Annotated in this window: 56 protein-coding genes and 1 tRNA gene (2 of these 57 only partly in view); 34 read left to right on the top strand and 23 right to left on the bottom strand. The window is 62.7% G+C overall.

From position 1 onward, the window contains the following. The 3 genes from IVB05_RS29815 to IVB05_RS29805 form a co-directional block, all read left to right on the top strand. On the top strand, positions 1-807 hold the 3' portion of the coding sequence (locus IVB05_RS29815) for a sulfite oxidase (RefSeq protein WP_247779551.1). Its footprint begins 495 nt before the window's first position; the window shows 807 of its 1302 coding nt (coding positions 496-1302); its start codon lies beyond the left edge, outside the window; the stop codon is at positions 805-807. Continuing rightward, complete coding sequence (locus IVB05_RS29810) at positions 804-1154, top strand: hypothetical protein (RefSeq protein WP_247779549.1); 351 nt, start codon at positions 804-806, stop codon at positions 1152-1154. Before IVB05_RS29815 ends, IVB05_RS29810 begins: the two co-directional genes overlap by 4 nt. 81 nt (positions 1155-1235) lie before the next feature. Continuing rightward, positions 1236-1457 carry a hypothetical protein gene (locus IVB05_RS29805; protein WP_247779547.1) on the top strand — a complete coding sequence of 74 codons (222 nt, stop codon included), beginning with the start codon at positions 1236-1238 and terminating at the stop codon, positions 1455-1457. A 146-nt stretch (positions 1458-1603) separates the two neighbouring features. Here IVB05_RS29805 and IVB05_RS29800 read toward each other — a convergent pair whose 3' ends face one another. Then, positions 1604-1828 (bottom strand): dodecin, encoded by a 225-nt coding sequence (locus IVB05_RS29800; protein ID WP_247779545.1) that lies wholly within the window; start codon positions 1826-1828, stop codon positions 1604-1606. Positions 1829-2115: 287 nt separating this feature from the next. Beyond that, positions 2116-3069 carry a cyclase family protein gene (locus IVB05_RS29795; protein WP_247779544.1) on the bottom strand — a complete coding sequence of 318 codons (954 nt, stop codon included), beginning with the start codon at positions 3067-3069 and terminating at the stop codon, positions 2116-2118. A gap of 277 nt (positions 3070-3346) precedes the next feature. Between IVB05_RS29795 and IVB05_RS29790 the strand changes: the two genes are divergently transcribed. After that, positions 3347-4435: a substrate-binding domain-containing protein gene (locus IVB05_RS29790; protein ID WP_247779542.1), complete on the top strand. Its 1089-nt coding sequence runs from the start codon at positions 3347-3349 to the stop codon at positions 4433-4435. A 115-nt stretch (positions 4436-4550) separates the two neighbouring features. On the opposite strand, the gene IVB05_RS29785 is transcribed toward IVB05_RS29790, so the two are convergent. The 3 genes from IVB05_RS29785 to IVB05_RS29775 all read right to left on the bottom strand — a co-directional run bounded on the left by IVB05_RS29785 (position 4551) and on the right by IVB05_RS29775 (position 6558). Beyond that, positions 4551-4979, bottom strand: coding sequence for a hypothetical protein (locus IVB05_RS29785; protein WP_247779540.1), 429 nt, complete (start codon positions 4977-4979; stop codon positions 4551-4553). 188 nt (positions 4980-5167) lie between these two features. Next, positions 5168-5953 (bottom strand): hypothetical protein, encoded by a 786-nt coding sequence (locus IVB05_RS29780; RefSeq protein ID WP_247779538.1) that lies wholly within the window; start codon positions 5951-5953, stop codon positions 5168-5170. 233 nt (positions 5954-6186) lie between these two features. Then, entirely contained in the window at positions 6187-6558 is a 372-nt protein-coding gene (locus IVB05_RS29775; protein ID WP_247779536.1) for a nuclear transport factor 2 family protein, read from the bottom strand. A 1009-nt stretch (positions 6559-7567) separates the two neighbouring features. Between IVB05_RS29775 and IVB05_RS29770 the strand changes: the two genes are divergently transcribed. From IVB05_RS29770 to IVB05_RS29740, 7 genes are all read left to right on the top strand, one after another. Beyond that, positions 7568-8278, top strand: coding sequence for a TetR/AcrR family transcriptional regulator (locus IVB05_RS29770; protein WP_247779534.1), 711 nt, complete (start codon positions 7568-7570; stop codon positions 8276-8278). Positions 8279-8289: 11 nt separating this feature from the next. Next, entirely contained in the window at positions 8290-9060 is a 771-nt protein-coding gene (locus IVB05_RS29765; RefSeq protein ID WP_247787096.1) for an efflux RND transporter periplasmic adaptor subunit, read from the top strand. Beyond that, the gene (locus IVB05_RS29760; protein WP_247779532.1) at positions 9057-10001 is read left to right on the top strand and encodes an ABC transporter ATP-binding protein; all 945 of its coding nucleotides are present in this window, start codon (positions 9057-9059) and stop codon (positions 9999-10001) included. Before IVB05_RS29765 ends, IVB05_RS29760 begins: the two co-directional genes overlap by 4 nt. Further along, complete coding sequence (locus IVB05_RS29755; protein ID WP_247779530.1) at positions 9998-11164, top strand: ABC transporter permease; 1167 nt, start codon at positions 9998-10000, stop codon at positions 11162-11164. The genes IVB05_RS29760 and IVB05_RS29755 overlap by 4 nt, the downstream gene beginning before the upstream one ends. A gap of 208 nt (positions 11165-11372) precedes the next feature. Then, positions 11373-12683 carry an adenylate/guanylate cyclase domain-containing protein gene (locus tag IVB05_RS29750; RefSeq protein ID WP_247787093.1) on the top strand — a complete coding sequence of 437 codons (1311 nt, stop codon included), beginning with the start codon at positions 11373-11375 and terminating at the stop codon, positions 12681-12683. 29 nt (positions 12684-12712) lie between these two features. Further along, the gene (locus tag IVB05_RS29745) at positions 12713-13096 is read left to right on the top strand and encodes a hypothetical protein (RefSeq protein WP_247779528.1); all 384 of its coding nucleotides are present in this window, start codon (positions 12713-12715) and stop codon (positions 13094-13096) included. A 16-nt stretch (positions 13097-13112) separates the two neighbouring features. Further along, positions 13113-14027, top strand: a complete 915-nt coding sequence (locus IVB05_RS29740) for a PhzF family phenazine biosynthesis protein (protein ID WP_247779526.1) — start codon at positions 13113-13115, stop codon at positions 14025-14027. A gap of 106 nt (positions 14028-14133) precedes the next feature. Here IVB05_RS29740 and IVB05_RS29735 read toward each other — a convergent pair whose 3' ends face one another. Beyond that, a complete protein-coding gene (locus tag IVB05_RS29735) occupies positions 14134-14598 on the bottom strand; it encodes a DUF488 domain-containing protein (RefSeq protein ID WP_247779524.1) in 465 nt (154 codons plus the stop codon). 139 nt (positions 14599-14737) lie between these two features. On the opposite strand from IVB05_RS29735, the gene IVB05_RS29730 reads away from it, so the two are divergent. After that, positions 14738-15706: a tripartite tricarboxylate transporter substrate binding protein gene (locus IVB05_RS29730; protein ID WP_247779522.1), complete on the top strand. Its 969-nt coding sequence runs from the start codon at positions 14738-14740 to the stop codon at positions 15704-15706. A 4-nt stretch (positions 15707-15710) separates the two neighbouring features. Here the strand turns inward: IVB05_RS29730 and IVB05_RS29725 are convergent, their stop codons facing one another. Continuing rightward, entirely contained in the window at positions 15711-16535 is an 825-nt protein-coding gene (locus IVB05_RS29725; RefSeq protein ID WP_247779520.1) for a DUF72 domain-containing protein, read from the bottom strand. Between the two features lie 174 nt (positions 16536-16709). Continuing rightward, on the bottom strand, positions 16710-17150 hold the full coding sequence (locus IVB05_RS29720) for a phasin family protein (protein WP_247779518.1): 441 nt from the start codon (positions 17148-17150) through the stop codon (positions 16710-16712). A 398-nt stretch (positions 17151-17548) separates the two neighbouring features. On the opposite strand from IVB05_RS29720, the gene IVB05_RS29715 reads away from it, so the two are divergent. The 3 genes from IVB05_RS29715 (at position 17549) to IVB05_RS29705 (ending at position 20705) form a co-directional block, all read left to right on the top strand. After that, entirely contained in the window at positions 17549-17740 is a 192-nt protein-coding gene (locus IVB05_RS29715; RefSeq protein WP_247779516.1) for a hypothetical protein, read from the top strand. A gap of 324 nt (positions 17741-18064) precedes the next feature. Continuing rightward, entirely contained in the window at positions 18065-19195 is a 1131-nt protein-coding gene (locus tag IVB05_RS29710; protein ID WP_247787091.1) for a glycosyltransferase family 2 protein, read from the top strand. 7 nt (positions 19196-19202) lie between these two features. After that, the gene (locus IVB05_RS29705; RefSeq protein ID WP_247779514.1) at positions 19203-20705 is read left to right on the top strand and encodes a glycosyltransferase family 39 protein; all 1503 of its coding nucleotides are present in this window, start codon (positions 19203-19205) and stop codon (positions 20703-20705) included. A 13-nt stretch (positions 20706-20718) separates the two neighbouring features. Here the strand turns inward: IVB05_RS29705 and IVB05_RS29700 are convergent, their stop codons facing one another. Both IVB05_RS29700 and IVB05_RS29695 read right to left on the bottom strand, forming a co-directional pair. Next, the gene (locus IVB05_RS29700) at positions 20719-22614 is read right to left on the bottom strand and encodes an adenylate/guanylate cyclase domain-containing protein (protein WP_247779513.1); all 1896 of its coding nucleotides are present in this window, start codon (positions 22612-22614) and stop codon (positions 20719-20721) included. A gap of 11 nt (positions 22615-22625) precedes the next feature. Beyond that, complete coding sequence (locus IVB05_RS29695) at positions 22626-23147, bottom strand: FecR domain-containing protein (RefSeq protein ID WP_247779512.1); 522 nt, start codon at positions 23145-23147, stop codon at positions 22626-22628. A 273-nt stretch (positions 23148-23420) separates the two neighbouring features. On the opposite strand from IVB05_RS29695, the gene IVB05_RS29690 reads away from it, so the two are divergent. The 8 genes from IVB05_RS29690 (at position 23421) to IVB05_RS29655 (ending at position 33789) form a co-directional block, all read left to right on the top strand. Continuing rightward, positions 23421-24116 carry a DUF899 family protein gene (locus IVB05_RS29690; RefSeq protein WP_247779511.1) on the top strand — a complete coding sequence of 232 codons (696 nt, stop codon included), beginning with the start codon at positions 23421-23423 and terminating at the stop codon, positions 24114-24116. A 413-nt stretch (positions 24117-24529) separates the two neighbouring features. Further along, a complete protein-coding gene (locus IVB05_RS29685) occupies positions 24530-25870 on the top strand; it encodes an RtcB family protein (RefSeq protein WP_247779510.1) in 1341 nt (446 codons plus the stop codon). 263 nt (positions 25871-26133) lie between these two features. Continuing rightward, the gene (locus tag IVB05_RS29680) at positions 26134-27309 is read left to right on the top strand and encodes a tlde1 domain-containing protein (RefSeq protein WP_247779509.1); all 1176 of its coding nucleotides are present in this window, start codon (positions 26134-26136) and stop codon (positions 27307-27309) included. A 299-nt stretch (positions 27310-27608) separates the two neighbouring features. Further along, entirely contained in the window at positions 27609-29093 is a 1485-nt protein-coding gene (locus IVB05_RS29675; protein WP_247787088.1) for an AMP nucleosidase, read from the top strand. 283 nt (positions 29094-29376) lie between these two features. Next, positions 29377-29448 (top strand) — tRNA-OTHER (locus tag IVB05_RS29670). A gap of 407 nt (positions 29449-29855) precedes the next feature. Next, positions 29856-31007 carry a slipin family protein gene (locus tag IVB05_RS29665; RefSeq protein ID WP_247779508.1) on the top strand — a complete coding sequence of 384 codons (1152 nt, stop codon included), beginning with the start codon at positions 29856-29858 and terminating at the stop codon, positions 31005-31007. Between the two features lie 80 nt (positions 31008-31087). Next, on the top strand, positions 31088-32443 hold the full coding sequence (locus tag IVB05_RS29660) for an RtcB family protein (RefSeq protein ID WP_247779507.1): 1356 nt from the start codon (positions 31088-31090) through the stop codon (positions 32441-32443). Between the two features lie 584 nt (positions 32444-33027). Further along, on the top strand, positions 33028-33789 hold the full coding sequence (locus tag IVB05_RS29655) for a Crp/Fnr family transcriptional regulator (protein ID WP_247779506.1): 762 nt from the start codon (positions 33028-33030) through the stop codon (positions 33787-33789). Between the two features lie 92 nt (positions 33790-33881). Here IVB05_RS29655 and IVB05_RS29650 read toward each other — a convergent pair whose 3' ends face one another. The 4 genes from IVB05_RS29650 to IVB05_RS29635 all read right to left on the bottom strand — a co-directional run bounded on the left by IVB05_RS29650 (position 33882) and on the right by IVB05_RS29635 (position 36713). Then, the gene (locus tag IVB05_RS29650) at positions 33882-34079 is read right to left on the bottom strand and encodes a hypothetical protein (protein ID WP_247779504.1); all 198 of its coding nucleotides are present in this window, start codon (positions 34077-34079) and stop codon (positions 33882-33884) included. Between the two features lie 42 nt (positions 34080-34121). Then, entirely contained in the window at positions 34122-34334 is a 213-nt protein-coding gene (locus IVB05_RS29645) for a hypothetical protein (protein WP_247779502.1), read from the bottom strand. A gap of 211 nt (positions 34335-34545) precedes the next feature. Continuing rightward, a complete protein-coding gene (locus IVB05_RS29640) occupies positions 34546-34992 on the bottom strand; it encodes a phasin family protein (protein WP_247779500.1) in 447 nt (148 codons plus the stop codon). A 446-nt stretch (positions 34993-35438) separates the two neighbouring features. Beyond that, positions 35439-36713, bottom strand: coding sequence for a serine hydrolase domain-containing protein (locus IVB05_RS29635; protein WP_247779498.1), 1275 nt, complete (start codon positions 36711-36713; stop codon positions 35439-35441). 165 nt (positions 36714-36878) lie between these two features. Here IVB05_RS29635 and IVB05_RS29630 point away from each other — a divergent pair, with 165 nt between their 5' ends. The 3 genes from IVB05_RS29630 (at position 36879) to IVB05_RS29620 (ending at position 38910) form a co-directional block, all read left to right on the top strand. Further along, positions 36879-37838, top strand: a complete 960-nt coding sequence (locus IVB05_RS29630; RefSeq protein ID WP_247779496.1) for an alpha/beta fold hydrolase — start codon at positions 36879-36881, stop codon at positions 37836-37838. Between the two features lie 9 nt (positions 37839-37847). Next, complete coding sequence (locus IVB05_RS29625; RefSeq protein WP_247779494.1) at positions 37848-38399, top strand: MarR family transcriptional regulator; 552 nt, start codon at positions 37848-37850, stop codon at positions 38397-38399. A 223-nt stretch (positions 38400-38622) separates the two neighbouring features. Then, complete coding sequence (locus tag IVB05_RS29620; protein ID WP_247779492.1) at positions 38623-38910, top strand: GIY-YIG nuclease family protein; 288 nt, start codon at positions 38623-38625, stop codon at positions 38908-38910. A gap of 134 nt (positions 38911-39044) precedes the next feature. On the opposite strand, the gene groL is transcribed toward IVB05_RS29620, so the two are convergent. Both groL and IVB05_RS29610 read right to left on the bottom strand, forming a co-directional pair. Then, a complete protein-coding gene (gene groL / locus IVB05_RS29615; protein WP_247779490.1) occupies positions 39045-40688 on the bottom strand; it encodes a chaperonin GroEL in 1644 nt (547 codons plus the stop codon). 91 nt (positions 40689-40779) lie between these two features. Further along, positions 40780-41097 (bottom strand): co-chaperone GroES, encoded by a 318-nt coding sequence (locus IVB05_RS29610; protein ID WP_212422108.1) that lies wholly within the window; start codon positions 41095-41097, stop codon positions 40780-40782. 393 nt (positions 41098-41490) lie between these two features. On the opposite strand from IVB05_RS29610, the gene IVB05_RS29605 reads away from it, so the two are divergent. Then, on the top strand, positions 41491-41778 hold the full coding sequence (locus tag IVB05_RS29605) for an usg protein (RefSeq protein ID WP_247779488.1): 288 nt from the start codon (positions 41491-41493) through the stop codon (positions 41776-41778). 152 nt (positions 41779-41930) lie between these two features. Next, a complete protein-coding gene (locus IVB05_RS29600) occupies positions 41931-42476 on the top strand; it encodes a cupin domain-containing protein (RefSeq protein WP_247779486.1) in 546 nt (181 codons plus the stop codon). A gap of 129 nt (positions 42477-42605) precedes the next feature. On the opposite strand, the gene IVB05_RS29595 is transcribed toward IVB05_RS29600, so the two are convergent. Then, the gene (locus IVB05_RS29595) at positions 42606-43856 is read right to left on the bottom strand and encodes a nucleoside transporter C-terminal domain-containing protein (RefSeq protein ID WP_247779485.1); all 1251 of its coding nucleotides are present in this window, start codon (positions 43854-43856) and stop codon (positions 42606-42608) included. A 112-nt stretch (positions 43857-43968) separates the two neighbouring features. Between IVB05_RS29595 and IVB05_RS29590 the strand changes: the two genes are divergently transcribed. Next, positions 43969-45192, top strand: a complete 1224-nt coding sequence (locus tag IVB05_RS29590; RefSeq protein ID WP_247779483.1) for an MFS transporter — start codon at positions 43969-43971, stop codon at positions 45190-45192. Positions 45193-45358: 166 nt separating this feature from the next. Here the strand turns inward: IVB05_RS29590 and IVB05_RS29585 are convergent, their stop codons facing one another. Together IVB05_RS29585 and IVB05_RS29580 are read right to left on the bottom strand one after the other, a co-directional pair. Continuing rightward, on the bottom strand, positions 45359-46123 hold the full coding sequence (locus IVB05_RS29585) for an SDR family oxidoreductase (RefSeq protein WP_247779481.1): 765 nt from the start codon (positions 46121-46123) through the stop codon (positions 45359-45361). Between the two features lie 13 nt (positions 46124-46136). Then, positions 46137-46895 carry a proteasome-type protease gene (locus IVB05_RS29580; RefSeq protein WP_247779479.1) on the bottom strand — a complete coding sequence of 253 codons (759 nt, stop codon included), beginning with the start codon at positions 46893-46895 and terminating at the stop codon, positions 46137-46139. A 239-nt stretch (positions 46896-47134) separates the two neighbouring features. On the opposite strand from IVB05_RS29580, the gene IVB05_RS29575 reads away from it, so the two are divergent. Continuing rightward, entirely contained in the window at positions 47135-47521 is a 387-nt protein-coding gene (locus IVB05_RS29575; RefSeq protein ID WP_247779477.1) for a hypothetical protein, read from the top strand. A 67-nt stretch (positions 47522-47588) separates the two neighbouring features. Beyond that, complete coding sequence (locus tag IVB05_RS29570; protein WP_247779475.1) at positions 47589-49202, top strand: ABC transporter substrate-binding protein; 1614 nt, start codon at positions 47589-47591, stop codon at positions 49200-49202. Positions 49203-49355: 153 nt separating this feature from the next. On the opposite strand, the gene IVB05_RS29565 is transcribed toward IVB05_RS29570, so the two are convergent. The 4 genes from IVB05_RS29565 to IVB05_RS29550 all read right to left on the bottom strand — a co-directional run bounded on the left by IVB05_RS29565 (position 49356) and on the right by IVB05_RS29550 (position 53195). Next, entirely contained in the window at positions 49356-50198 is an 843-nt protein-coding gene (locus tag IVB05_RS29565) for a transglutaminase family protein (RefSeq protein ID WP_247779473.1), read from the bottom strand. Between the two features lie 64 nt (positions 50199-50262). Further along, complete coding sequence (locus IVB05_RS29560; protein WP_247779471.1) at positions 50263-50775, bottom strand: SgcJ/EcaC family oxidoreductase; 513 nt, start codon at positions 50773-50775, stop codon at positions 50263-50265. Positions 50776-50815: 40 nt separating this feature from the next. Continuing rightward, the gene (locus tag IVB05_RS29555) at positions 50816-51760 is read right to left on the bottom strand and encodes an alpha-E domain-containing protein (protein WP_214488697.1); all 945 of its coding nucleotides are present in this window, start codon (positions 51758-51760) and stop codon (positions 50816-50818) included. Between the two features lie 16 nt (positions 51761-51776). Continuing rightward, complete coding sequence (locus IVB05_RS29550) at positions 51777-53195, bottom strand: circularly permuted type 2 ATP-grasp protein (protein ID WP_247779469.1); 1419 nt, start codon at positions 53193-53195, stop codon at positions 51777-51779. 219 nt (positions 53196-53414) lie between these two features. Between IVB05_RS29550 and IVB05_RS29545 the strand changes: the two genes are divergently transcribed. The 3 genes from IVB05_RS29545 to IVB05_RS29535 all read left to right on the top strand — a co-directional run. Then, positions 53415-54155 (top strand): molybdopterin-binding protein, encoded by a 741-nt coding sequence (locus IVB05_RS29545; protein WP_247779467.1) that lies wholly within the window; start codon positions 53415-53417, stop codon positions 54153-54155. Positions 54156-54261: 106 nt separating this feature from the next. Further along, positions 54262-54768 carry a xanthine phosphoribosyltransferase gene (gene gpt, locus IVB05_RS29540; RefSeq protein WP_247779465.1) on the top strand — a complete coding sequence of 169 codons (507 nt, stop codon included), beginning with the start codon at positions 54262-54264 and terminating at the stop codon, positions 54766-54768. A gap of 135 nt (positions 54769-54903) precedes the next feature. Further along, positions 54904-55059, top strand: the 5' end (the start) of a protein-coding gene (locus IVB05_RS29535; RefSeq protein WP_247779463.1) for a hypothetical protein. 462 nt of this gene lie beyond the right edge of the window; 156 of the gene's 618 nt are visible here — the first part of the coding sequence; the start codon lies at positions 54904-54906; its stop codon lies beyond the right edge, outside the window.

Genomic DNA, 55059 nt, shown 5'->3' with positions numbered 1-55059 from the left:
TTCTCGCCGCCGGCGCGCGGCAACCAGTGGACCAATGGCGGCGCCGGCTGCGCGGAATGGACCGGCGTGCCGCTCGCCGACCTGCTGAAGAAGGCCGGCCTGAAGCCATCAGCGAAATACACCGCGCATTATGCGGCCGATCTGCATCTGTCGGGCGACGCCGGCAAGCCGACCATCTCGCGCGGCGTGCGTATCGAAAAGGCAATGGACCCGAACACGATGATCGTATGGGCCATGAACGGCAAGCCGCTGCCGAACATCCATGGCGGACCGGTGCGGCTGGTCGTGCCGGGCTGGGCCGGCTCGGCGTCGCAGAAATGGCTGACGCGCATCACCATCCGCGACAAGGAGCATGACGGCCCCGGCATGACGGAATTTTCCTATCGCACGGCGATCAAGCCGATGGTGCCCGGCGGCAAGGCCGATCCGGCGAATTTCCGTATCCTGGAATCGATGCCGGTGCGCTCCATCATCACCAATCCCGCCAACGGCGCCAAGTTCGCCGCCGGTACCAAGGAGCTGAAACTGCGCGGCGCCTCCTGGGCCGGCGATCTCACCGTCAAGCAGGTGGATATCTCGACCGATTTTGGCGCGAGCTGGCAGCGGACCACGCTGGAAAAGCCGAAGAACAAATATGACTGGCAGCGCTGGACCGCGACCATCAAACTGCCGACCGACGGCTATTTCGAAATCTGGGCGCGCGCCACCGATTCCAGGGGTGCGATGCAGCCGCATCAGGCCGGCTTCTGGAATCCGCAGGGCTATGGCGGCAACGCCATGCACCGCATCGCCGTGCTGGTCGGATGATGCAGCGTTTGGCGTGGCTCGCTTTGGCCGGCATGCTCTTGATAACGCCGGCCACGGCGCAAACAGGCTTCACCCCGCGCGAGGAAAGCCCGGAGGAGTTCGCCGCGGGCGCCGGCCGCGACGAGGCCTTCTACGCCTGCACCGCCTGCCACGGCTTCCGCCTGGTCGCGCAACAGGGCATGACGCGCGCGCAGTGGGAGGATTCGATCAGCCTGATGGTCCGCCGCCATAACATGCCGCCGCTCGACGACAAGGATCGCGAGGTGGTCCTGAACTATCTCGAGACGGCCTACCCGCCGCGCGCGCCGGCGGGCAGGGGCGGCTGGGTGAACCCGTTTGCGAAGTGAGCGCCTGGATTTCGGCTATGCTCTTGACGCAGCCGCGCGCCAAGCCAGAATGGCCGGCGGCTCGCGCCGGGAGGCGATCATATGAGGTTTTTGATTACTGCGCAGGATACGGCGGGAAACGTGACCCTCAACCGGGGGTCGGTTCCTGCTGCGTTGAAGAAAGCCGCGGAACTGATATCGGACGGCTGCTGGAACGTCGAGATCGTGACGCCCGATGGGGCCACCTATCAGCCCGGCGAATTCGATCAGTTGAGAGAGCGAGCTGGCCCGGCGGGTCTCGATCTATCGCTGACCGCGCAATAACGGACGTCCGTGCTTAGCCCTCCGTGTCGGCTTTGCGCCGGAAGCTGTTGACCGGGTGAGCGTCCATCAGCCGGCAAGCAAGTCCGTACGCGGCAGATGCGTCGGCTTCTCGGCGCACTCTGCCCGTCCCGCTGCCTCGCCGGGAATTACCCCTCCAGGGTAAATCCAACCCGCAAGGTGACCTGGTAGTGGCGCACGGCTCCATCCTCGATGTGGCCTCTCGTTTGCACCACCTCGAACCATTTCATGGAGCGAACGGTCTTTGATGCGCGGGTGATCGCGTTCTGAATGGCGTCTTCGATGCTTTTCTCGGAGGATCCGACGAGGTCCAGGATCTTGTAAACGTGATCCTTCATTTCGGTGTTTGGCATGGCGAAGCTCCGTTGGAATGTCAGCGGGGCAATCTGGGTTTACCGCCTCCGCTGTGGCGTTTGATCCGACTGTGAGCCAACTCCATGCCCTCATCCGAGTTCCGACGACTTAGTTATGATGGGCGAGGGCCACATGATGTGAAGTCCACTTCGGCTCTGGAACGGACACGCGCAACGGTCACGCGACGTCCGCTCGTTTCCAGAGCGGACGTCACGCTGCGCCCGGGCGTGATCGTGGTCTGCGATATCAGACAGCACCAAGCCTTGCCGAAATCGAAGAACCGTCGCTACCGCACCGCGATCGGCGACACCGTCGAGCCCGAGCCGCCTTGAATCTTGAGCGGCTGCATCACGAAGGCGAATTCGCCGACGCCCTTTTGCGCGAGCTCATCGAGCTTGAGGTTCTCCAGCAGATGGATGCCGTTCACCACGAGCGCGACCTGGTGCACCGGAAGCGACAATTGCTTGTCGGGGTTGGGCGCGACCTCGACCGGCCAGTTGTCGGCGCCGAGCAGCATCGGGTCCTTTGCGGCAAGCCAGAGCGCGGCCGGCACGCCGATGCCCGGGCAGGATTTCACGTAGCGCGGGTTGTCCTTGCCGTAGAGCTTGCCCCAGCCGGTATGGATGATGACGGCGTCGCCGGGCTGCAGCGTCAGGTTCTGCTTCTTCAGGGCGCCCTCCAGATCGTCCACCGTGATTTCGTAATTGTCGCCCAGCATCTCGACGCCCTTGAAGGCGGCAACGTCGATCAGGACGCCGCGCGTGAACAGCGTGCCGACATTATGGATACCGAACTTCTTGAAGCCGGTGCGATCGACGTTCTCGTCGACCTTCTGGCAATTGTACCAGCTGTTGAGATGGGTCTGGTGCGCAAAGCCGTCGAACTGGGTGCCGACCTGGCCGAGCTCGGTGATGATGAGCTCTTCGTTCGAACCGCGCATGTTGGAGAACTGGTTCATGAACGTGCGCTTGGCGTGCATGTCGAAGCGCCGCGTTCCGAAGAACGCCATGCTGGGGCCGAGCACGTGCGCGAGCTCGATCACCTCGCCGGTCTTGATCAGCTTCGCGGCGTTCATCACGGCCGCGGGCTTCTGATGATTGCCCGAACCGCGCTCGTCGGCCGCGCCCCATTTCGAGGGGCAGCGCTGGCTTTCCTCCGGAACGGTCCAGGTCGGTGCCTGCGCGTAGGCGGCGGCGGAAAACGCAAGCGTCATCGCCGCACCCAATATGAATGCTTTCATCTGTATCCTCCCAAGAGAGGCGCTCTGGATACGGCACCCCCGGGCAAATAATGCGGGTCCTATCCGGGCGGTTTCAAGTCCGATAACGTGCCTGAGACGATGTGCCATCGAGGGTTGTGGCGGCGCGCAATGGGAGCAGGTAGCAAGGCTGCAGTGCACTAATTGGCCAGTTTCGCGCTTCCACGCACGTCTCGAAGTTCGTTATGATGAGGGCCAAATGGTCCCGGAAGGGCTTTGCCCCAGCCAATGGACCCGCAATTCAAGGGAGTGACCCATCATGAAACGCCGTACATTCCTCAAAGGCGGCGCCGTGGCCGGCGCGACGACGCTGATTGCGGCGCCTGCGATCGCGCAAGGTGCGCCCGAGATCAAGTGGCGCCTGACCTCGAGCTTTCCAAAATCGCTCGACACCATCTTCGGCACGGCGCAGACCTTTGCGAAATATGTGGCTGACGCCACCGACAACAAGTTTCAGATCCAGACCTTTGCGGCGGGCGAGATCGTGCCCGGTCTGCAGGCGCTCGATGCCGTGAGCTCCGCGACCGTCGAGATGGCGCAAACGCCGCTCTACTTCTACATCGGCAAGGAGCCGGCGCTTACCTATGCGACGGGCGCGCCGTTCGGCATGAACCATCGCCACCAGCATTCCTGGTGGTCGTTCGGCGGCGGCGCCGAACTCTGCAATGAAGCGCTGAAACCTTTCAAGACGCATGCGATCCTGTGCGGCAACTCCGGCACGCAAATGGGCGGCTGGTTCCGCAAGGAGATCAAGACACCAGATGATCTCAACGGCCTCAAATTCCGCATCGCGGGCATGGGCGGCCATGTGCTGGCCAAGTTGGGCATCGTGCCGCAGCAGATCGCGGGCGGTGAGGTCTATTCGGCGCTGGAGAAGGGATCGATCGATGCCGCGGAGTTCGTCGGCCCCTATGACGACGAGAAGCTCGGTTTCTACAAGGTGGCGAAATACTACTACTTCCCCGGCTGGTGGGAAGGCGGCGCCATGCTGCACATGATCGTCAACGAAGAGAAGTGGAATGCGTTGCCCAAGCAATACCAGGCGGTCCTCAACCAGGCAGGCTCGGCCGCAGGCGCGTGGATGATCGAAAAGTACGACAGCGTAAATCCCGCCGCCCTGAAGCGGCTTGTCGCTGGCGGGACGGAGCTGCGCGCGTTCCCGCAACCGGTCATGGAGGCCTGCTACAAAGCCACGCAAGACCATCTGAACGAGATTGCCGAGAAGAGCCCGCTGTTCAAGAAGACCAAAGAGAGCCACGACGCGTATATGAAGGAAGTGCTGTTCTACACGCAGATCGCGGAAAACTATTACGACAACTTCCTGCTAAGCAAAATGCGCAAGGGCTGAGTGCGCTCATTGGGACCGGAAGAGAACGTAGCCCGGATGAGCGAAGCGACATCCGGGTCCAGGCCCCGCATCTCGCTTCGCTCATGCGGGCTACCTGCTTGTTGCGCGAACTTGATCAAGTGGCCGTGGCCGCAACATAAGGAAAGCTGCCCACGATCGCGGCAAGCTGCATCGCGTTGGCCAGCATGCCGCCCCAATGCAGCCGCCGCAGCCGGCGCACCGCATCGGCATCGCCGGCATCCCTGGCGCTGAGCTGGGCATCCCACTGTCGCAGAAACCAGCGGCGCCCCCAGACCGCGAAAGCCGCGAGCAAGCCGATGCCAATGGCGAAAACCGGCCGGCCCGTCACGGCAAAGACCACCGTCCCGATGACACCGGCAACGCTCATCATCAGAAAATGGATACTGAACATGCCGCGCAACAGCTGGGTGACGGGTGGAATGTCGAGCTTCACCAGCAGAAAGGCGGGCGCCGCCAGAAAAAAGTAACCCATCGGAAAAATCAGGATGACAATGGCGGCTAAGGCAACGGCGTCTGGGCTCATGCGATGACCCTCTTCTGGTTTCACCGGGTAAAGGCTTTCGTCGGCAGCTTATGACAATACCGGCCGGCATATCTTCCACACTATTGGGCTTTGGTCGGATGGGCATCGAAGCCGTGAACGTTTGGTGCTGACCGTTGAAAAATCCAAGGGCTGACGCCGGACACGAGCGCTCGGCGCAACCCCAGCCCTTAGCGCAAGGGCGTGTTCAGCCGATCGCCGATGATCTGGTAGAGACGTGATGCGATCACAGCCCCGAGTGTCGATACAGCAAGCATCATTGCGCCGAACCACGCCAGGCCTGCGACCATTCCGGCCAGGGTCCCCGGCGAGAACCGGAACAGGGGGGCGACCGCGACGGCGAGCATTCCGATTGGAATGAACGGCAGGATCGTTACCGCAAGCACAAACCAGATGTGATTGCGTGAATCGCTGAACGCATTTTGCCAGCCGGCTCCGGGCGCATCGACAGCCACTGCCGGAAAAAGCACGACAAGCTGCGTGACCATTGCCAACGCGACAATACGCGCAACCGTTACGATCTTGAGATCAAGATCGGGAGGAGATGGACCAAAGTAATAGACAGGGCCCTTCGCCTCCGCGAAAGCAGCGAGAGTCGATGGAAAACTCAAGAGAACAACGCCCACGGCGAGCCAGCCGAAGAACAACTGAAAGCGCGGGCTCGACGGTTTGAAATCGTATCGCGTTGCCTCCTCGCCGAGGAGCAGAAGCCGGTGGACCGCCAGGAAAAACGGCGTCAGCAGAAAACAAAGTCCAATCAGGATGGCCAGCCGCATCACCGCTTGTCCTGCCGGATCATAGGTCAGCCGCAGCGGCACAACCAACGCCGCAAAGCCCCCAAACGACAGCACCAGAAAGGCGAACAGGGCCGGGCGCCAGGCCTTTCGCAGCACATGGCCCAAATCCCAGTAAGCCCAAAAGAGCGCAGTGATGACGGAGGGGCGCGGGCGATCCATGGAGAGCTCTTGCGACAATGGCTGAAACCATTATCCGGCCGCGCCCCTTAAGAAGACCCTTGCGCGCATCGTTAACGCACGATGACGCTTTCGCAGATACGGCCGAGTGGTTGACGATATGTAAGGGGCCAGGGAGCGCAAGATCCCGAACGGTATCATTTGTGTCGATTCTGCACTTCCGCGTCATATCCGGTTAGAGATTACGGGTGACACATCAACCGGCCATCCCGGGTTCACTCGACGAGTTTCCAATATGAGTCTTTTCGAACCACTATGCCGTCGCGGAAGCTGTAGAAGTCGCAACCCCGGACTTCCAGCTTCTTGCCATCCCGACCAGTGCCGGTGAGGCACCATTTCGAAATGCCGGTTTGAGATTCCGAATCCACAAAATGCTCGGCGTTCCCGTAATGGACGTCGGGCAGTCCTTCAAAACGCGCAGCCAGCCCTTGCCGCACATTCTGCCTGCCCTCAAACCGGGAGCCATACGGTTTATTCCCCCTTGGCATCTCCAAAACGCAATCATCGGCAAAGAAACTCATGATCCGATCCAGATCGTGTGCATTAAACGCATCACATATCTCTATTAGCCTGGCTCGAATATCCATCTGCGCCTCGCTCGACTTCAACACGCCGACTATTTCGGCAGGCTAACGCCCCATAACTTAGTCAATCACGTCATCCTGACGCGGACAACGCTTTGGGGGCGAGGCCTCGGGCGACGTCCTGGCTGTGATACGCTCACGAGCGCCGGCAACCCCGTTGGAAAAGCTGTGCGCGAGAAATCTAATTTGCTGAACAGATTCAATCTGATTTGGGTCGTCCAGCCTGTCTTGCAAAAATTTCCTGCTTCTAATTGACCCCAAATCAGTGGCTATTTCCGCGCGTCCCGTCTCGACAAGAGGGGCGTATCGCGATCGTCACGAACGCGAGGCGGGATGCGGTGGACGCGATGGCGTCGGCGCGAAGAGTGGCCGCAGGGCAGGTCTATCCTGTGAGTGGAGCACGTCGCGCAGGACGTACGACGCCGATGCGTACGGCAAAACCGTGTGGTCCCGACACCCGTGGCTGGTGCCAAGCTGCCGGTGGCGACTTCGATCCAACCGGATCGATTTAGCCATCAAGCCGGCAGCGATGGAGGCAAGACGAATTCGTCTCCAGGGAGAGCGCGGCATAAGCCGTCAACCCATTGCGCAGGGGATGCCGGAGTGCTCCGGCTGTACCTGTATGCTCGTGTGCGCAACTCTTTACACCATTGCACACGAGACCGCGGGTGCAGCAAGCACCCGGCATTCCCTGCTCCCTCGTTGTCGGGGGAGGAACAAGGTCCCTGCAAACCTCGGGCGCCGTGCGCCGCGAGAATGCGAAACTGCATCCATCGTCATTGCGAGCGCAGCGAAGCAATCCATCTCTTTGCTTCGCTGCGCTCGCAATGACGGGGATAGGCCGCGGTGTGCCGGATACCCCCGCATGTGTGGGATATGACGGCCCGCTGGCGACACGCAAAATCCTCAAGGGCCGGCAGCAATGGAGTTCACCAACGCCAGTCACGCCCATGTGAAAGGCCATTTCCAGATCCAAATTGACAGTGACTGACTAGTCAGTCATATTGCGAGCATGACAAATGAACCCGCCAGGAAACCCCGGAAATCCGCCCCGAAACCCGCCAATCGCCGGGCCGGGGAGAAGGCGCCGGCCGCTCCGACGTCGCCCAAACTTGCCTCCAACCGCGCCGAACGCGCGGCCGAGCGGCGCGGGGCCATTATCGAGGCGGCGATGGACGAGTTCATTGCGCGCGGGTTTGCGGCGACGCGGCTGGACGACGTCGCCAAGCGGGCCGGCGTCGCCAAGGGCACGATCTATCTGCACTTCAAGGACAAGGAATCGATGTTCGAGGAACTGATCCGGACCGCCATCGTGCCGATGATCAACCGTCTTTGGGGCACGCCACCGCAGCCCGGCGCATCGGTGCGCGACATGGTGGAAGGGTTTGCCAAAACCTTCATCGAGGAGGTGGCGACCACACGGCGCGGCGACCTCGTGCGGCTGATCGTCGCCGAAGGACCGCGATTTCCCGCGGTCGCCGACTTCTATTACCGCGAAGTGGTGTCACGAGGCCTCGCCGGCATGCGCGCGCTGATCGAACTCGGGATTGCGCGCGGCGAGATCAAACAGAAAAACCTGGCGCGATTTCCGCAAATCATGGTGGCGCCCGCGCTGATCGCCGTGATCTGGCAGAGCCTTTTCAGCAGACATGCGCCACTGGACGCCCTCGAAATGTTTCGGGTGCATCTCGATCTGATTTTTGGCGAACGGAGGACGACATGACCTCGTCGCGAATGACGGCAATTGTGGCCGCGCTGGCGCTCGCCGCGGTGCTCACGGGCTGCAAGGAGCGGAAGGACCCGGGCTTCCAGGGCTGGGTCGAGGCCGACATGATCTTCGTCAGTCCCGACGAGACCGGCCGCGTCACCAAGCTCACCGTGCGCGAGGGCGACGAGGTGAAGCCCGGCATGCAGCTCTATACGGTCGACGACGATCTGCAGCAGGCAGACCTCAATCAGAACAAGGCCACGCTCGCCAACGCGCAGCAGACCTTTGACCGCGCGTCGTCGCTGAGCAAGACCGGTTCCGGCACGCAGGCCAATCTCGATTCTGCGACTTCGGCGCTGCGCGTCGCCGAAGCCCGCGTCAACACCTCGCAGACAAGGTTGGCGCGGCGCAGCGGCTTTGCGCCGGTCGGCGGCACCATCCAGCAGATCTACTTCCGCGAAGGCGAAATGGTGCCGGCGCAGCGGCCGGTGTTGTCGATCATGCCGCCCGGCAACATGAAGCTGCGCTTCTTCGTAGCCGAAACGGAACTGCCGAAGCTTGCGATCGGCGACGAGGTGCGGGTGACCTGCGATAATTGCGCGGCCGACCTTACGGCGAAGATCTATTTCATCGCGACCACGGCCGAATACACCCCGCCGGTGATCTACAGCCTCGATGAGCGCAACAAGCTGGTCTATTTGATCCAGGCGCGGCCGAGCCGGCCTGATGTGCTGCGCGTCGGCCAGCCGATCAGCGTGTTTCTCAATCCTCGAACGCCAATGGCGGACAAGCGATGAACTCGGCTCCCGCATCAGGCCCCGACATCGCCATCAACGTCGAGGGCCTGTCAAAATCGTTCGGCGGCCGCGAGGTCGTGCATGACCTTTCGATGCAGGTGAAGCGCGGCTCGATCTACGGCTTCCTTGGCCCCAACGGCTCCGGCAAGACCACCACCATCCGCATGCTGTGCGGGCTGCTGACGCCTGACGCCGGCGAGGGCACCTGCCTCGGCTACGACATCCGCCGCGACGCCGACAAGATCAAGCGCCAGGTCGGTTACATGACGCAGCGCTTCAGCCTGTATCAGGATCTCTCGGTGCGCGAGAACCTCGAATTCGTCGCGCGGCTTTACGGCCTGCGCGATGCGCGGGGCGTGGCACGCGAGATGATCCAGCGCATCGGCCTGAACGGCCGCGAGGAGCAGCTCGCCGGCGAGCTTTCCGGCGGCTGGAAGCAGCGGCTGGCGCTCGGCGCCTGCACGCTGCCCAATCCGCAATTGCTGCTGCTGGACGAGCCGACCGCCGGCGTCGATCCCAAGGCGCGGCGCGATTTCTGGAACGAGATCCACGCGCTCGCCGCCGACGGGCTGACGGTGCTGGTCTCGACCCATTACATGGACGAGGCCGAGCGCTGTCACGAGATCGCCTATATCGCCTATGGTCATCTGCTCGCGCACGGCACGGTGGACGAGGTGATCGCGAAATCGGCGTTGTCGACCTGGACGGTCTCCGGCGACGACCTCAACGGGCTTGCGGCCGAACTCGCAGGCAAGCCCGGTATCGACATGGTGGCGCCGTTCGGCACCAGCCTGCACGTCTCGGGGCGCGACAAATCCGCGCTTGAAGCGACCATCGCTCCCTATCGCGATACGAAGGGATGGCAGTGGCAGGATAGCGAGCCTTCGCTGGAAGACGTGTTCATCGATCTCATGACCCGCTCAAAGGACAATTTCCAATGAGTGCAATAGAGACGACCAATCAGAATCGCGACGTTCCGGAGCCGCGCTTCGGCTTCTGGCGGCGTAGCTTTGCGATGCTGGTCAAGGAATTCATCCAGCTCCGCCGGGACCGCGTCTCGTTCGCGATGATCGTGATGATCCCGGTGATGCAGCTCGTGCTGTTCGGCTTTGCCATCAACACCACGCCGCGCCACCTGCCGACCGCGGTGTTGATACAGGAGGATAGCGATCTGGCGCGCTCCGTGCTGAAGGCGCTTGAGAATACGAGCTACTTCCGCTTCACCCGCGAAGTGCGTACTGTCGCCGAATTTGACGATCTCCTGCAGTCCGGCAAGGTGCTGTTCGGGGTCGAGATCCCGCGCGGTTTCGAGCGTGCGGTGCGGCGCGGCGACCGCCCGGCGCTGCTTGTTGCAGCCGACGCTACCGATCCGGTTGCGGCAGGCTCTGCGCTCGGCACGCTCGGCGTAGTGGTGCAGACCGCACTCGCGCACGACCTCCACATCGGCGATCCGTCCTCGCTGCCATTCGAGATCAGGGCGCATGCCCGCTATAATCCGGCTGCCGAGTCGCGGCTCAACATCGTGCCGGGTCTGGTCGGCACCATCCTGACCATGACCATGCTGATCTTCACCGCGCTGTCGGTGACGCGCGAGATCGAGCGCGGCACCATGGAAAGCCTGCTCTCGATGCCGATCAGGCCTGTGGAAATCATGTTCGGCAAGATCATTCCCTACGTGCTGGTTGGATTCATCCAGGCCACGCTGATCATCGGCATCGGAGTAGGCCTGTTCGGGGTACCGATCCTCGGCAGCGTGCTGATGCTGGCGCTGCTGACGACGTTGTTCATCACCACTAATCTGTCGATCGGCTACACGTTTTCGACCATCGTGCAGAACCAGTTGCAGGCGGTGCAGCTGTCGATGATGTTCTTCCTCCCCAGCATTCTGCTGTCCGGGTTCATGTTTCCGTTCGCGGGCATGCCGGTCTGGGCGCAGTATCTCGGCGAGGGCCTGCCGCTGACGCACTACGTCCGCATCGTCCGCGCCATCATGCTGAAGGGCGCGACCATCCAGAACCTGCAATACGATGCGATTGCACTCATTGCACTGATGCTGGTGGCGATGACGATCGCCGTGACGCGCTTCCGTCGTACGCTTGATTGAGGTTATAAATGTGGATGCGTTCCCGAAGAAGGTGGTGCGGCCGTCATTGCCTGCGACAAACGCGAAGCGTTTGCGCAAGGGAGCGAAGCGACGAAGCAATCCATATCTCTGCAAGCGGTGAAATGGATTGCTTCGCTTCGCTCGCAATGACGACGGAAACGGAAACGCAGCGAGGGCGACAGACGGGATGCCGGCGACAGGTGAGGTGATGGCAGGGTTCTGGGGCGAGAAAACTAAAGACCAAGACACAGGGGTGTCGGCCGACTTCCAGCGCGCGCTGATGCAGGAAGTGATGACGACCGAACTCCTGCGCATCAAGGCCCTGATCGCAACCACCGCGCTGCTCGCCATCATCCTGTGCACCGTCTACTTCTTCGCAGCCGAGGCGGTGAGCCGCGTCTGGCACGGCAATCTGAAGCCGGAATACCTCTATTCGATCATCGGGCCGTTCATCCTGTTCGAGCTGTGGGTGCATAGCCAGATCACCCGCCATATGCAGCGGGGCCGCGACCTCCCGGTGGTCCGGCGCTATATCGGCGCGCTGATCGAAACCTCGATGCCGACGGTCGCGCTGGCGCTGCACATCAACAGCATGGGATCGGTGGCCGCGCTCGGCTTCGTGACGCCGATGATCTACTTCATCTTCATCATCCTCTCCACGCTGCGGCTGGATTTCTGGCTCTCGACCTTCACCGGCGCCGTCGCCGCCGTGCAGCTGTTCTGCATGGCGATGTTCTACCATCCCGCTGTCGGGGCCAATGGGGAGCCCCTCTATTATCACGCCGCGCGCAGCCTGATCCTGCTGATCTGCGGCGTGCTCGCAGGAGCGGTCGGGCATCAATTGCGACGGCAGTTCGAGGCAAGCATCAAGGCGGCAACCGCGCGCGACCGCATCACCAACCTGTTCGGCCAGCACGTTTCGCCGCAGGTGGTAGAACGCCTGATGGCCGAGGGCACGAAAACCGACAGCGACATCCGCCGCGTCGCCGTCATGTTCGTCGATTTCCGCAGTTTTACTGCCGGCGCCCGCACCCGCACGCCGCAGGAAGTGGTGGACCGGCTCGATGGCGCCTTCGCCGTGCTGGTCGAAATTCTCGACCGCCACGGCGGCATCGTGAACAAGTTTTTAGGCGACGGATTCCTGGCGTTGTTCGGAGCGCCCCTCCATGCGCCGGACCCGGCACACCGTGCGGTCGCAGCGGCGCGCGAAATGCTGGAAGCGAATGCACGCATCAATGAAGCGACGAGCTGGCCCTTGCGTATCGGCATCGGTATCCACATCGGCGAGGTGGTCGCCGGCAATGTCGGTTCGCCGCGGCGCAAGGAATACACCGTGATCGGCGACACCGTGAACTTCGCCTCGCGGCTCGAAGCGCTCAACAAGGATTTCAACTCGCAGTTCCTGATCTCGGAAGCGGTTCGCGACGCGCTCGGCGAAGCCTGCGGCGATGCCGTCTCGCTCGGCGAGGTCGAGGTCAGGGGCTATGAACGGCCGATGGCCGTGTGGCGGTTGGGATAGGGCCTACCCCGAGCATTCAGGAATTTCGCATGTCATCCAAGGACAAGTCGGTTACCGAGTTTCTCAACGTTGATCTCGACATTCGTGTGCAGGCTGGATTGCAAGCGATCCTCGACGCCATGGCGTCTTCCGTGATCGTGCTGAACCAATCTGCACAAACTGCATCCGTCGAGTTGAATGAGAACTATTCATCGCTTGAGGAGACCACTGCAAGGCTCGTTGAGTTGGTAAATTCGTTGCCGCCCGAAGCGAAGACGATTTGGGGACAGTGCGAGTTGCGAAGTCTCAACGTCGGCATACAGGCAGGCGTTGAACCGCATTCGTCCGCCTTTGCTATCTCGCAGGAGACGGTGTCGGCGCTTGCCGACGCTGGGCTTGAAGTCGTCTTCACGGTTTATGCCCCATGTAGTTGAGAATAAGGAGCCGCGTATGCAGCGCCGTTACATCACCGTCGACGTCTTCACCGACCGCGCCTTCGGCGGCAATCCGCTTGCCGTCGTGCTCGACGCCGGCGGACTGTCGACCGAACAGATGCAGGCGGTCGCCACCGAGTTCAATTATTCGGAGACGACCTTCGTGCTGCCGCCGGCCGATCCCGCCCACGACGCGCAGGTGCGCATCTTCACGGTGAACCGGGAGCTGCCGTTTGCAGGCCACCCGAATGTCGGCACCGCCTTCGTGCTGGCGACGCTGGCGGCGAAGCCACCGGCGCGGCTGCTGTTCGAGGAGGGCGCAGGCCTCGTGCCGGTCGAGATCGTGACCGAGCAAGGCACGATCGTCAGCACCGAATTCACGGCGCCGCAGCCGCTGAAGCGGATGTCGCATCTTCCCGTCGAACAGGCCGCCGCCTGCCTCTCGCTGTCGCCTGGCGACGTCAAGACCGACCGTCATCCACCGCAGATCATCTCGGTCGGGCTGGCGTTTCTCGCCGTCGAAGTCACTTCCCGCGAGGCGCTGCGGCGGGCCAGACCCGATGCTGCGGCGTTCGAAAAAACCTTCCCGTGTGACGGCAGCGACGCCGTCTACTTCTATACGCGCGACGTACCGGCCAGCGAAAAGCCATGCGAGCTGCAGGCGCGGATGTTTCACCCCGCCGCCAGCGGACTGTCCGAAGACCCGGCAACCGGCAGCGCGACGGCCGCCTGCGCGGCGCTGCTGGCCGATCTCGACGCCATCAAGGACGGCGAACTGAAATTGAAGATCGGGCAGGGCGTCGACATGGGCCGGCCCAGCCTGCTGCTGACGCGCGTCCGCAAGCAGAACGGCTCGGTCGCATCCATCCATGTCGGCGGGAGTTGCGTGCAGATGATGGAGGGGACTTTCAAGCTTGATGGCAAGGGGTAGTCGCTTCGTAGCTCGGATGGAGCGCAGCGTAATCCGGGGCAGGTCGATCCGCCTGCGGCACCGTTCCCGGATTGCGCTGCGCTCCATCCGGGCTACGGGCCACGTTTTACACCTGCGGCGCGACCAGGTTCTCTACCTTCACGCCGTCGCGGTCCTCGATGATCTCGGCGATCCATTGCCGGTGGCACTGGGCATGATCGCGCTCATAGCAGAGAATGCAGACCGGCCCCGACTTGTTCACTAGCGCCGACAGCTCATCGAGTTGCTCCTTCGCCTGCGTCGTCTTCAGATGCGCCGAATAGATCTTGTGCAGCAGGCCGAACTTGCCGCTGCGCGCCGCCTCACGGCCGCTCTTCGGCGTCCCGAGTCCCTTCAGGTGCAGATAGGAAATGCCGCGTTCGTCGAGGCCGGCCGCGAGCTGATTCTTCGAAAAGCCCGGCCGCCGCGAGGACGCCACCGCGCGCACGTCCACCAGCAGCTTGATCCCGGCGGCTTCGAGTTCGTCGAGCACCGCCTTCGCCGGCGTCTGTTCATAGCCGATGGTGAAGAGGCGTTTGGTCCTGCGGGCCATGTCGATCCAGACATTATGTCGCTGGCGGAAGGCTACGGTAATGGTCGATCGATTGCTACACCCGCGTTGCGGCCGGAAGCTGTGTGTCGCATAGTCCTGCGAAAGAGCCAGTCGACGGCCATTCTCGCCGGGGGAACAGATGAACCGAATTAGCCGCTCGCTGACAACACTCGCGCTCGTGCTTTGCAGCGTTGCCGCAGCGCACGCACAATCCAGTTATCCCGACCGTGCGGTGAAAATTATCGTCCCGATCGGCCCCGGCGGCAGTTACGATCTGGTCGGGCGGCAGCTTGCAGATGCGCTGTCGAAGCGGATGGGGCAGGCCTTCGTCGTCGAGAACAAGCCGGGCGCCGGAACCGTTGTCGGCACGCAAGCCGCCAGCCAGAGCGAGCCGGACGGCTATACGCTGGTGGTCGGCGGGCTCTCCAACATGGCCTTCAACTCGGCGCTGTATTCGAAACTGGCGTACGATCCCCGCAAGGATTTTGTGCCGGTCGCGCTGATCTACAAGTTTGGTTACGTGATGGTCGGCCGCAAGGATTTGCCGCACGCCAAGCTGCAGGACATCGTCGCCGCCGCAAAGGCGAACCCGGGCTCGATTTCCGTCGCGACAGCCGGTGTCGGCACTGGCCAGCATCTGGTGGCGGCTGCGTTCATGAAGGCAGCCGGCGTAAAATTTCAGGAGATACCCTACAAGGGTTCGCCGCCGGCCTTCACCGATCTGCTTGCCGGCCGCATCGACCTGTTTTTCGATTCGAACGCCGCCGGGCTCCCTTACGTTCAGTCCGGGCAGGCGAAGGGCATTGCGCTGCTGTCGTCCAAACGCAGCCCGCTGGCGCCCGATGTGCCGACGATGTCGGAAGCCGGCGTATCCGGCCTCGATGTCGATTCCTGGCTCGGGATATTCGCACCCGCAAAGACGCCGCCGGACGTGATCGCAAAGCTGCGCCGCGACATCCGCGCCTCGCTGCCCGACCTCAAGGAGCGTTTCGAGAAGAGCGGCGGGGAGGTGTGGGATCTGCCTGATGACAAGCTCGACGCCTTCGTCGCCTCCGAATACGACAACTGGACCAAACTGATCCGCGAGGCCGGCATCAAGCTGGACTAGGGAGTTACTTCACGCGCTCGATCAATTCCATCGCGCCGGCCGGCGCGCGCACCTTGCCCTCGTGGATGACGTAGGCGAAGACGTCGCGCGGCGTCTTCGCGGGCTTTGCGGCATCGACGCGCGGCAGATCGTCGGGCTCGCCGCCGCCGGCCCAGGCCTGAAAGCGCTTGGCCCAGGCGTCGAGCTGCTTCGGCGGATAGCAGGTCTTGAGCTCGTCATTGCCCTTCTGCAGCCGCGCATAGACGAAGTCGCTGACGACGTCGGCGATCGCCGGATATTTGCCGTGCTCGGCGAACACGACCGGCGTTTCGAACTTGCGCAGCAATGCGATGAACTCCGGCACGCAGAAACTGTCGTGCCGCACCTCGACCACGTGCCGTAGCGCGCGGCCGTCGAGCTTGCGCGGCAGCAGTTCGAGGAACGTGCCGAAATCGGCCTCGTCGAATTTTTTGGTCGGCGCGAACTGCCACAGCACCGGACCGAGCCGGTCGCCAAGCTCCAGCACGCCGGAATCGTAGAAGCGCTTTACGGAATCGCCGGCTTCCGCCAGCACACGACGATTGGTCGCGAACCGCGGTCCCTTCAACGAGAACACGAATCCGTCCGGCACTTCGCGCGCCCATTTGCGAAAACTCTCCGGCTTCTGCGAGCCGTAATAGGTGCCGTTGATCTCGATCGAGGTCAGCTTCGAGGCGGCGTAGGACAGCTCCTTCGCCTGCGTCAGCTTCTCGGGATAAAACACCCCGCGCCACGGCTCGAAGGTCCAGCCGCCGATGCCGATATAGATGTTGCCGCTGTTTTTCGCGGTCGATTTCGAAGGCTTGCTCACGGGAGGGCTCGTCGGAAAATGGGGGGAGGGAACTCGTATATGTTAGCCAAGTCAGCCCTGATTGGCCAGTTTGCCAGGCGCCGACTTAAAGGCATGATCCCTCGAAAAAAGGCTCCGGAATAACCGGAGCCTTTTAATTCCACCAATCTGCGCCAAACTGGTTTCGCGTGAACCTCAAGGCTTGCCGTGCGTCGCCGGCGTCTTGCCCGTCAGCCCCTTGAACGGGTCGAGGGTCTGCTTGGCGAGCCGGTTGTGGAGTTCGCAGATCTTCTGCGACTCGGCGACCGAGGTTTCATAGGCCCGCTTCACGAATTCGCTCTGAACCGTCATCGCCTTGTCGAGCGAGCGAACGCCGCTGAGCTGCTCGACAAACGATCCGAACTCCTCGATCGATTTCCGTGTGTAGTCGCGATAGGCATTCGCGATGGTCTGCAGGCTTACCGGCGCAGGCTCTGCCGTGGACTCGACTGCTGCGGGCTGGATCGACGCGGCCTCGGCGAGCGCGGCCTCGACTGTTGCGGGCTCGGCCGGCTCGGCCAGCGAGGGCACCACGGCCGGCTGCGGCTCGGGCGGCGCGGCAACGGCGACTGGTTCGTCGATGGCCGGCTGATCCACCTTCGGGCTCTCCGCGTGAACCGGCTCCGGTCGCGGTGGTTGATCCTGATCCGGGCTTTGCAATTCAACCGGCGCCGGGCTCACGGCCGTGCTCTCTTGGGAAGCGGCCTTTTTGCCCCGCTCTCCCTTCCGGTTGCGCCGTCCGGATTTCCCGGCCGGTTTGCCCTGATCTGTATTCGACATCTTTTTCCCCTATTCCCTGTCAACCCGAAGGTCGAGACTCCGCCATGTTTGCGATGGAATCGCGGTTCTTGCTTGTCCGTCGCGCGGCGCTCGCGTGGTGAGATTTTGGAGCCCGCTTCGGCGGCCGGTATTGTCGATGGCTGACGCCGAGACTATTCTTCCACAAGCTTTTTCCGTGATATCAGTTCCCGATCAGGCCTAGGGGATCGTTGATTATGAATTCGCAGTCAGTCGCCGGTCTTTTGGGAGCCATCGTCGCATCGATCGTGATGGTGGTTGCAATCGCCTATGGGCCGATCGGCCAGTTCGGAAAGCCCGCCAAGCCGGCGAGCGTCCAGCAACCCGCGCCGCCGCTTCAGCAGGCTCCCGCCCCGCGCGGGCCGGTGATTCGGGAGGTTCCGAATTAGGGCCGGGATCGCCTCTTGCGGAATGCCTTGGGCATTCCTATCTGGGACACAACGGCGACGTTGACGCTTCAAAGCTCCGGCGCCGGGACGACCATGAATAGTTTGGCTGCGCCGGATGTACGCGCGCCCTCTGTTCGTGGTCGTTGGCATTTTCAGAGCATTTTCAAGCGAAGCAGGCCCCGGATCCGATCCGGCGGCGGCTAATGATTCGTCCGCGCCGGGCCGGCACCGGGGCGGTTTCGTCCCCCGTTTTCACCGTCCAGTTACGTCGTTCCTGAAGCTCGCCTTGGCATGTCGGACGGCTGCGGATATACGCTGGCGATCATGAATGACGCCATCAAACCGGGCCCCGAAACCCCGTCGCAGGCCGGTTTGCCTGAGCTTTCGGTCGTTGTGCCGACCTTCAACGAGCGGGACAATGTCACCGTACTGTACCGGCGGCTGGAGGCCACGCTATCAGGCATTTCCTGGGAAGTGGTCTTTGTCGACGACAATTCCCCTGACGGGACCTGGGAAGTGGTGCGCGGGCTGGCGCGGAAGGATTCGCGCGTCCGATGTATCCGCCGGATCGGGCGCCGCGGACTGTCGGGTGCATGCATTGAGGGCATTTTGGCCTCGAGCGGCCCCTATGCGGCTGTCATCGACGCCGATCTGCAGCACGATGAAACGCAACTGCCGAAGATGGTCGCGCTGCTGCGAAGCGGCGAGGCGGAACTCGTGGTCGGCAGCCGCTATGTCGAGGGCGGCAGCGCCGACAGTTTCAACAAGCAGCGGGCAGGGGCCAGTCAGCTTGCGACCGAGGTCGCCAGACGCGCCCTGAAGGTCGAGGTCGCCGATCCCATGAGCGGTTTCTTCATGATCCGCCGCGACCGCTTCGAGCAACTGGCGCCGCAGCTCTCGACCCAGGGCTTCAAGATCCTGCTCGACATCATTGCGACCGCACAGGGCAAGCTGCGCGCCGTCGAGATTCCCTACACTTTCGGTTCGCGCCAGCACGGCGAGAGCAAGCTCGATTCCATGGTGGCGCTGGACTTCCTCGGCCTGGTGCTGGCCAAGCTGACGCACGACGTGGTCTCGCTGCGTTTCCTGTTGTTCGCGATGGTCGGGGGCACCGGCCTTGTCGTGCATCTCGCGACGCTGTTCATCGCGCTCGAAATCTTCAAGGAACCGTTTGCGGAGGCACAGGCCGCCGGCGCGCTGGTTGCGATGACCAGCAACTTCATCCTGAACAATTTTCTCACCTATCGCGACCAGCGGCTCAAGGGATTTGCGATCCTGCGCGGCCTGTTGCTGTTCTATCTCGTCTGCGGCGTCGGACTGCTCGCCAATGTCGGCGTTGCGTTCGCGGTCTTCGACCAGGAGCCGATCTGGTGGCTCGCAGGGCTTGCCGGCGCGCTGATGGGCGTGGTCTGGAACTACGCGATGTCCGGACTGTTCGTCTGGCGCAGGCGATGACCGGAAAATGAGCTCCAACGAGGCGCGGGTTGCCCTCAATACGGGTCTGGCGATCCTGGGGCTCGTTGCGCTGCGCCTGATCGCCGCGGCGTTCACGCCGATCACCTTCGACGAAGCCTACTATTGGATGTGGTCGAAGCATCTTGCCGGCGGCTATTACGATCATCCGCCGATGGTCGCGGTCGTGATCCGGCTCGGCACGCTGATCGCAGGCGATACCGAATTCGGCGTGCGGCTGGTTTCGATCCTGCTGGCGCTGCCGATGAGCTGGGCGATCTATCAGGCCGCCGCCATCCTGTTCGGCAGCCGGCGCGTGGCCGCGTCATCAGCGATCCTCCTGAACATCACGCTGATGGCCGCGGTCGGCACCATGATCGTCACGCCGGACGCGCCGCTCCTGGTGGCTTCCAGCCTCCTGCTGTTTGCGCTCGCCAAGGTGCTGCAGACCGGTCGCGGCGTGTGGTGGCTGGCGGTCGGCGCCGCCGCCGGTTGCGCGCTGCTGTCGAAATACACCGCGCTGTTCTTCGGACCGGCGATCCTGATCTGGCTGGTCGCCGTTCCCAAACTGCGGCACTGGCTGATCTCGCCCTGGCTTTATCTCGGCGGGCTCGTCGCGCTGGTGCTGTTTGCGCCGGTCATTCTCTGGAACGCCGGCCACCACTGGGTTTCCTTCATCAAGCAGATGGGGCGGGCTCGGATCGAGGATTTCCGCCCGGTCTACATCGCCGAACTGATCCCGACGCAGATTGCGTTCGCGACGCCGCTGGTGTGGATCCTCGGCGCGATGGGGCTTTACGCGCTGTTCCGCCGCCGCGCCGGCGCGCTGCCGGCGCGCGCGCTCGTCAATACGATGTTCTGGATCATCGTTGCCTACTTCGTCTGGCACTCGCTGCATGCCCGCGTCGAGGCCAACTGGTTTGCGCCGGTCTATCCGGCGTTTGCGATCGCCGCCGCCGTCGCCGCGCATCTGGTCGAATGGGAACCACGCTGGCAGCGCCTGGTCGACTTCTGCCGGCGCTGGGCGGCGCCGGGCGGCGTCCTGATGTTCGTGCTATTGGTCGTGCAGGCCGACACCGGCGTGCTATCGGGCTATCGTCGCGATGCCACCGTGCGCAGCGTCGGCGTCGGCTGGCGCGAAACGGCCGATGGAATTGAGGCGGTGAGGGCGCGCGTCGGCGCAACATGCGTGCTTGCGTCGGATTACGGCACCACCGCCTGGCTGGCCTTCCATCTGCCGAAGGGCACCTGCGTCGCACAGCCCAGCCAGCGCATCCGTTGGATCAACATGCCCGAACCTGATGCGGCGCAGCTCGCCGGCAAATCGTTGTATGTATATGAGGCGTGGCTCGGCGATGCACCCTATCTGAAGGACAGGTTTGCCCGTGTCGAACGGGTCGGGGAGGTTCAGCGCAAGCGCGGCCCGCTGGTAATCGAGACCTATGCGCTCGATGTGCTGGAAGGGCCGAAGGGCGAAGTGCTCGACCGCACGCCGCCGCCGGAAGCGCGATAGAGCGCGCGGCCGGTCACTCCGCGGCGTCGGGATGCGTGCGTTGATCCATCGTGGAATGTTCGCCCCGCCACAGCCAGACCGTGAGCGAGCCTGATCGGCCGCGAATCTGCGTCTCGACGGGGCCGGCAAGGCTTCCGGTTTTCAGCCGGGCGCCGATGCGCTCCGCCGCGATACGCAACGTATCGCTCAACGCCAATCGGACATCGTGGCGGGCCGCCACTTCCATCAGACGGCTCGCGATGTTCACGGTGTCGCCGGTTGCGGTGATATGCTGATGGTTGCGGCCGCCGAGCCGGGAGGCAACGATCGGCCCGAAATGCGCGCCGATCTTGAAGCCGATCCGCACGGCAATCGGCGGCGGCAACGCCTCGATCCAGCGTTCGGTCTTGACGCAGAGCGCGATCGAACATTGCGCCGCGCGCGCAGCGTCATCCGGCGCCGCCTCCGGCAGGCCGAACAGGATCATGGCGCCATCGCCGAGGAAGCTCGTGATCATGCCGCCGCACCGCATCACTTCCTTGTCGACCAGGGCGTGAAACTCCTTCAATAGCCCCCTCGTGGCATCCGGATCGAGCGTTTCGCTGAGCGAGGTAAATCCGGACAGATCGACGAACACGACGGCGGCATTCTGCCTGACCGGCGCCAGCAGGAAATCGGGATCGCGCGTCAGCCATTCCTGCAGGCCCGGCGTCTGGAATTGTTCGAGCAGCCTGTTTTGGACGGCGAGATGCTGGGCGCTGCGCCGGCCCGACCATAGCTGCAACGTACCGAACAGGACGATCGGCGGCACCGCCGCGGCCATAGTCGTCGCGGTGTCGAGCGATATGCCGTGCGCGAAAGCAACCGTATTCGCAGCCGCCCATGCGAGCATCACCGCGCTGACCGTGAGCAGACCAACCGCGTTTCGCCGCCACGCCAGCAAGCCGACCAGCAGTATCGGGAGCAGGACCGTCGTGATGGCTTCGACGACGCGAACCGGCCCGTCGCGCACGACACCGTCGCCTGCGACCAGATGCGTGATCGCGGTGGAAATGATTTCCACCCCCGGCATCAGGGAATCGAACGGCGTCGGAAAGAAGTCGCCGGCGCCGGTTGCGGTCGCGCCGAGGACGACGATCCGGCCCTGAATGGCCTCCTTGTCGACCTGGCCGTCGACCAGATTTGCGGCGCTGACGGTGCGAATGGTGCGGCGCGGGCCGTAATAGGAAATCGGCAGCGCATAATCGGAAGCAGTCGCGATCGGCCGGTCGCCGAACAGCAGGCGGTCGGGCTCGATCGTCAGCTTCTGGCCGATCGCGACGGATGCGACACGAAGCGGAAACGACAATTCGATTCTGTCGCGTGTCCGGAACAGCATCGGGACCGATAGCGGCGTGCCGGTCTGGCCCGTCGCCACATTGGCGATGCCGACTTCCGCGCGGTCGGCAAAGGCCGGGAGCGGCAGCAGGAAGCGGTCGGCCTTCGGCAGGCGGGCCAGCGGCCCGTCGTCCTCCGCGGAAGGCTGAACGATGTTTGAAAATACCGCCGCCGCCGCAAGCACGGTCGGACTCGCCGCCAGCGATTTCGCGAGTGCCGCGTCGCCGTCGGCGGGCCCTTTGTCGACCAAAAGAAGATCGATCGCGATGACCTTCGGCTCCAGCCGCGCGATCGCCTCGACGATTTTGGCTATCTCTGCGCGCGGCAGGGGATAGGTGCCGCTGAGTTTGACGATGGTGTCGTCGATCGCAACGATCGTGACGAGATCCGGCGGCGCCTTTACACCGCGCGCCAACGTTCGCACGTCGGTCAACGCCGACTCGAGCCGATCGAGAAAACGCAAATGGCCGCTGGTATGGCCGAGCCATATCGCGCCTGCCCACAATCCCGTGCAGAGCAACGCAGCCAGAATATGAAGACGTCGATGGCTCATTCGTCTGACTTCTATTGTCCTAATCTTGCCATCAGGGCCGTAACGCGCGCGGGCGGCCAGCGTTTCACGATCAGGTCGCCGGATGTCTCGACGTCGACGCCGTCACCGGGGCCGAGTACGACGCTGCCGCGGCCGGCGGCCCGCGCCACGCTGACACGACCGTCGACGACGAAGACCGATGTCTTTGCACCTTCGGCGTCCACCGCCCATTTGGTACCGCGTACGGCAGCAATCGCCTGCGGCGTCACAACGTTGAATCGGGTACGGCCCGGCTTCTTCGGCACTTCGAGCAGCAGGGCCTTGTTGCTGAGTTCGACGGAATCGACATGGCCGTCGCGGTTGCGATCCCCGAGCTCGAACTTCGCACCGCTTTCGGCCACGATGGTGATCGCCGTCGGGCAATGCAGCGTTTGCGTTCCTTGTGCCGTCTGCGCCGACGTGCAGCCCAATTTCGCTGGCTGCGCCAACGCATGTCCAGCGAGGAGGCCAAGGCTTGCAACAGCGATACTTCCGGCGCGTGCCAGCATTGTCATGGCAGCTTCCCCTTCGGGGTATGGGCGAAACAGGCGTTGGCGATACGGTGCCGTATCACAGGGCCGGCCTCCAATGCAAAGCCGTCGGCAGCCGATAGTATGTCTGCCTCCGGCGGTTAAGGTTCGGCGATAGCTCCTATGCAGAAAATCCGCGCAAATTGGCTCCAAAACGGGCGGAAATGGCGGTTGTAGGCCGAATTTTTTGCCCGCTTCTGTCGGACCCATGGGGTGTGGAACGTCTTGTAACTGAGCAACCAACGCCGAGGTCATGCCATGTCCGGTTCCGCCCCGAAACCCGCCGTCGAACTCGCCCGCGGAAACAGCGTGCGCTTTCCCAATGAGAGTGCCGAGTATCGCCGCGCCCGCGAGCAATTGCTGACCGAAGAAATCGAACTGCGCCGTCACATCGAACGCGTCGCCGAATTGCGTCGCGCGCTGCCGCCGGGAGGCGCAGCGACGAAGAACTATGAATTCGAAGGCGAGGGCGGCAAGGCAACCTTGTCGGACCTGTTCGGCGACAAGCAGACGCTCGTGATCTACAGCTACATGTTCGGACCGCAGCGCGAGGCGCCGTGCCCGATGTGCACGTCCTTCATGAGCACCTGGGAAGCGAAGTTGCCCGACGTCGAACAGCGCGTCGCGTTTGTCTTCACAGCGCGCTCGCCGATCGCGCGGCTGATCGCGGCGAAGAAGGCGCGCGGCTGGACGCGGCACCGGATCTACTCGGATGCATCGGGCGACTACACCCGCGATTATGTCAGCGCTGAGGATGCCGACGCGCCCGGCTACAACGTGTTCACCCGCCGCGACGGCAGCATCCGTCACTTCTGGTCCGGCGAAATGGGACCATCGACCGCCGATCCCGGACAGGATCCGCGCGGCGCGCCCGATATCGATCCGCTGTGGACCATTCTCGACACCACGCCGGAAGGACGTGGCATGGATTGGTATCCGCGCCTGAGTTATTAGCGCCGGCACAAGTGGACGTTGCCGGCCCTATTTACAAATCCTGGAATTGCTGTATGTGATCGCGCGCTTCTCGCCGATCTCTGGGAAAGACGATGCTTCGTATAGACACCAATGGTTCACGTTATGCAGGCCAGCCGGTCGTCCGGCGCGGTCGCGCTTTGGCGTGTTCGGTTGTCGTGTATCCAACGAGAGCACCGATTTCGCAAAGCGAACCAGCAGCGTAAGACGGCGGCGGGTCCTCCCTCTGCCGTCCAGGCAGCGAGAAATGATCCGCACGATGCCCTTCGCGGCTAAATGCACCTCCCAACTCCCTGCCTGCAAACCGAACCGGCCCGTGTCGCGACTGACATGGGATTCTACCGGAGTCCCGAAGGGCCTTCGGAACGTAGTATATTGCAGTGAAGGAGGATCAGATGCGATCCGATCCCTACCAGGAGCGGGCCAGGGCTTTGGCCGTCGAAGCCGGGCTTGACCCCGACGCGAAGATCGATCGGCCCGGCCAGCGACCGATGCCGACGTGGTGCCTGTTTCGCGATGCCGCGCGCAAGGAGAAGCTTGCGCGCGACGCGCAGGCCGTTGCCGCCGATGTCGCGCTCAAGCCGCAAGCGGAGCAGTATCAGAACAGCCCGCTCAAGATATTCGGCAAGCACGATGACGCGACGATCGCGCAGATGCGCAATTGCATGTCGGTCGGCAACGCAGTCGCCGGCGTGATTTGCGCTGACGGGCATCTCGGCTATGCGCAGCCGGTCGGCGGCGTGATCGCCTATGAGAAGCAGATCAGCATCTCCGGCGTTGGCTTCGACATCGGTTGCGGCAACATGGCCGTGCGCCTCGACACGTCGTTCAGCCAGATCGAAGGCAATGTTGGCGCGATCATCAAGGACGTGCACAACGTGATTTCGTTCGGCGTCGGACGCACCAACGACGAGCGCGTCGAGCATGAACTGTTCGACGACGTCGACGCGTGGCGTGAATCCGACATGGGCGCCTATCGGCAGAAGGCGGTCTCGCAACTCGGCACCGTCGGATCGGGCAATCACTATGTCGACCTGCTGCGCGACGAGGAGGGTTTTGTCTGGATCGGCGTGCACTTCGGCAGCCGCGGCCTCGGCCACACCAGCGCGACCCGCTACCTCAAGGCCGCGGGCGGCAAGGACGGCATGAACGTGCCGCCCGCCGTCATCGACGAGGACAGCGAGATCGGGCGGCGTTACATCGCGGCGATGCAACTCGCCGGGCGCTACTCCTATGCCGGCCGTGAATGGGTGATCGAGCGCGTGCGCAGGATTATCGGTGGCGAGGTCACCGACATGGTTCACAACCACCACAATTACGCGTGGCGGGAGAACCATGGCGGCAAGGATTTGTGGGTAGTGCGCAAGGGCGCAACGCCGGCATTTCCCGGCCAGCGTGGCTTCATCGGCGGATCGATGGGCGACGACGCGGTCATCGTCGAGGGCGTCGACAGCGAGGAGGCGAAGGCTTCGCTCTACTCGACGGTGCACGGCGCGGGCCGTTTGTTTGGCCGCAAGGAGGCCAAGCGGCGGTTCACGCGGTCCGAGATGGACGCCTGGCTGCAATCGCGTGGCGTGACGCTGGTAGGCGCTGACCTCGATGAAAGTCCGATGGCCTATCGCCGGCTGACGGAGGTGCTGGCCGAGCACGCTCGCTCGATCAAGGTGCAGCACACGCTGCGCCCGTTCGCTGTCGCCATGGCTGGCGAGAATGAGTTCGATCCGTTCAAGGATTGAGGCCGAACTTGGCCCGTTATGGGACATCCGGCGTGGCTTCACGCCGGATGTCCCTGTTTGGGACCGATCCCCGGAGCGTTACGGGGGTAATTTCTCTAATAGTTCCATGGATTTGAGCCTGCCTTACATCCGCCCGCGTTTAATCCGGATTTAACTAAAAGTCGCCTTAATGACGCTCTGTGCCTCTGCGAGATGCTGCAGGGAACGTCTCCGGACGCGGCATCAATGGGGGACTTGGTGGAATTGTTCTGGGCGTTGTGTGAATGAGTAAGCGTACGCGTGCGTTCGGCCCTGCGGCCCACAACCGCAGGAAATCCTCTCGCAAGGGTATTCCCCAATATTTTCTCGGCGGTGTCGCGCTCGCGGGCCTCGTGCTGGGCTGCGCCTGGACCGTTTACACCAACGTGCTTGGCTCCAGCGTCTATCCATCCGTGAACAGCGCCGCCTTCGAGGCGCCTGTCTTCAGGAACCCGACTACCGTCGCTGCCCGTCCGGTGCAGCCGGCCTTCAACGAAATATTCGCATCGCTGCCGCAACAGTCCCTGGTGATCCCCGCACCAGAGAACGTCGCGTCTTCGCTGATGTTCACCGAACGGTTCGCCGCAGCGGCGGCGCAAGGCCAGCCATCCAGAGCTGTCGAGCCCCAACCGGTCGAAGCGACGAAGCTGGCGGAAGCTTCGCCGTCGGCCGAAGCGCCGAAGGCCGTGCAGGCGTCGAAGCCTGCTGAGACGCCGAAGCCGAAAGTTTCCACCCCGACTACCAAGCTCGCCTTGAACGTTCCGGCCACGGCGCCAAAGGAGACCGAAGCCAAGACTGCGGAGGATAAGACCGCGAAGGCATCCTCCGGCTCTTCCGTTCGCGACATGGCGCAGCGCGCCAAGGCCGCCGTGATGTCGATTGCTTCCAACGAGAAGCAGACCATGGTCGAAAAGCTGTGGGGCAAGCAGCCGGCAGCTGGAGGGTTCCTGGCTTATGCATCCGCCGACGCCAGCGTCACCGGCAGCATCATCGATACCCGAAGCCAGAACCCGATGATGGGCGGCGCGCCGCCCTATGACCGCCAGACCGCGGTCTACGATATCGCCGCCAAGACGGTGTATCTGCCCGACGGCACCAGGCTGGAGGCGCATTCGGGGCTCGGCTCGAAGATGGATGACGTGCGCTATTCGCATGTGCGGATGCAGGGCGTGACGCCGCCGCACATTTACGAACTGAAGCCGCGCGAGGCGCTGTTTCACGGCGTGCCGGCACTGCGGCTGACGCCGCTTGGCGGCGAGGAAAAAATCCATGGCCGCGACGGGTTGCTCGCGCACACCTACATGCTCGGGCCGAGCGGCCAGTCCAACGGTTGCGTCTCGTTCAAGGACTACTACGCGTTCCTCGATGCCTACAAGAACAAGGGCATCCGGCGCCTCGCGGTGCTGGCGAAGGTGCAGTAGCGGGATCGGATCCGCTGCTCTCGTGCGCCTGATGGCGCAAACCAGGCGCCTCGCAAAAATTCGTCGTCCCTGAGAACGCAGGGGCCCATAGCCACCGAGTCGAGTCGTCGACGGGATCGCGGCCCGTCGCGCAACAATAGGCATTTGTGGTTCTGGGTCCCGGGTCAAGCCCGGGACGACGAGGTGCTTCTTGAGCACAACCCCAGACGTATCTGGAACGAGACGCGATTGTGGTTATATTTGCTGATCCAGAGTGAGTCTCCGCTCGACAACTGGCGCGAAGCAACATGTGTTCCGCAATGCTCGTCGAAACTCCACCGCCCTTCGCGACCGAAGCATTCGTCGATGCCGGTGCGGCCGTTGCCCGTCTCGAAGAGATCTACGAGCGCAATACCCAGTTCCTTCGCGATCGCTTTGAAGCCTATGTCAATGGCGGGGCGTTCGCGACGCGCGTGCGAGCCTGTTATCCGCTGGTGCGGATGACGACCTCGACCCATGCGCGGCTCGATTCGCGTCTCGCTTATGGCTTTGTCGCGGGGCCGGGTGTGCATGAGACCAGCGTGACGCGCCCGGATATTTTCCGCACCTATCTCACCGAGCAAATCGAGCTGTTGGTCAAGAACCACGGCGTGTCGGTTGAAATCGGCGAGTCGAACGAGCCCATTCCGATTCATTTCGCCTATCGGCGGGACATCAACATCGAGGCGGCGCTGACGATTGCCGACAGCTCGGCCTTTACGCGAACGCTGCGCGACGTGTTCGATACGCCCGATCTTGCAGCGATGGACGATGCGATCGCCGACGGCACATTTGAACTGCCCCCCGGAGCACCCGAACCCCTGTCCCTGTTCCGTGCGGCGCGGGTCGATTACTCGCTGCGCCGGCTCTATCACTACACCGGCACCGATCCTGAGCATTTCCAGAATTTCATTATCTTCACGAACTACCAGCTCTATGTCGATGCCTTCGTGCAACTGTGCCAGCATCGCCTCGCATCGGGCGAGATAGGCCCCGATGCTTTTGTTGCTCCCGGCAATGCGATCACGCGCAATGCGCGGCTTGGCGGTGGCACGACCGGGATTACGCCTGAGCGCGCGCCACAGATGCCTGCCTTTCATCTCGTCGAGCCCGGCTATGGCGGCATTACCCTGATCAACATTGGCATCGGTCCGTCCAATGCGCGGAACGTCACCGACCACGTCGCGGTGCTGCGGCCGCACGCCTGGCTGATGGTGGGGCATTGCGCGGGCCTCAGGAATACGCAGCGGCTCGGCGACTACGTGCTCGCGCATGGTTACGTCCGCGAAGATCACGTGCTCGACCATGAGCTGCCGCTCTGGGTCCCGATCCCGGCGCTTGCCGAGATGCAGGTCGCGCTGGAGGAAGCGGTCGGCGAGGTTACCGGGCTGACCGGCTTTGAGCTCAAACGGGTGATGCGCACCGGAACGGTTGCTAGTGTCGACAATCGCAATTGGGAAATCAGTGGCCCGTCGGTCATTCGACGGCTGTCGCAATCCCGCGCTGTCGCGCTCGACATGGAGTCCGCGGCGATTGCCGCCAACGGCTATCGCTTCCGCGTCCCCTACGGCACTTTGCTGTGCGTCTCCGACAAGCCGCTGCACGGCGAAATCAAGCTCGCCGGCATGGCCAGCGAATTCTACCGGCGACGCGTCGGTCAACATCTCGAGATCGGCCTGAAGGCGCTCGAACGGCTCAAGCACCAGGAATCCGAGCGCCTGCATTCGCGCAAGCTCAGAAGCTTTGCCGAAGTCGCGTTTCAGTAGGCCGTAGGGTGGGCAAAGCGCAGCGTGCCCACCATCACGTGCACGGCAAGAATGGTGGGCACGTCGCTACGCTCCTTTGCCCATCCTACGAAGCTCGGTTAACGCTGTGATGGTGAAGACACAGCATCTCCTCGATCGCGAAAAAAATCTCCTCAGCGCTCTTGCAACTGAAAGATGTTTCGTCTATTGACCCGCTCCTTCGCTTTGGCCATGGGTTCGGGCTCGTTGTGATCCCGACTGGCGCGGGCCGGTCTTGCGGTTTCGTGTTCCGCCAGGTGAAGACGCGATAGTAGCTCAGCGGTAGAGCGTCGGGGTGACCCGAAGGTCGCCGGTTCGATTCCGGTCTATGGCACCACAAAGGATAGCTCAGTTGGGTAGAGCAGATGAATCATAATCATCGGGTCGTGGGTTCGAATCCCGCTCCGCTCCGGTTCAGCCTAATACGCTGATTCCCATTGAAGGGGACCGGACGCGCGCTTCAGTCGCAGTCCGGCCGCATCGCCGCAAGGCTTTTCGTCCGAACCTAGACACTGTGAGACCGGCTTTGCGCCGCGGTGGATACCGCTTGCGTTGATGCCGGGTGGCAACGTTTGACCGCTCGACACACGTCGAGCGATCGAGCGCGTGCGCCCGCTATCTGCGCAAGCTCAAACTTGGCCCGCCGAGCTTTCAGGAAGCGTCGTCCGCGTCCCACGTCCTTTGCAAAACGAAACCCGCTTTCCGACCCCGCGAGGGCCGGAGGGCAAACCATGGAGGCGTGCCATGACCTGGCATTTGCTGATGAAGACGCTGACGGTGAAGGATGGCGAGCGCGCGTTGCTGACGCGTAACGGCAGGCTCGAGCGCATGCTCGAACCCGGTCGTCACCGGCTGTTCGATCTGCAGCGTCAGTTGACGGTGGAGATTTTCAACGTCGTTCGCGCGGAATTCCCCGCGGAGCGTTACGCCGTGCTGAAGGCCGCGCGGCCTGATCTGGCCACGGAGCTGTTCGAGGCTGTGGAGACGAAGGCGAACGAGATCGCCATCGTCAGCCTCGACGGCCGTCCCGTGCACCTGATGACGCCTTGGCAGGCGCGTGTCTACTGGAAGGTCGCTACCTCCATCGATGTCGAGCGCATCGATGTGGCGGGCGATCCCCGGGTGACCGAGCGTCATCTTGCGATGATCGAGCGCAACCGTCCCACCATCGTGACGGAAGCGGTGGTCGAAAACCACGAGGCTGGTCTGCTCTACGTCGAGGGCCGGCTGGTGGAGCGGCTTGCGCCGGGCCGGCACGCCTTCTGGATCGCCGGCCGCAAGATCGAGGTCAAGCGCCTCGATCTGCGTCCCCAGGCGGTCGAGATCACCGCGCAGGAAATGCTGACCAGGGATCGCATCGCACTGCGTGTGACCCTGACGGCGTTCCGCCGGATCGTCGACCCCGAGCGCGTGGTCGCGGCCGTGCCCGACGTGGATGCGTGGCTGTACCGGTTGGTGCAGTTCGCGATCCGTGAGGCGGTTGCCGGCCGCACGCTCGACGAGGTGTTGTCGGCGAAGGCTACGCTGGATGCGGAGCTGCGCGACTACGTCCGCGAGCGCATCGCCGACAGCGGTGTCGAGGTCTCCGAACTCGGCGTGAAGGACGTGATCCTGCCTGGCGAGATCCGCGAGCTCGTCAACAAGGTGGTGGAGGCGGAGCGGGTCGCGAAGGCGAACCTGATCCGCCGGCAGGAAGAGACGGCGGCGACGCGGTCGCTCCTGAACACCGCCAGGCTGATGGAGGAGAACCCTCTGCTGCTGCGGCTCAAGGAGCTGGAGTCGCTGGAGCGGCTAGTGGAGAAGGTCGGCCGGATCGACCTTCATGCGGGTGACGGGCAGGGCTTCGACGCGCTGCTCACAAAGCTGGTCCGTCTGAAGCCCGCGGAGAACGCATGACAGGAAGGGTCGCCCACGGGCGGCCCTTCATTGAATGAACGGAATGCGGCAAGGAACGGAAAATTCGTCGAGGCGAAACCATGAGAGTATCGCAGCCCATTGACGGCAACACCCTGATCGCCTGGGGCTTCAAACCGGGGCGCTGGTTCAAGGATGCCTTGCAGACCGCCAGCACCATGCGTGCCGGCGGCGCGGATGACGATGCGATCTTTGTCGCGCTGCAGGCCCTGCAGCCGATCGAAACGCTGATGCGAACCAACGGCCTCCAGTTCTCGATGCTGATCGATGCCGAGAACGAGTTGGAACGTGCCAACATCGCGGCGGTGGCCCAGCATATGGATGCATTGATGCGAGTCCCGACGATCGTGGCCGGCGCTGTGATGCCCGATGCCTGCCCGTCCGGCACGGTGGCCGGGACGATCCCGGTTGGCGGTGTCGTGGCATGCGACGATGCGATACATCCCGGATTCCATTCGTCGGACATTTGCTGCTCGGTCGCCATGACCGTGTTTGCCCGCAAGGATAATCCAAAGCGCATTCTCGATGCCGTTTGGGATGTCACCCATTTCGGTCCGGGCGGCCGAGACGGCGTTCACATGCCGCCCGACGAGATCATGTCGAGGTTTGACGGCAATCCGTTCCTGAGGGGACTTGAGAGGTTCGCGATCGGTCACTACGCCACGCAAGGCGACGGCAATCACTTTGCCTATGTCGGTCACCTCAAGTCGACGGGTCATGCCGCATTGGTGACGCACCATGGCTCTCGCGGCCTTGGCGCCCAGGTTTACAAGCGCGGAATGGCGGTCGCCAGAAAGCACACGGCGATCCACGCGCCGAAGATCCCCAGCCACAATGCCTGGATCAAGGCGTCAAGCGAACACGGCCGTGCCTACTGGGAGGCGCTGCAGATCGTGCGACTCTGGACCAAGGCCAACCACCAGGCGATCCATGACCTTACCGCCACGAAAATCGGAAATGGTGTCGCCGATCGCTTCTGGAACGAACACAACTTCGTCTTCAGAAAGGCAGATGGCCTGTTCGACCACGGTAAGGGGGCTACCCCGAACTGGTCCGGCTTCTCGGATGATGATGACGGACGCACCATCGTTCCGCTCAACATGGCCGAACCGGTCCTGGTGCTGAAGCACAAGGACAACAAGGAAGCGCTTGGCTTCGCGCCCCACGGCGCCGGCCGCAACATCGGACGCAAGGCTTTCCTGCGCGAGAACAAGCCTCGGCTGCCGACCGGCATCGATGCCCGCTACTGCGGTAAGCCCGACCTGTCGGAACTGCCGGAGGCTTACAAGAACGCCGCATCGGTACGATCGCAGATCACGAAATACGGCCTCGGGGAGGTGATCGATGAGGTGATCCCGTACGGTTCGATCATGGCCGGCGATTGGGAGGCCGATGCGCCATGGCGGAAGGCCAGATGAGCGTCTGCGGTCCCGCATCCGTGATGCAGTCAGGTTAGAGGGGACGCCGAATTCTACCGACAGCCGCATCCTCTCGGCTGTGGGATACATTCCGCTGGAGAATGTCATCGGTCGCGTCGGCCATGATTTTCTTTTCCCTCGATGCCGGTGACAACGGCTCGCAGCCTGCCATTCGCCACGGGCGGATCAGCACGGTGGTGCAATAGCGTGACACCAGTGGCTGCATTACAACGTCGGCGCCGCAACGCTGGACGCGGCTCTCGACGTGCGCGGCTTATTGAGAAACAAAGGCCGCCGTTTCAAGCGCTGATCGATCTGCCGTGCACCGGAATTGGAACCACGGTCCCGTAAGCTTACGGTGTTACCCATGCGTATTTTACGGTTGCGTCCGGAGGCTCATTTGCATCTAACTCTTTAAGGCCGCGGGCAGAAAGTTGGCTCGCGACCGAGCGTTTGATGTTTGTTGTTAGAGCGTGTTTGTGTGAGTACGCGTAGAGAGAGCAGATTTAATCTATGTTAAATTGTCCGTTTCGCGACACTCCAAATGGAGAACGCCGCAGACGCGTCACTGCGGGGTCTCCGCAGTGAAGCCTCGCGGCGGATTGGGCAATCGCCTGCTTGCAGCATTGCCTGCACCGGAGCTCGATCTGCTCGAACCCGAACTTGAGATGATCGCGCTCGATCAGGACGCGGTCCTTTCTCGAGCGGGCGACGATATCGAGTACGTCGTCTTTCCCCACAGCGGCGCGATCACCTTGATGATCGACATGGCGGACGGACACACGGTTGCCACCGCGGCAATCGGGCGTGAGGGTGCCGTCGGCATTCTTTCGGTGCTCGGGCCATCGCCCTCGGCCACGACGGCCGTCGTTCGTGCGGCCGGCACCGCTTCTCGGATTCCTGCATCGCGATTTCACGTTGTTTTTAATCGCAGTCCCGCGATCCGGCGCATGGTTCAAAATCACGTCAAGGCGATGCTGATGCAGTTCCAGCTCGGCTTGGCCTGTAATGCGCTGCATCCGGTCGAAGCCCGCATGGCTCGCTGGCTGCTTCAACTGCGGGACCGCGTCGACCATGATGTGCTCCCGCTCACCCAGCATGCACTGTCGCAAATGCTCGGTGTGCGGCGTACGACCGTGACGCTCCTGATGCGCAATCTGCGCGCGCGGGGAGCCATCAGGTCCGATCGACGAGGCCTGATCGAGATCGACCGGGTGCGGCTCTCGGCGGCGGCGTGCGAATGCCACGACGCCATGCATCTCGAAGTCGAGGAGATCTTCTCGACGAGTTCGGCCCAATCTCGCGCGGGGGGACTGCTCGAAGTCAGATCGCGCGATGCCAGGTGAGCATTTCGCGCGAACCGCTTGACCTTCCACGTCGCGACTTGCCGCTACCGCGTTACGGCAAAGCCCCATCAAGGAGCGGATGCTCCGTCTGATCAGGTTCTCTGCAGCCGATCACGCTCGACTGCCTGCTCGGATGCCGCCTCGAGCTTTGCAATTTCTCGCAGCACCTTCGCCGTCTGGCGCAGTTCCTTACGCTCAGGACCCGGCTTCAAGCGTCGCGCTTCGTCAAGAAATTCCTTGGCTTGCAGCAGCCAGGTGGATGTCTCGTTTGAGATTTGCATGCGCGCCATGGCGTCCCTCCATCGCGATGGTCACTTGATCTGTGTCGATGATTACGCCGGGGAGCCAGCGCTGAGACGCCGCACCCGGATGCTCGGCTCGTCGACCCAGGCTTCGCGCGCAAACCACGCGTGATCGGTGTGGCAGATCACGCAACGCGTGCGCGAGAAAAACACCGCGCTGCGCCCAAAGCTTTCGCGATCAGTCTTGATGCCGGTGGGAATCGCCAGTCCGGTTTGCGGACATTTGACCATAACCATACCCATGTCGCCCTCCCTTGCGATTGACTTGTTGTATTTCGTAAAAAAGCACCGGCCGGTTGGAGTACGCCTGTTGTCGGTGCGGGTTACTTGGGGGGCATCGCGCACCTTGTTTGTGCGAGCATTGGCCAGTGGGGGCTGCATGCTCGCCGGGCTTGTTCCAACCGGCCGGATCCCTCCTGAAAACGATTCCTTGGACGTGAACTGAGCGGGCTTGTTAGCCTGCTCGGTGGAAAACCTTCGTGAAGTGCTTACTGATCGGCTCACCCGTTTCGGTCGCAAGCTTCTGGGTAAGCGCCCACAATTCCCGGTTCTGGTCGGAAGCTGTGTCGAACGCCTTGCGCGTTTGCGCCGCGGACAATGTGAAAACATCGGTCGCTGACTTGCTGCCGCATAGATGGATCAAGAAATCGAGCGCAGAGGTGGCATTGGCGTTTGAGATTTCAAGCACCTTCAGCCCGTAGTCGGTCGCGCTTCTGGCATTGCCCGAATAGGTCTCGCGCAGCGCTTCCGTCATCTCCTCCGACGCGGCCTTGATCTTCTCGAAGCCTTCCCGGGCGCGGGCAAGGACCTGCTCGTTGCCGCCGATGCCAGGCAAGGCGAACTTCGAGAAGTCCGGTAGCGGCATCCCGAAGACATTGGTTCCGTTCGCTGTCACTTTCATTTCGCTTTCACTCACGCAACATTACTCCTTCTCAAGCGAAAGCATTCTCCGCAACGCTCGCTTGCGTCACGAGAGCTCACGCTCCGTGTTCGATCAGATTTTGGATGAGCTTTGATTTAGCCCCGACCCAATACGACTTTGGCCTAAGAGAAGGTGAGCGTCGGTTCGAAATGCGACTCTCGCGAAATTTTTTTTGAGATTGTCAACGCATACGATCGTATATTTACGGAGCGCTGTGCATAACAGGGATATCTCAGGGAGCAGGACGCCTTTTCTTCAGCGTAGCGTTGCAAGGGAGACGTTGGCGCTAGCTGTGTTGTGGCGGGCATTTACATCGTCTGCTCAAACAAAAATCCCGGCATCGCTGCCGGGGTTTTGCATTCCCTGCGTATCGTCTTGAAGCGCTGGACGTGGAAATCCCGTCCGCCCTTGTTGCCAGTCGGTCGCTACTTGTCGTCCTTGCTCGAATTCATTGCGCCGTAGACCATCGCCCTCAGTTCGGCATGATAGGCGGCGCGGATCGACGGGCCTTGCACGAAGACGATACCGACCAGCTTTTCCTTCGGGTCGACGAAGTAGCGCGGTCCGGTGATGCCACCCCAGAACAGGTCGCCGACATTGCCCTGGAACGGAGCGCCGCCGGTGCTCACCCTGACCGGATTGACCAGGCTCCAGGAATAGCCGTCCCCGGGATGGGCGACGCCGCGCATCGTTCCGATCTGATCGGCCAGCGCCCATCGAACGGTCATCGGCGACAGCAGGCGCCTGCCGTCGAGCGTTCCGCCATTGACGAGCATTTGCAGCAGCCGGAAGTAATCGCCTGTGGTGGATGCCATGCCCGCGCCACCCGAAAACCGCTTGGGTGCCCGCGTCACGTTCAGCCAGTCGAACACCCACATATCGGGGTCCGTCGGCAGCGGCCGCGCGTAGCGTGCGACGGCGTCACCTTGAACATGAAACGTGGTGTCGCTCATCCTGAGCGGATCCAGCACCAGTTCCTTCAGGGCGACGTCGAGCGGTTTCTTGGTGACGCGTTCAATAATATGACCGAGCAGGTCGGTCGCGATCGAATACTCGAAGGAGGTGCCCGGCGAGAAAGCCAGCGGCAATGTCGCCAGCTTCTGCAGCATCTCATCGGCCGTCATGTTGTCGACGCGATCGATGCCCAGCTCCTTGTATTTGGTGCGCAGCGGATTGGGCGGGAAGAAGAAATAGGTGAAGCCGGCGCGGTGGGTCATCAGATCGTGAACCGTCGGCTGGCGCGCCGGGGCGGCGAGTTCGGACGTCACATTGCCGCTGGCGTCTTTCTTCTCGATTTTGAGGTCCTTCAGTTCGGGAAGATAAAGCGCGATCGGCGCCATGACCTGCAATCTGTTCTGCTCGAACAGCCGAAGTGCGGCCACGGTGGTGATCAGCTTTGTCGACGAGGCAATCGCATGAATGGAGTTGCGCTGCATCGGGACTTTCTTGTCCTTGTCCGCCCACCCGACCGCCTCGTGAAGAACCACCTGACCATCACGGGCAATCAGGACCACCGCGCCCGGCGTCCTGCCCTTGTCGACGTCGGCCTGCAACCATCCCGTGATGGCCTTCAGTTTCTCCGTGTCGAACCCCGCACGCGATGAGGCCGTGGCGACCACCGCGTCGCGTGCGAAGCCGGGTACAGGCGCGGCGAGCGCCGTGCCCGCCGCCAACAAAAGTGCCAGTGCGATGTTGCGCATGGTTGCTTCTCCCCCTGTTTTGAAGCCTGCTTCGGGGCACAAGGCGCGCCGCCGGCAGCTTCTTGTTATGGAGCCAGATTAGACTAATTAGTACGATGTCGCACTATAGACCTTGGAATAGCGTGGAGATGGTGCGATGCAGGATTTCGCGGGTGCGGTAAGGCCATGACGAAGCGATTGCTGCGGATCGAGACGGCTGACGGCGAGATGGCGCTCGGCCTGTGGGAGATGGCGCCGGCAGGCGAGGCGCTTCATCCGCCGGTGCTGCTGATGCACGGCGCTTCTTTCGGATCGGCGCTGTTCGATCTTCCGCTTGCCGGTTACTCGCTGATGCAGGAGCTCGCGAGCGGCGGCCGCTTCGTCTATGCGCTCGATGTTCGCGGGTATGGCGCGTCGGTCGCGCACGACGTGATGAACGCGCCGCCGGACGCACATCCGCCGTTTTCCCGGGCGCGGCACGCCGTCGCGGACATTGGCGTGGCGGTGTCAGCCATTCTGCAGCGACGCTCGGTTCAATCGATCGACCTGATCGGCTTTTCGTGGGGCTCGATCATCGCGGGTTGGTACGCCAGCGGACATGCCGCCGAAGTTCGCAGGCTGGTGCTCTACGCGCCGCTGTTCGCCGAGAACAACCCGATGTGGCTGGAGCGGATCGGCGATCCCGCAGACGGGCGCAGGCTGGCCGGGCATTTTGGCGCCTATCGCCTGATTACCAGGAACGATGTCACTGCGCGCTGGAACGGCGATGTGTCCGGCGACCCGCGCGATGTGCGCGAGGATGGCGTGGTGGAAAAATTATTCGAGACTCTGGCAGCCAATGATCCGCGCGCCGGCTTGCATCATCCGCCGGCGTTTCGTTGTCCGAACGGCGCATTTGCCGACTTGATCGAGGTGTTCAACGGCCAGCCGCTGTATGATCCGCGAACGATCACCACGCCTGTCCTGCTGGTGCGGGGAGAGCGCGACACCACCTCGACAAGGACCGACATGCAGCGGCTGCAATCAGCGATCGGCTCGGTGAACAAAACCTGTCTGGAAATACCCGGCGGCTCGCATTTCCTCTGTATCGAGAAGAATCACGTGAGCCTATACCGGGCGATAACGGCCTTTCTGGCGGGGAATTGAGTGGCGGCAATGGCGGGTAGAGCGGCAGCGAAGCGCAGGACCGGCAAGACAGAAGAGTTGAATGTCGGCTGGCAGCCCGGCGAACGCGTGCTTCACGGATTGCTGCTCGAGGCGATCCTGAGGGACAATCCAATCCCCGTGGCGTACCGGATGAACTACATCGCCAATTTCTATGTCGGTCCGCTGGTGGCGATGATGGAGAAGTCGTTCAAGCTGACACGCTCCGAATGGATCGTCCTGTTCTGCCTGACGCGGCAGCCGCGCCTGAACGCCCAGCAGATCAGCACGGTGACCGGGCGACCGAAAACCAGCATCGCGAGCGCGGTCAAGCTGCTCCAGAAAAAAGGACTGATCACGCGCAAGACCGACATTGCCGACAGCCGTCGCCAGGTTTTGCACCTGAGCGAATCCGGACAACGCACCTATGCCGCGATCATCAAGAGTTTTGTCGAACGCGAAAAGGAAATGCTGCAAACGCTCGATCCGGGTGAGCGGCGCGAACTCGTCCGGCTGTTCGGCAAGATCATCGCCGCTGCGGATGCGTGGGCCAAACCTTATTGAGGGGGTGTTCCGTGGGGGGTGTAATGAATAGGCTAATTTACGTCACAGTCTTTATTGATCGAAGAGCGATCGCAAAATATCCTTCGTCATTCCGGGGCGACGCGCAGCGTCGAGCCCGGAATCCATAACCACGATCGGGAGTATGGATTCCCCGATGCGCAACTGCGCATCTGAGGTCCGCGCCAAGCGGCGCGTCCCGGAATGAATGACGGTCGAGATTGTGATGGCATACTACGTCTATCTGCTTGCCAGCAGGAAACACGGTACGCTGTATCTCGGCGTGACCAATGACATCGTGCGTCGCGTATATGAGCACAAGACGAAGGCAGTCCCTGGATTCACTACACGGTACGGTGTCGACAAACTGGTGTGGTTCGAAATTTACGAGGATGCGCTGACGGCGATTGCTCGCGAGAAAGAACTTAAGAAATGGCGGCGCGACTGGAAGATACGGCTTGTCGAAGAGCAGAATCCGGGATGGGTGGATCTCTATCCCGGTATCTCCAATTAGCATTCGTGGTTATGGATTCCGGGCTCGCGCCAGGGGCGCGCCCCGGAATGACGGGGGAGGGAATTCGGCAAACAAAAACCCCGGCATCGCTGCCGGGGTTTTGCATTCCTTGATAGTCGCCTTGAGTGGCTGGATTAGAAGTCCATGCCGCCCATGCCGCCGCCCGGAGGCATGCCGCCGCCGCCGCCGGCGTTCTTCTTCGGCAGTTCGGCGATCATGGCTTCGGTGGTGATCAGGAGCGCCGCGACCGAGGCCGCGTTCTGGATCGCCGCACGAACCACCTTGGTCGGGTCGATGATGCCCTTGGTGACCAGGTTGCCGTATTCGCCGGTCTGCGAGTCGAAGCCGTAATTGTACTGCTCCTTCTCGAGGATCTTGCCGACGATGACGGAACCGTCTTCGCCTGCGTTGATCGCGATCTGGCGGGCCGGCGCGGAGAGCGCCTTGCGCACGATCTCGACGCCGGTCTTCTGGTCGTCGTTCTGGGTCTTGATGCGCTTGAGCTGCTCGGAGGCGCGGAGCAGGGCGACGCCGCCGCCCGGCACGATGCCTTCTTCAACCGCCGCACGGGTCGCATGCATCGCGTCATCCACGCGATCCTTGCGCTCCTTCACCTCGACTTCGGTCGCGCCGCCGACGCGGATCACGGCGACGCCGCCCGCGAGCTTGGCCAGACGCTCCTGCAGCTTCTCACGGTCGTAGTCCGAGGTGGTTTCCTCGATCTGCGCCTTGATCTGCTGCACGCGCGCTTCGATGTCGGCCTTCTTGCCGGCGCCGTTGACGATGGTGGTGTTTTCCTTGTCGATCATCACCTTCTTGGCGCGACCGAGCATCTGCAGCGTGACGTTCTCCATCTTGATGCCGAGATCTTCCGAGATCGCCTGACCGCCGGTCAGAACCGCGATGTCCTGCAGCATGGCCTTGCGGCGATCGCCGAAGCCCGGAGCCTTGACGGCGGCAACCTTGAGGCCACCACGCAGACGGTTGACGACGAGGGTGGCGAGGGCTTCGCCTTCGACGTCTTCCGCGACGATGACCAGCGGCTTGCCGGTCTGCACCACGGCCTCGAGCAGCGGCAGCAGCTCGTTCAGGTTGGAGAGCTTCTTCTCGTTGATCAGGATGTAGGCGTCGTCGAATTCGACGCGCATCTTGTCGGCGTTGGTGACGAAGTAGGGCGAGATGTAGCCGCGGTCGAACTGCATGCCCTCGACGACGTCGAGTTCGGTTTCGAGCGACTTGGCTTCTTCAACCGTGATGACGCCCTCGTTGCCGACCTTCTTCATGGCATCGGCCAGGAACTTGCCGATTTCGGCGTCGCCGTTGGCGGAGATGGTGCCGACCTGGGCGATTTCCTCGTTCGAGGTGACCTTCTTGGAGTTCTTGACGAGGTCGGCGACCACGGCTTCCACCGCCAGGTCGATACCGCGCTTCAGATCCATCGGGTTCATGCCGGCGGCAACCGACTTGGCGCCTTCACGGACGATCGCAGCCGCGAGAACGGTCGCGGTGGTGGTGCCGTCGCCGGCAGCGTCGGCCGACTTGGAAGCGACTTCGCGCACCATCTGCGCGCCCATGTTCTCGAACTTGTCTTCGAGCTCGATTTCCTTGGCGACAGTGACGCCGTCCTTGGTGATGCGGGGAGCGCCGAACGACTTGTCGAGGACGACGTTGCGGCCCTTCGGACCGAGCGTCACCTTGACGGCGTTGGCGAGAATGTCGACGCCGCGCAGCATGCGGTCGCGGGCATCTACGCCGAATTTTACTTCTTTAGCTGACATATTTGATATCCCTGAGTTGATGCTTGTCTCTCACCCTGTCGGGGAGGCGCCTTGCGGGCGCTCCTCAGGGTGAGCGTTGCAGGCGATGCGCTTAGGCAGCCTTCTTCTTGGTGCCGGCGGGGACGTCGAGCACGCCCATGATGTCGCTCTCCTTCATGATCAGGAGATCTTCACCGTCGATCTTGACCTCGGTGCCCGACCATTTGCCGAACAGAACGCGGTCGCCGACCTTGAGGTCGATCGGGATCAGTTTGCCGGCTTCGTCGCGGCCACCCGGGCCGACGGCGGTGATTTCGCCCTGCGAGGGCTTTTCCTTGGCACTGTCCGGAATGATGATGCCGCCAGCGGTCTTCTCTTCGGCGTCGATGCGCTTGACCACGACGCGGTCGTGAAGCGGACGGAATTTCATGCAGTCCTCCTAAGTTTCTGAAGATGTTATCAGAATTGGAAATTTTGGCAGTCCGGGCCAGCGAGTGCCAGCTCGGCTGCGGCTGATTTAGGCCAGTCTTGTTCGGGGGACAAGGGCTTCTAGCAGAAAAATTGGCACTCAAATATGACGCCTGCCAATTTCATTAATCATGATTAATCGGGTCGGCCGGACCCAAGGCCCCGTACAAGCCCCCGAATTAGCACGTGCGGTAAGCTGCTGCTAATGCGTGAACTTTCAACAATTCATTAAACATTTAGGCTTGTGATGGGTTGGTATCGTGCGTCACATTTCTCTCATGTGAGCGCATCTCCGCCGGGGTGGCTCGGTGTGTGGCCACCACGTGAAATGCGCTTCCAGCAATGGAGGTTTGGCATGGTCTCGCGGGTTGGCGTTGCTTCCGAAGACTTCCGGAAGCAGGTGCTGGGTTACGGGCTGACGACGGCGAAAATCCTGTATCGGATGCCGGATCATCCCTCATTGCTGCAGACCTATGTCTGGCAGAACTACGATCTCTGCCCGAAATTTCCGGCGCTCAAGGATTTCCTGGCCTTCTGGCAGGAAAAGCTTGATGGCCCGTTGTTCTCCGTGACGGTCGCGCATTCCAGGCTGATCAAGCCCGCCGAGCTGCGCGCGGTGGATGGCGTGTTCAGGCTGCATTGATCGAGGTGGCGTAGGGGGCAAAGCGAAGCGTGCCCACCATGCCAATTTCTATCACGCTCCTGATGGTGGGCACGGCGCAAGCGCGCCTTTGCCCACCCTACGAAATCCGATTTGTGTTAGCCTCCCGCCACAAACAAAAAAGGGAGGCACCCATGGCCAAGAAGAAAGTCGCGTCGCGCGCCGCGGCGCAGCCCGCTGTGAAGAAGAAATGGTCGGGCCACAAGACGGCAGCCAAATCCTCACCCCGCAAGACCATCAAGAAGGCGAGGGGCGTTGCGGCGGCAAAGTCGAAACCGGCCAGGAAGGCGCGGCCGAAACAGCGCATCGCCATCAGCCATCACCGCGAAGAAGATTTCAAGGCCGACGGCCTGCGCGCTTACGCGCATTACCGCGACCTCGGCATCGCTGACGCAACCCACGGCCTGGCGCAGGCGCATGTGATCCGCCTGCAGGGTCCCTGCAATCCGGCGGAAGTTTCAAAACTGCATTACCACGACGTCGAATTCCAGATGGTCTACGTGCTCAAGGGCTGGGTGAAGACCTACATGGAAGGTCAGGGCGAGACGCTGATGAAAGAGGGCAGCGCCTGGACCCAGCCGCCGCGCATCAAGCACCTGATCATGGATTATTCGGACGACGTCGAATTGCTGGAAGTGATTTTGCCGGCGGAGTTCAAGACGGTGGAATTGGCGAGTTGACCTTGTAGCCCGGATGGAGCCAACGGGTCGCGCGAACGCGCGCCCGATGACAGGCTCCGCGAAATCCGGGGCCGCTGCGAGTGATTGAACACGTGTCCCGGATTGTGCTTCGCTCCATCCAGGCTACGGCTACGTCATCACCCCCACGATCGCCCCCATCAGGCACGTCGTCAGCGTGCCTGAGACGATCGACTTCAGCCCGAGCGCATTGATCTCCTCGCGACGCTCCGGGGCCATAGTGCCGAGGCCGCCGATCATGATGCCGAGGCTGGCAAAATTGGCAAAGCCGCACATCGCATAGAGTATGATCAGCCGCGAGCGTGGGTCGAGCGTGTCAGCGCCGAGTTTTGACAGGTCGACATAGGCGATCAATTCGTTGAGCACGGTCTTGGTGCCCATCAGGCTTCCCGCCGTGATCGCCTGCGGCCACGGCAGGCCCATCAGCCAGCACACCGGCGCCATCAGGTAGCCGAGGAGACGCTGCAACGAAATTTTCGCGCCGCCGATCTCGGGCAACAGCCCGAGGATGGCGTTGGCGAGATAGACCAGCGCGACGAGCACCAAGAGCATGGCGACGATGTTAAGCAGCAGCTCAAGCCCGGCCGTAGTGCCCTTGACGATCGCATCCATGGTGCTCGAGGTTTGCATGTCGGGATCTTCCAATGATCCGCCGGTGCGCTTGTCTGAAGTCTCCGGCACCATGATCAGGCTGATCAGGATGGCCGCCGGCGCGCTCAGCACGGATGCAATGACAAAATGCGCCGCCGCGTCCGGTATCAGCGGCGCGAGGAAGGTGGCGTAGAGCACCAGCACGGTGCCGGCGATGCCGGCCATGCCGCCGGTCATCACCAGAAACAATTCGCTGCGGGTGAGTTGCGCGAGATAGGGGCGGATGAACAGCGGCGCCTCGACCATGCCGAGAAAGATATTCGCCGCGGTCGACAGCCCCACCGCGCCGCCGACGCCGAGCGTGCGCTCCAGGAGCCATGCCATGCCGCGCACGATCGGCGGCAGGATGCGCCAGTAGAACAGCAGCGTCGTCAGAACGCTCATGACCAGCACGATCGGCAGGGCCTGAAACGCCAGGATGAAATCCGCGCCCGGCGCCTTGAGGTCGAATGGAAGCGCGCCGCCGCCGAGATAACCGAACACGAACGACGTGCCGGCGCGGGATGCCGCCGAGACGGTGTTGACGGCGTCGTTGATGGCGCCGAACGCCCTTGCCACCGGCGGCAGCTTGAGCAGCACCAGCGCCGTGACGACGGTGACCGCAAGCCCGACCGCCATTTGCCGCAACGACACCGCGCGGCGATTCTCGCTGAGCGCCCATGCGATCGCCAGCAACGCCAGAACGCCGAACCCCGATTGCAGTTGCAGCATGAATCCCCCGCCAACCCCAGGAGCGATTATGCCAGCGCCGGGCGGCCACGCAATGCCGTGTTGCGGGCCTGCCCGTTGACATCGGCATCGCGCTCGGCCACCGCTCTTGCCCATGTCCTCGACGATGCCGGTGGGCGCCCGCGAGTTGCTCAGGCACGGGCCGTTCCTGTTCTTCCTGTTGTCGCGAAGCCTTTCGCGCTTCGCCAGCCAGATTGCGGCGGTCGCGATCGGCTGGCAGATCTACGACATCACCGGCAGCGCCTTTCAGCTCGGCATGGTCGGGCTGGTGCAATTCCTGCCCACGGCGCTGCTTGTCTTCGTCGCCGGCCATGCCGCCGACCGGTTCGAGCGCAAGCGCGTTGTCCAGCTTTGCCAACTCGCGGAAGCGGCGACGGCGCTGTTCCTGGCCGTCAGCACCTTTGCCGGCTGGCTCACCGTGCCGCAGATATTCATCGCCACCTTCGTGATCGGGATCGCCGGCGCGTTCGAGAGCCCCGCCACGGCCGCGCTGCTGCCGCTGATCGCGCCCAAAGGTTCGGTGCAGCGCGCGACCGCGATCTCCTCCGGCGCGGCGCAGGTCGCGACCATCACCGGGCCTGCACTCGGCGGGCTGGCCTATGTGTTCGCGCCAAGCCTGCCTTATTTCGTCATCGTCGCCTTCTGGTTGGCGGGCGCGGTTCTGACCGGCTTCATCCATATGACGAGGCAGGAGCTTGCGAAGCCGGATGCGACGGCAGACGATGTATTTGCCGGCGTCCGCTTCATCCGCAACAATCCGGCGATCCTCGGCACCATCTCGCTCGATCTGTTCGCCGTGCTGCTCGGCGGCGTCACGGCGCTGCTGCCGATCTATGCCCGCGACATCCTGCAGACCGGTCCGCTCGGCCTCGGCATCCTGCGCGCCGCGCCCGCGATCGGGGCGCTGCTGATGACGATCGTGCTGGCGCGCTACGTTATCAACCGACATATCGGATTACGGATGTTTCAGGCCGTGATCGTGTTCGGCGCGGCGACCGTCGTGTTCGCTCTCTCGCAGTGGATGTGGCTGTCGGTGCTGGCGCTGGCGGTGCTGGGCGCGGCCGATACGATCAGCGTGGTGATCCGTTTTTCGCTGGTGCAGCTTTCGACACCCGACGAGATGCGCGGCCGGGTCGGCGCGGTCAATTTCCTCTTCATCAATGCCTCAAACCAGCTCGGCCAGTTCGAGAGCGGCGTCACCGCGGCGCTGTTCGGCACCGTGCCGGCCGCCGTGCTCGGCGGCGTCGGCACCATCGCGATCGCGCTGCTGTGGATGAAGTTGTTCCCGGCGCTGCGGAAGGTGGAGCGGCTGGAGTAAGGGTGGGCTGGTTGCGTTACGAAGCCTCAGCATGTCGTCCCTGCGAACGCAGGGACCCATACCGCGTGATCTCTCGTGTGAACACGAACGGTAGACGCCTCGTAACTCAATCAGCGCCGCGGAGTATGGGTCCCCGCTTTCGCGGGGACGACGGCGGTGGGTTTGTCTACCCCCGTCCCACGAACGGCATCTTCGTCGCCATCACCGTCATGAACAGCACGTTGGCATCCAGCGGCAGGCCGGCCATGTAGGCGACCGCATCGCCGACGGCCTTCGCGTCCATGCGCGGTTCGTGTTTCGTCGTGCCATCGGGCTGCATCACGCCGGGGCCGGCGACCATGCGGTCCGTCATGGGAGTCGCAGCATTGCCGATGTCGACCTGGCCGACCGCGATATCGTACATGCGGCCGTCGAGGTTGCTGGCCTTGGTCAGGCCCGTGATCGCATGCTTGGTGGAGGTATAGGCCGCGGAGAACGGCCGTGGCGCGTGCGCCGAGATCGAGCCGTTGTTGATGATGCGGCCGCCGCGCGGGTTCTGGTCCTTCATGATGCGGAAGGCGTGCTGGGTGCACAGGAAGGGGCCGGTGAGGTTGGTGTTCACCACCGCCTGCCACTGCTCGAGGCTGAGATCCTCGAAGTTGACCGGCGGTGCGCCCATCCCGGCATTGTTGAACAGCACGTCGAGCCGGCCATAGGTGTCCATCACCTTGGCGAACAAAGCTGCGATCGAGCCGGGGTTGGTCATGTCGGCGGACACGCACAGGCTCTTGCCGACATTGTCGCCGAGCTTCTTGGTTTCTTCCAGCATCTCCATGCGCCGCCCGGCGAGCACCACGGTGAAGCCGGCATTCATCAGCGCCAGCGATGCCGCGCGTCCGACGCCGGTGCCGGCACCGGTAACGATCGCGATCTTGTTTGTTGCGTCGGCCATTGTTTCCTCGCCTTCAGTTTTTTGTTTCTGTTTCGGATTTGTAGGGTGGTCTTGGAATATTCTGGTGCGCCGCGCGCAGCGCCGCCGACCAGCGCGAGCGCAGGTCGTGGAAGTAAGGCTCGCCCGCCTCGATGCGGTGGTTGAGATCGGCCTCGCAGGCATCCGTGCGCACCACCAGAACGTCGATCGGCAGGCCGACGCCGAGATTGGAGCGCATGGTCGAATCCATCGAGATCAGGCCGGTCTTCAGCGCCTCATACAGTTCGACGTCGTAGTGCATCGCGCGATCGAGCACAGGCTTGCCATATTTGTGCTCGCCGATCTGCAAATAGGGCGTGTCGGTGGTGCATTCGATGAAATTGCCGGCGGTATAGACCATGAACAGCCGCATACGCGAGCCCTTGATCTGTCCGCCGAACAGGAAGGAGACGTCGAAGGAGACGTCTTCGGACCGCAGCGCCGGGCCTTCGGTGGCATGGACCAGGCGGATCGCCCGCCCGATGCGCTGCGCCGCCTGGAACATGGTCGGCGCGTTCATCAGCGTCTCGATCTCGCCGGTGTCGGGATCTTCGATGCCCTCGGTCAATGTCGACAGCACCGACTGGCTGATCGCCAGGTTGCCGGCGCTGGCGATCGCCATGATGCGCTCGCCGGGCTTGCTGAAGATATGGAGCTTGCGGAAGGTCGAGACGTTGTCGAGGCCGGCATTGGTGCGGGTATCCGCGATCATGACGAGACCGTCCCGCACCAGAATTCCGCAACAATAGGTCATTCCCGATCCCCGAACGCGCCCGATTTTTTCGGCGCCAAAGCATAGCGTTTTCGAGCGAAGTGGGTACCGGTTCGCATGAAGAAAACGCGTCAAGCAAGACACTAGAGCCCGGTTCTGATGCAATCAGAACCGACAAGGCTCTAGTAGCCAATTTCAAGGTGGCGTCCAACCCCAATTCCCGTGGCGCGGCATGCGCCGAACGGGTAAAAAAGCCGTCGCATCCATGGGCGGGGGAAGGCATGCGGAAACCAGCTCTGATTGGCGCGATCGCGGCAACGCTGCTCGTGGGCACCGCCGGCGCCCAGGCCGGCCCATGGGAAGACGGCATGGTGGCCTACAACCGCGGCGACTATGTGCCGGCGATCCGGCTGTTCCGTCCGCTGGCGGAAGCGGGCAATCCGAAGGCGCAGAATCAGATCGGGCTGATGTACCGCAAGGGCGAGGGGACGGTGCAGAGCCCGGCCCGCGCGTTCATGTGGTTCAGCCTTGCCGCCAAGCGTGGCGATGCCAAGGCCAAGGCGGAATTGCGTGCGGTTTCGGGAACCATGACGCCGGCCGAAATCTCGCAGGGGCGGGCAATGGCTGACGCGTGCGAGGCGTCGAACTATCGCAATTGCGAGTATTGATTAGGCGAGCCGTCTCCGGCACGCTGCCTCTCCCATAAGAACAAGAATCTCCGGGGAGGGGGGCACCATGCGCGCCAGCACCATGTCAGGCGGATCAACCGGGTCGATGGCTGCGCTGCTTTGCGTCGTGCTGCTTGCCGCAAGCCCCGCCGCAGCGCAGAAAAAAGGCGGCACGCTGCGGCTCTATCACAACGACAATCCGCCCTCGACCTCGCTGCATGAGGAAGCGACGATCGCCTCGGTGACGCCGTTCGCGGCGATCTTCAACAATCTCGTGGTGTTCGATCCCGCCAGGGTTCATGAGAGCATCGACACCGTCATTCCGGATCTGGCCGAAAGCTGGTCGTGGGATTCCACCAACACCAAACTGACGTTCAAGCTGCGGCAGGGTGTGAAATGGCATGACGGCCAGCCGTTCACGGCCAAGGACGTGCAGTGCACCTGGCGGATGCTGATCGGGAAGACCGAGACCCAGGACTTCAAGCGCAATCCGCGAAAAGTCTGGTACACGAAGCTGCAGGATGTCAGCATCAACGGCGATTATGAGGCGACCTTCGAGCTGAGCGAGCCGCAGCCGAGCCTGCCGGTGTTGCTGGCGAGCGCGTTTTCGCCGGTCTATCCCTGTCATGTGCCGCAGCAGGTGATGCGCACCAAGCCTGTCGGCACCGGCCCCTTCAAATTCGTCGAGTTCAGGCGCGGCGAGTCGGTGCGTCTGGTGCGCAATTCCGATTACTGGAAGAAGGACCGGCCTTATCTCGACGAGATTACGTTCCGCATGATCGACAGCCGCGCCACGCGCATGCTGGCGTTCGCCACCGGTGACTACGACATCACCTTTCCCTCCGACGTCAGCATTCCCTTGATGAAGGACATCAAGGCGCGCGCGCCGCACGCGATTTGCGAGATGACGGGCACGGGAACCCAGATCAATCTGATGGTCAACCGCGTCAATCCGCCGTTCGACAATCCGGATATCCGAAAGGCCATGTCGCTGGCGCTGGACCGCAAGCCCTTCAACACCATCCTGATGGAGGGGATGGCGCGGATGGGCGGGGCGATGCTGGCCAAGCCCGAAGGCGAGTGGGGCATGCCGCCGGAAATGGTGTCGTTGTTGACCGGCTACGGCCCGGATGCCGAAAAGAACATCGCCGAGGCGCAGGCGATCATGCAGAAGCTCGGCTACAGCGACGCCAAACCGCTGCAGATCAAGATCCAGACCCGGAACCTGCCGACCTATCGCGATCCCGCTGTCATCCTGACCGACCAGCTCAAGAAGATCTACATCACGAGCGAGCTCGACATTCTCGACACGCCGCGCTGGTACGCGCGGCTGGCAAAGAAGGATTACACGATCGGACTGAACGTCACCGGCGTCAGCGTCGACGATCCCGACGGCAACATCGTCGAGAACTATTCCTGCAAGTCGGAGCGCAACTACACGCAGTATTGCAACGCCGAGGTCGACCGGCTGCTGGCCGCGCAATCGAGCGAGCTCGACAAGGAAAAGCGCAGGAAGATGGTCTGGGACATCGAGCGGCTGCTGGTTGAGGACGCCGCGCGGCCGATCATCCTGCACTCATCGGCCGGCAATTGCTGGCAACCCCATGTGAAGAACTTCCGGCCGCATGACAACAGCCAGTACAACAATCTGCGGTTCGAGGACGTCTGGCTGGATAAGTGACGGCCGAAAGGCCGTCATCTACGATGCGCAATTGCGCATCTGAGGGCGCGCTTAGCGCGAACCCGGGATCCATCTCACCGCGGGGGGCCGCCTCGCGATGGATTCCGGGCTCTCGCTTCGCGAGCCCCGGAATGACGACGGAGAGAGAGTGCTTTACGACTGCGACTGGCTCTGCCACTGGCCCGGCCGCCCGGCCTGCTCGACCCGGACCGCCACCGTCAGCGTCTCCGCACCCCCGCCATAGCGGGTGCCGCGGACCGGCGCGGCGCCGAGGTAGTCGAGCCCGATGGCGACACGGGCATGGGCGTCGGTGGTGCAGAGGCCGTTGGCGGCATCGAAGCCGACCCAGCCGAGGTCAGGCACGAAGGCTTCCGCCCAGGCGTGGCCGGCCTGCTGGTGCACGGTGCCGTCAGAGCGCAGGAAGTGCCCGGAGACGAAGCGCGCCGGAACGCCGCCGGAGCGGGCGCAGGCGATGAAGATGTGCGCATAGTCCTGGCAGACACCGCGCTTGAGCGCAAAGGCTTCGGCCGCCGACGTGCCCGAATTGGTGGGGTCCTCGTCGAACGTCATGTGTTCGTTGATCTGCACCATCAGCGCATGCAGGAAGCCGAGCACGTCGCCGTCGGACTCCGAGCGCAGCTCGCGGGCAAACGTCGCCATCGCCGGATTGACTTCGGTGAGCGCGGTCTGGCGCAGGAACAGGCTCGCCGGGAACCGCTCGTCGGTGCCGCGCAGCACGCCGCCGGTGTCGTGGGTCTCGATCAGCCCCTCGACACGGATGGTGAGGTCGGCGATCGGCCCGTGCGTCAAGACATGCGTGACATTACCGAACGCGTCCTGGTGCATGTCGAGCCGTGAGTCGGTTGAGACGTCGATCTGCCATTCGGCGACATACTGCCCGTCATGGCTACCGGGCGTCATGCGCAGGATCTGGATCACGCCGGAGGCCGGCGGCTCGTAGCGATAGCTGGTGGAATGGGCAATTCGCAGGCGCATGGTTGAACCCGGTTCGGATCGTCTTGCCCGGGCATAGCAGTCTGCCCAGACAGCGTAAACTTGTCTATTGCCTGGTCGCGGCTCGCGGCGAGGAATGGTGATGCGCGATCATCCAACGGCCTTCTCGCTTCACGACTACCATCGTGAAGCGAGAAGGGCGGGGTTCGTAATTCTGCTCTTTTCGCGCAAAATCGTAGAACCCCACAACAATTACGGCCTCGGGACCAAGAACAATCACATCTCTCTCCTTGATGGTGTTCTTGCGCCCACCCTTGTCAAGGGCCACGAAATATTCCCGGATTTCCTCGGTCCCGCGGGTCGCAGCCTGGTCGGTCGTCCCGAGAAGCAGGGCGTCCGGAGCGTAGAGTTTCACCAGGGCATTACGATCGTTGGCGCTGTAGGTTGCCGACCATTGATCGACAATTGCGCTGGCCTCGTCCGCAGGTCCCGCGAGGGCCGACGTTGCCGCCAGCACAAGTGAAGTGCAGAAAGCCCGAGCTAGCTTTCTCATGCGCTCCTCCCATGTATCAGGCTTGAGAATAGCACAAGGCTGTGCCGCGAGGGCGACCAGGCTCATGGGGAAACATTCAAAGGCTGCGCGATGGCTCTCCAGAAGCTTAAATCAAATACTGCCGGGTGATGATCTCACCGAGCCGCGCATTATCCGAAATGAATTCCTGAATGAACTCATGGACGCCGTGCTGGAAGATATCGTCCATATGGCTGTGTTCGAGCCGGTTGCGGACGCCGCGGGCGTGGCGCTGGGAGGCGCCCTGGCGGCCATAGGCGACGCCGATCTGGTCGAGGTTGCGCACGAGGTTGCTGTAGCAGCTCGCCAGCGAACGCGGCAGGGTGTCGTTCAGGATCAAAAGGTCGGCGATCAGCCAAGGTTTCAGCGTCTCGCGATAGACCCAGTGATAGGCCGTCAGCGCCGACACCGAGCGCAGGATCGAGGTCCACTGGTAGTAGTCCAGCGGGCCGCCGACGTGTTCCTCCTCGGGCAGCAGCACGTGATACTTCACGTCGAGAATGCGGGCGGTGTTGTCGGCGCGCTCCAGATGTAGCCCCAGCCGCGAGAACCAGTAGGCGTCGTTGCGCAGCATGGTCCGGTAGGCCGAACCGTCGAACCGCAGTGAAGTCTCCTGCACGAAACGTAGAAACCTCGCCAGTTCCTCGCGGCTGGAGGTGCCTTTGCCCCAGACCTCCTGCAATTCGATCCAGGCCGAGTTGATGGTGTCCCACATCTCTGAGGTCAGCGCGGTTCGTACCGAGCGCGAATTGAGCCGCGCGGCCTCGATGCAGTTCTTGATCGAGGAGGGGTTGGACGGCGAGAACGCCAGATACTCGACGACGTTCTGCTCGTTGGCTTCCTGATAGGCCTCGTAGAAGCTCGCGCTGACGCCGGCGGTCAGCAGCGCCGATTCCCACTCATTGGTCTTGCCGATATAGGCGGCGGGAAGTGCGGTGACGCGCAAGGTCGCGTCGATGGTGCGCGCGATATATTCGGCGCGCTCGACGTAGCGGGCCAGCCAGTACAGATTTTCGGCAGTGCGCGACAGCATACGAAAATTTCGCTCTCTATTCGTCCAGTATCCAGGTGTCCTTGGTGCCGCCGCCCTGGCTCGAATTGACCACCAGCGAGCCTTCCTTCAGCGCCACCCGCGTCAGCCCGCCCGGTACGATGGTGACGTGCTTGCTGCCGGTCAGCACGAACGGCCGCAGATCGACATGGCGCGGCGCGAGGCCGGAGGCGGTGCAGGTCGGGCAGGTCGAGAGCGCCAGCGTCGGCTGGGCGATGAAACCTTCGGGCTCGCGCTTGAGTTTGTCGCGGAACGCCTCGATCGTCGCCTTGGTGGCGGCGGGACCGATCAGCATGCCGTAGCCGCCGGAGCCGTGGACTTCCTTCACGACCAGTTCGCTCAGATTGTCGAGCACGTAGGCCAGATCCTTCGGCTCGCGGCAGCGCCAGGTCTGCACATTCTTCAGGATCGGTTCTTCGCCGAGATAGAATTTTACGACCTCGGGCATGTAGGAATAGATCGCCTTGTCGTCGGCAATCCCGGTGCCGACCGCATTCGCCAGCGTGACGTTGCCGGCCGCATAGGCCGACATCAGCCCGGGCACCCCGAGCGCCGAATCCGGGCGGAAGGTCAGGGGGTCGAGGAAATCGTCGTCGACGCGGCGGTAGATCACGTCGACGCGTTTGAGGCCCTCGGTGGTGCGCATGAACACCTCGTCGTTCTTGACGATGAGGTCGCGGCCCTCGACCAGCTCGATCCCCAATTTGTCGGCGAGGAAGGAGTGTTCGTAATAGGCGGAATTGTAGACGCCGGGTGTCATCAGGGCGACCGTCGGCTCCGCCGAGGCCGAGAACGGCGCCACCGAGCGCAACGCCGAGAGCAGTTCGTCGGGATATCGCTCCACCGGCGCCACGCGGTGGCGGGCGAACAGGTCCGGAAACAGCCGCATCATGATTTCGCGGTTTTCCAGCATGTAGGAGACGCCGGAGGGCGTCCGTGCATTGTCCTCCAGCACGATGAAATTGTCGGCGTCGACCCGGACGATATCGATGCCTGCGATGTGCACGTAGACGTCGTGCGGCACGCTCTGGCCGTTCATTTCCGGGCGGAACACCGGGTTCTGGAAGATCAGGTCGTCGGGAATGATGTTGGCGCGGAGGATGTCGCGGCCGTGATAGATGTCGCGCAGGAACATGTTGAGCGCGCGGACCCGCTGCTTCAGGCCCTTTTCCAGCAGCGTCCATTCCTTGGCCGCCATGATTCGCGGGATCACGTCGAAGGGGATCAGTCGCTCCTGGGCTTCGGCGTCGCCATAGACCGCGAAGGTGATGCCGATCCGGCGGAACAGCAGTTCCGCCTCCTGCCGGCGATATTCCAGGGCGTCCGGAGGCGTCTCCTTCAGCCAGCGGGAGAGCTCCCGATAGGCCGGGCGGAGGTCGCCGCCGGGCCCGTTCATTTCATCGAAGGCAACTGCCATAAATCCTGACTATCTCTCGAAGCCATGCGGCACAGTGCATGACTTCACGGGATGGTAGCAAGGCTCGGGCCAGCGCGATATGCATTGGCTTGCGGCATTTCGTGTGGGTAGCCTGCCGCGCTGCCCTAAAAAAGGGCTGCCGGGTGCTTATTTCGGCAGCAAACCCCGTGACTTGAATGCGTTGCTTGCGCAAGGTACGGGGACAGGTGGGGAGAAGTCATGAGCGAGATCGTCACGGCGGGTATTCTGGTCATTGGCGACGAGATCCTGTCCGGCCGGACCAAGGACAAGAACATCGGCTTCATCGCCGAGTACCTGACCAACATCGGGATCGACCTCAAGGAGGTCCGCGTCGTCGCCGACGACGAACCCGACATCATCACCGCCCTTGATGCACTGCGGCATCGCTACGATTACGTCTTCACGACCGGCGGCATCGGGCCGACCCACGACGACATCACCGCGGACAGTGTTGCGAAGGCGTTCGGCGTCCGCATCGACCATCACCCGGAGGTGGTGGCGCGCTTCCGCGAGCGCTGGACCGAGCAGGATCTGAACGAGGCGCGGCTGCGCATGGCGCGCGTCCCCGATGGCGCCGAGCTGATCCAGAGCGCCACCATCCTGGCGCCGGGCTTCAAGCTCGGCAACGTCATCGTGATGGCCGGCATCCCATCGATCATGCAGGCAATGATGGACATCGTCGCTCCCAAGCTGAAGTCGGGCGTGCGGATGCTCTCGGACTCGGTCCGCGCCAATGCGCGGGAAGGCGACATCGGCGGGCCGCTGCGGGAGATCGCCAATGCGCACCCGGACACCATCATCGGCAGCTATCCGTTCATGGACGAGGACAAGAAGCCGAATACCAACCTCGTCGTTCGCTCCCGCGATCCCGAAAAGCTCAACGCCGCGATGGCCGCGGTGAAGGAGATGCTGGCGAACCTGAACATCGCCGCCCGGTAGCGGCGGCTGGTGTACGAACAACCAGGGTGGTTGGCGACCAGCGATATGGCAACGTCATCATTATCAGGAGAACAAAAGTGACCACCTGTTCTGGAGCGCGTTCGTGATGGAGCGCGAAAAAGCCACTCCGCCGCCGGAGAAAGCCTTTCCGGTTTCCTGGGACCAGTTTCACCGGGATTGCCGTGCGCTGACCTGGCGGCTCAACGAGGTCGGGCCGTTTCACGCCATCATCGCGATTACCCGCGGCGGGCTGGTGCCGGCGGCCATCGTGGCGCGTGAACTCGGCATTCGCATCATCGATACCGTCTGCATCGCCAGCTACGACCACACAAGGCAGGGCGACCTGCAGGCGCTCAAGGGCGTTTCGACTGAGGTGGCAAAACTCGGCGGCGGCACGGGCAAGGGACTGTTGATCGTCGACGACCTCGTCGACACCGGCAAGACTGGGCGGCTGGTGCGTTCGATGATGCCGGACGCGCATTTCGCGGCCGTCTACGCCAAGCCGCAGGGCAAGCCGCTGGTTGATACGTTTATCACCGAAGTGTCGCAGGATACCTGGATCCACTTTCCCTGGGATACTGCGCTGTCGTTCCAGCCGCCGATCCGTCCGTGACGGCGGGGGGGTGATCCAACCACCGTCATTGCGAGGAGCGCCAGCGACGAAGCAATCCATACCGCCGCGGGTGGGGAGAGATGGATTGCTTCACTGCTCTCGCAATGACTGACGTGGCTAACGACTGAGCCTTTCATGCCCCTTCAAAACCGCGTCACGCCCACCGGCGACATCATCGCCACCCCGCATCGCGGCCTGTTCACCGGCAACCGCGGCATCATCCACGATCCCGCGACGAAGACGTTATTGAAGAAACGCTGGTCGAGCCCGGCCTGGATCACCTGCGTCTGC

Origin of the sequence: Bradyrhizobium sp. 170, from assembly GCF_023101085.1 — a bacterium.
Classification (GTDB): Bacteria; Pseudomonadota; Alphaproteobacteria; order Rhizobiales; family Xanthobacteraceae; genus Bradyrhizobium.
The sequence above is the reverse complement of the archived record's forward strand: the minus strand, read 5'-3'. Positions and strand labels throughout refer to the sequence as shown.

What these genes read in the sequence shown, in the direction of transcription:
- IVB05_RS29810 (WP_247779549.1), top strand. Translation starts at nt 804, where the DNA reads ATGATGCAGCGTTTGGCGTGGCTCGCTTTGGCCGGCATGCTCTTGATA.
- IVB05_RS29805 (WP_247779547.1), top strand. Translation starts at nt 1,236, where the DNA reads ATGAGGTTTTTGATTACTGCGCAGGATACGGCGGGAAACGTGACCCTC.
- IVB05_RS29800 (WP_247779545.1), bottom strand. Translation starts at nt 1,828, where the DNA reads ATGCCAAACACCGAAATGAAGGATCACGTTTACAAGATCCTGGACCTC.
- IVB05_RS29795 (WP_247779544.1), bottom strand. Translation starts at nt 3,069, where the DNA reads ATGAAAGCATTCATATTGGGTGCGGCGATGACGCTTGCGTTTTCCGCC.
- IVB05_RS29790 (WP_247779542.1), top strand. Translation starts at nt 3,347, where the DNA reads ATGAAACGCCGTACATTCCTCAAAGGCGGCGCCGTGGCCGGCGCGACG.
- IVB05_RS29785 (WP_247779540.1), bottom strand. Translation starts at nt 4,979, where the DNA reads ATGAGCCCAGACGCCGTTGCCTTAGCCGCCATTGTCATCCTGATTTTT.
- IVB05_RS29780 (WP_247779538.1), bottom strand. Translation starts at nt 5,953, where the DNA reads ATGGATCGCCCGCGCCCCTCCGTCATCACTGCGCTCTTTTGGGCTTAC.
- IVB05_RS29775 (WP_247779536.1), bottom strand. Translation starts at nt 6,558, where the DNA reads ATGGATATTCGAGCCAGGCTAATAGAGATATGTGATGCGTTTAATGCA.
- IVB05_RS29770 (WP_247779534.1), top strand. Translation starts at nt 7,568, where the DNA reads ATGACAAATGAACCCGCCAGGAAACCCCGGAAATCCGCCCCGAAACCC.
- IVB05_RS29765 (WP_247787096.1), top strand. Translation starts at nt 8,290, where the DNA reads ATGACGGCAATTGTGGCCGCGCTGGCGCTCGCCGCGGTGCTCACGGGC.
- IVB05_RS29760 (WP_247779532.1), top strand. Translation starts at nt 9,057, where the DNA reads ATGAACTCGGCTCCCGCATCAGGCCCCGACATCGCCATCAACGTCGAG.
- IVB05_RS29755 (WP_247779530.1), top strand. Translation starts at nt 9,998, where the DNA reads ATGAGTGCAATAGAGACGACCAATCAGAATCGCGACGTTCCGGAGCCG.
- IVB05_RS29750 (WP_247787093.1), top strand. Translation starts at nt 11,373, where the DNA reads ATGGCAGGGTTCTGGGGCGAGAAAACTAAAGACCAAGACACAGGGGTG.
- IVB05_RS29745 (WP_247779528.1), top strand. Translation starts at nt 12,713, where the DNA reads ATGTCATCCAAGGACAAGTCGGTTACCGAGTTTCTCAACGTTGATCTC.
- IVB05_RS29740 (WP_247779526.1), top strand. Translation starts at nt 13,113, where the DNA reads ATGCAGCGCCGTTACATCACCGTCGACGTCTTCACCGACCGCGCCTTC.
- IVB05_RS29735 (WP_247779524.1), bottom strand. Translation starts at nt 14,598, where the DNA reads ATGGCCCGCAGGACCAAACGCCTCTTCACCATCGGCTATGAACAGACG.
- IVB05_RS29730 (WP_247779522.1), top strand. Translation starts at nt 14,738, where the DNA reads ATGAACCGAATTAGCCGCTCGCTGACAACACTCGCGCTCGTGCTTTGC.
- IVB05_RS29715 (WP_247779516.1), top strand. Translation starts at nt 17,549, where the DNA reads ATGAATTCGCAGTCAGTCGCCGGTCTTTTGGGAGCCATCGTCGCATCG.
- IVB05_RS29710 (WP_247787091.1), top strand. Translation starts at nt 18,065, where the DNA reads ATGAATGACGCCATCAAACCGGGCCCCGAAACCCCGTCGCAGGCCGGT.
- IVB05_RS29705 (WP_247779514.1), top strand. Translation starts at nt 19,203, where the DNA reads ATGAGCTCCAACGAGGCGCGGGTTGCCCTCAATACGGGTCTGGCGATC.
- IVB05_RS29700 (WP_247779513.1), bottom strand. Translation starts at nt 22,614, where the DNA reads ATGAGCCATCGACGTCTTCATATTCTGGCTGCGTTGCTCTGCACGGGA.
- IVB05_RS29695 (WP_247779512.1), bottom strand. Translation starts at nt 23,147, where the DNA reads ATGACAATGCTGGCACGCGCCGGAAGTATCGCTGTTGCAAGCCTTGGC.
- IVB05_RS29690 (WP_247779511.1), top strand. Translation starts at nt 23,421, where the DNA reads ATGTCCGGTTCCGCCCCGAAACCCGCCGTCGAACTCGCCCGCGGAAAC.
- IVB05_RS29685 (WP_247779510.1), top strand. Translation starts at nt 24,530, where the DNA reads ATGCGATCCGATCCCTACCAGGAGCGGGCCAGGGCTTTGGCCGTCGAA.
- IVB05_RS29680 (WP_247779509.1), top strand. Translation starts at nt 26,134, where the DNA reads ATGAGTAAGCGTACGCGTGCGTTCGGCCCTGCGGCCCACAACCGCAGG.
- IVB05_RS29675 (WP_247787088.1), top strand. Translation starts at nt 27,609, where the DNA reads ATGCTCGTCGAAACTCCACCGCCCTTCGCGACCGAAGCATTCGTCGAT.
- IVB05_RS29665 (WP_247779508.1), top strand. Translation starts at nt 29,856, where the DNA reads ATGACCTGGCATTTGCTGATGAAGACGCTGACGGTGAAGGATGGCGAG.
- IVB05_RS29660 (WP_247779507.1), top strand. Translation starts at nt 31,088, where the DNA reads ATGAGAGTATCGCAGCCCATTGACGGCAACACCCTGATCGCCTGGGGC.
- IVB05_RS29650 (WP_247779504.1), bottom strand. Translation starts at nt 34,079, where the DNA reads ATGGCGCGCATGCAAATCTCAAACGAGACATCCACCTGGCTGCTGCAA.
- IVB05_RS29645 (WP_247779502.1), bottom strand. Translation starts at nt 34,334, where the DNA reads ATGGGTATGGTTATGGTCAAATGTCCGCAAACCGGACTGGCGATTCCC.
- IVB05_RS29640 (WP_247779500.1), bottom strand. Translation starts at nt 34,992, where the DNA reads ATGAAAGTGACAGCGAACGGAACCAATGTCTTCGGGATGCCGCTACCG.
- IVB05_RS29635 (WP_247779498.1), bottom strand. Translation starts at nt 36,713, where the DNA reads ATGCGCAACATCGCACTGGCACTTTTGTTGGCGGCGGGCACGGCGCTC.
- IVB05_RS29630 (WP_247779496.1), top strand. Translation starts at nt 36,879, where the DNA reads ATGACGAAGCGATTGCTGCGGATCGAGACGGCTGACGGCGAGATGGCG.
- IVB05_RS29625 (WP_247779494.1), top strand. Translation starts at nt 37,848, where the DNA reads ATGGCGGGTAGAGCGGCAGCGAAGCGCAGGACCGGCAAGACAGAAGAG.
- IVB05_RS29620 (WP_247779492.1), top strand. Translation starts at nt 38,623, where the DNA reads ATGGCATACTACGTCTATCTGCTTGCCAGCAGGAAACACGGTACGCTG.
- groL (WP_247779490.1), bottom strand. Translation starts at nt 40,688, where the DNA reads ATGTCAGCTAAAGAAGTAAAATTCGGCGTAGATGCCCGCGACCGCATG.
- IVB05_RS29610 (WP_212422108.1), bottom strand. Translation starts at nt 41,097, where the DNA reads ATGAAATTCCGTCCGCTTCACGACCGCGTCGTGGTCAAGCGCATCGAC.
- IVB05_RS29605 (WP_247779488.1), top strand. Translation starts at nt 41,491, where the DNA reads ATGGTCTCGCGGGTTGGCGTTGCTTCCGAAGACTTCCGGAAGCAGGTG.
- IVB05_RS29600 (WP_247779486.1), top strand. Translation starts at nt 41,931, where the DNA reads ATGGCCAAGAAGAAAGTCGCGTCGCGCGCCGCGGCGCAGCCCGCTGTG.
- IVB05_RS29595 (WP_247779485.1), bottom strand. Translation starts at nt 43,856, where the DNA reads ATGCTGCAACTGCAATCGGGGTTCGGCGTTCTGGCGTTGCTGGCGATC.
- IVB05_RS29590 (WP_247779483.1), top strand. Translation starts at nt 43,969, where the DNA reads ATGTCCTCGACGATGCCGGTGGGCGCCCGCGAGTTGCTCAGGCACGGG.
- IVB05_RS29585 (WP_247779481.1), bottom strand. Translation starts at nt 46,123, where the DNA reads ATGGCCGACGCAACAAACAAGATCGCGATCGTTACCGGTGCCGGCACC.
- IVB05_RS29580 (WP_247779479.1), bottom strand. Translation starts at nt 46,895, where the DNA reads ATGACCTATTGTTGCGGAATTCTGGTGCGGGACGGTCTCGTCATGATC.
- IVB05_RS29575 (WP_247779477.1), top strand. Translation starts at nt 47,135, where the DNA reads ATGCGGAAACCAGCTCTGATTGGCGCGATCGCGGCAACGCTGCTCGTG.
- IVB05_RS29570 (WP_247779475.1), top strand. Translation starts at nt 47,589, where the DNA reads ATGCGCGCCAGCACCATGTCAGGCGGATCAACCGGGTCGATGGCTGCG.
- IVB05_RS29565 (WP_247779473.1), bottom strand. Translation starts at nt 50,198, where the DNA reads ATGCGCCTGCGAATTGCCCATTCCACCAGCTATCGCTACGAGCCGCCG.
- IVB05_RS29560 (WP_247779471.1), bottom strand. Translation starts at nt 50,775, where the DNA reads ATGAGCCTGGTCGCCCTCGCGGCACAGCCTTGTGCTATTCTCAAGCCT.
- IVB05_RS29555 (WP_214488697.1), bottom strand. Translation starts at nt 51,760, where the DNA reads ATGCTGTCGCGCACTGCCGAAAATCTGTACTGGCTGGCCCGCTACGTC.
- IVB05_RS29550 (WP_247779469.1), bottom strand. Translation starts at nt 53,195, where the DNA reads ATGGCAGTTGCCTTCGATGAAATGAACGGGCCCGGCGGCGACCTCCGC.
- IVB05_RS29545 (WP_247779467.1), top strand. Translation starts at nt 53,415, where the DNA reads ATGAGCGAGATCGTCACGGCGGGTATTCTGGTCATTGGCGACGAGATC.
- gpt (WP_247779465.1), top strand. Translation starts at nt 54,262, where the DNA reads ATGGAGCGCGAAAAAGCCACTCCGCCGCCGGAGAAAGCCTTTCCGGTT.